This window comes from Amycolatopsis sp. NPDC004079 (assembly GCF_040610415.1).
Taxonomy (GTDB): Bacteria; Actinomycetota; Actinomycetes; order Mycobacteriales; family Pseudonocardiaceae; genus Amycolatopsis; species Amycolatopsis halotolerans.
The window spans coordinates 168,175-223,712 of the sequence record NZ_JBEXMH010000006.1 but is presented as its reverse complement, the minus strand read 5'-3'; the positions used below and the strand labels follow the sequence as shown (position 1 = coordinate 223,712).

Genomic DNA, 55,538 nt, shown 5'->3' with positions numbered 1-55,538 from the left:
GCTGGGCATCCAGGTGGTCGCCGCGCTTGCGGTTCTGGGCTACTCGTTCATCATGACCTTGATCATCGGCTTCGCGATCAAGAAGGCCGGCGGGTTCCGCGTCAGCACCGAGCACGAGGTCAGCGGCATCGACGAGGGCCAGCACGCGGAGAGCGCCTACGACTTCACCGGCATGGGCGGCCTCGGCCACTCGGCGACGTTCCCGGTCAAGCCCGTCACGAAACTCGAGGAGACCAAGGCATGAAGCTCATCACCGCGATCGTCAAGCCGTTCACGCTCGACGACGTCCGCTCCTCGCTGGAGCAGCTGGGCGTGCTCGGGATGACGGTGAGCGAGGTCCAGGGCTACGGCAGGCAGAAGGGCCACACCGAGGTCTACCGGGGCGCCGAGTACTCGGTGGATTTCGTGGCCAAGCTGAAGATCGAGGTCGTGGTGGACGACGTCGTCGTCGAGAAGGTCCTCGACGCGGTCACCACCGCCGCGCACACCGGGAAGATCGGCGACGGGAAGGTCTGGGTGACGCCGGTGGAGACGGTGATCCGCGTCCGCACCGGTGAACGCGGCACGGACGCGCTGTAGCCGATGACCGACGGGGGCGAACTCGCCCGAGCCACTGCGCTGCTGCTCGAAGGACGGCACGGAGCACCCGCACTGCGGGCGTCCCTGGTCGATCTGTACGAGTTCTGGCTCGGGAAAGGAGCGACGGCGGCCGGCGTCGACACCGCGGACCCAGGTGTCGCGCTGGTCGCCGTAGGGGGTTTGGGACGGCGCGAACTGGTGCCGTGCTCCGATCTCGATCTACTGTTGCTGCACAACGGAAACGCCGGGATCGGAGAGATCGCCGACGCACTGTGGTACCCGCTGTGGGACGCCCGGGTCGGCCTCGACCACTCAGTCCGAACCCCCGGCGAGGCCCTCAAAGTCGCCGCCGAAGACCTGCGCACCGCGCTAGGTCTGCTCGACGCCCGGCACCTGGCAGGCGACCCAGGCCTCACCGAACGTCTGGCCTCCGCCGCCCGCGACCAGTGGCGGCGCACCGCCCGCAAACGTTTGCCCGAGCTCGCCGAATCCGTCCACACCCGGTGGCGGCGCAGCGGCGAGATCGCCCAATCCGCCGAACCAGACTTGAAACACGGTCGCGGCGGCCTCCGCGACTTCGGTGTCCTGGAGGCCCTCGCGGCAGGCCAGCTCACCGCCCGCCCGGGCGAAGAACTGTTGGCAGCCAAGCAACTCCTGCTAGACGTCCGCACCGAACTCCGCCGCGAAGCCCGTCGCGAACGAGACATCCTCAACGCCCCCGACGCCGACGTCGTCGCACACGAACTGGAAATCGGCGACCGATTCACCCTGGCCCGCAAGCTTTCCGGCGCGGGACGGACCATCGCCTACGCCGTCGACGTCGCCCTCCGGTCCACTGTGGAACAACCACGCCCACGTTTCGGCCGACGCCCAGTCCGCCGCCCGCTGGCCGAGGGCGTTGTCCTGCACGGCGACGAGGTCGCACTGGCCCGAGATGCACTCCCGGCCCGAGACCCGGCCCTCCTGCTTCGCGCCGCAGCCGCCTCTGCCCGCACTCGAATGCCCATCTCACCAGGCACTTTGCGCACTCTCGCCGAATCCGCCCCCGAGCTGCGCGAACCTTGGCCAGACGACGCCCGCAACGCGCTCGTCGAGTTGCTGGGCGCGGGGGAGGGCCTAGTCGACGCAGTAGAAGCCCTGGACCGCACCGGCTTATGGTCCCGGCTGTTCCCCGAATGGGGCGCCGTACGCGACCTGCCGCCGCGCTCGCCAGTACACCAGTGGACAGTCGACCGGCACCTGGTCCAGGCATGCGTCGAAGCAGCAAAACTGACCACCACCGTGTCGCGACCAGACCTGCTGCTCATCGGTGCCCTGCTGCACGACATCGGCAAGGGCCGCGACGTCGACCACTCGGAACTGGGCGCGAAAATCTCCGCCTCCGTAGCGCAACGACTGGGCCTCCCGCCCGCGGACGTCGCGACGGTCTCCGCCATGGTCCGCCACCACCTGCTGCTCCCGCACACCGCGACGAGACGCGACATCGGCGACCCCGCGACCATCTCGCGCGTGGTGAAAACCCTGGACGGCGACGTCGTCCTGCTGGAACTCCTGCACGCCCTGACCCGCGCCGACTCGCTGGCCACCGGCCCCGGCGTCTGGACCGACTGGAAGGACCGCCTGCTGGCCGAACTGGTCAGCGGCTGCGAGGAAGCCGTGCACGGCAAGGGTTTCACGCCCCCCGAGCCGTTGGACGACGACCAACGCGAACTAGTCGCCGAGGCCGCTCGCACCGGCGTCGGCCAAATCCGGATCTCCGCCCACGGCAAGGTCGTCACGGCGTTATTGGCCGTACCCGCGGACCGCGAACTGCTGGCCCCCGCAGCCGGAGTCCTGGCCCTGAACTCGTTGGAGGTTCACTCCGCGGTCCTGCGCGAACACTCCGGCCGCGGCCGAGCAGGTGTCTTCACCGCGTCACCGAAGTTCGGTTCCCTGCCGGATCCCGCGCTGCTGCGGGAACAGTTCGCTCGCGCAGTCGCCGGAACGATGCCGCTCACCCAACGCCTGGCCGCGAAGGAACGCGACTACGCCACCGCGTCACCCGTCGTGGTCAAGCCAGTAGTCAGGTGGTTCGACGACGAAACAAGCGGCCCCGACGCGGTAGTGCTGGAACTGCGCGCCGCCGACCGAATCGGCCTGCTGTTCCGCGTAGCAAGCGCCCTGCGCCGCGCCGAAGCAGACGTCCACTGGGCAAAAGCCGCAACCCTAGGCGGCGCGGTAGTGGACTCCTTCGCCCTCTCGCCACGCTCCGGCCACGTCACTCCACAGTGGCGAACCACCATCACCGATGCCGTCCTGACCGCCGTCTCCTGAAGGTCCGTGAAGGACCCCTCGAAGGAATCAGATTCCCTCAAGGAGCCCTTCACGGACAGCTGGCCAGGGCAAGCAGACGCGGCCGGATTGCGCCATCCGGGCTCACCCATCCGGGGTGTCGGCATCGACAACCCCCATCCCGATGGCAGGATGGCAGGTCCGGGCAAGGGGGCGAGGTGAACGAGATGCGAGGCCAAGAGAACCTCCCAGAACTCTCCCTGCCCCCCACGGTCGTAGCGGGACACCTCCGCACCTGCGCAGAAGAACTCTCTGCCCTCCTCCGCGGCGACGGATCAGCCGCCACCCTCGGCGAACTGTCCGAAGTGGTCACCCAGCTAGTCGCAGGCCAGCACGCGCTCGCCCACGCACTGGCAGGCCTCGCGGGCCGCATGGACGTCCGCAACCCCGCGCTGGCCACCGTCCCGCCGTCCGAAGTGGAAGTCCTCACCGAAGTCCTCCAAGCCGCCGCCTGCGCGGTGAGCTGCTCCGCCGAGGAGCTCGCCGACGCCGAACCGCTCTTCGAGTTCGCCAGCGACTCCGCGGGACCCGACACCCGAGTTTGAGTAGTCCTACTCAGCCCGGATTGAGGGACTTCACGCTGCCGCGCGCGTGTCCCGGGACGGCAGACTTCTCCCCAACGCCGGGTGGTCGAGGGGGAACCGCTCCGCGTGCCCGCGGCGGAAGGCCTCCTGGGGAGGTGAGCTCTTCCGCCACAGTTCCGGGGACGGCCGTGGGGAGCGGCCGCCCCGGAACTCCCGGGCCTCAGGAATCCGCGATCCGCGCCAGCAGCCCGGCCGCGAGCCGGAGCAGCTCCTGTTCGGTGGGGCTCAGCGTCCGTTCGAGGGCCGCGGCCAGCCAGGTCTCCCGTGCGATCGAGTACTGGCGCAGCTCCCGCAGCCCGGCCGGGGTGATGTCGATCAGCGACCGCCGCCCGTCCGCCGGGTCCGGGGTGCGCGTGATCAGCTCGCGTTCGGCCAGCGAGGCCAGGATCCGCGTCAGCGACTGCGGATGGATCCGCTCGGCCTCGGCCAGCTCGCCCGGCGTGTGCGTGCCGCCCCGGTACAGCCGCGAAAGCACTGCCAGCACGGCCGGTCCCGGAGCGGGCGGGCCCGCCTCGAAGCGCATCCGCCAGTTCAGCCGCCCGACGCCCTCGCGCACCGTCCGGGCCAGCGTCGCCAGCTCATCGGCCCGGTCCACGTCGGGTTCGGTCTCCATACCGCCAGATTAGGCGGTTTCCCCTCGCACCAGCGCGGCATACCTCCCGTCCGCGGCCAGCAACTCCGCGTGCGTGCCCCGCTCGACGACCCTCCCCGCGTCCAGCACCGCGATCTGATCCGCGTGCTCCACAGTGGACAGACGGTGCGCGATGGCGATCGTCGTGCGCCCGGCGGCGAGCCGGTCCAGCTCCGCCTGCACCGCCCGCTCCGTGCGGTTGTCCAGCGAGCTCGTCGCCTCGTCCAGGATCAGCACCGGCGGATTGCGCAACAGAATCCGCGCGATCGCCATCCGCTGCTTCTCCCCGCCGGAAAACCGGTACCCGCGTTCCCCGACGACGGTGTCGTACCCCTCCGGCAGCGCGGCCAGCGTGTCGTGGATGTGCGCGGCCTTCGCGGCGTTCTCCAGCTCCTCGTCGGTTGCGTCCGGCTTCGCGAACCGCAGGTTCTCCCGTACCGACGCGTGAAACAGATACGTCTCCTGCGACACCAGCCCGACCCCGGCGGCCAGCGACGCGAGCGTCACGTCCCGCACATCGGTCCCGTCCACGCACACCTTCCCCTCCGTCACCTCGTACAACCGAGCGACCAGGTAGGCGAGCGTCGTCTTCCCCGAACCCGTCGTCCCGACCAGCGCCGTCGTGGTCCCGGCAGGCACGTCGAGATCGATGTCGCGCAATGTCCACGGACCGTCATCGTCGTAGCGGAACGACACCCCGCGCATCGAGACCGCGCCGCCGCTCAGGACCAGCTCACGCGCGCCCGGCCGGTCGCCGATCTCCACCGGCAGATCGAGCACCTCGAAGATCCGCCCGAACAACGCCTTCGCCGACGCGACGTTCTGTCCCACCGTCTGCATCGCCGTCGCTGGCGCGAGCAGCCGGTTCAACATGCTGGTGAACGCGACGACCGTGCCCAGCGAGACCGGTGCCGCACCGCCCGCGAGTTCGAGCCCGGCCGCCCAATAGACCAGCGCCGGGACGATCGTCAGGCTCATCGACCGCGCCGCCCGCTGCCACCGCCCGGCCAGCGCGGCGCTGCGCTCCAGCGCCGCGACCTCGCGCGATTCCTCGGCGAACCTGTCGCGCATGAGCTTCGCGTTGCCCATCGTCTTGGCCAGCAGCACGCCGGTGACCGAAAGCGATTCCTCGACGATCGTGGTCAGCCGGGCCATCCGCCGGGTCCGGCCGCGGGCGAGCCTCCGCTGCTTGCCGCCGAGCCGCAGCGTGAACAGCAGGAACAACGGCACGACGACCAGCGACAACAGCGCCAGCTGCCAGTCCATGACCAGAATCGCCACCGCGATCGCCAGCGCCGTGGTGCCGTTCTGCACGATCGACGCGGCGGTCCCGGTCACGACGTTGTCCACGCCGCCGATGTCGTTGAAGACCCGCGACAGCACCTCGCCGGTCTTGGTCCGGGTGTAGAAGCCCAGCGACATCCGCTGCAGATGGCTGTAAACGGACACGCGCAGCTCGTTCATCACCCGCTGGCCGATGGTGTTGGACAACCCGGTGGTCCGCACGCTCAGCGCCCCGGACCCGAGCGCGGCGGCGATCATCCCCATCGCCAGCAGGCTCACCAGCAGGGCGTCGCGGTGCGGAAGCGCGGTGTCCAGCATCTCCCGCAGCAGGAACGGCGAGGTGACGCCCAGCCCGGCCTGCACGATCAGCAGCGCGCACAGCCCGGCCAGCGCCCGCCGGTGCGGCCGGAACAGTCCCGCGATGCGGCGGAACGGCGCCTGCTCTTCCTCGTCTCCTGCCGGTTCGGCGAGCGTCGGACGCCGGGCAGTAGCTGATGTCATACGCCTATGTTTACTTAATTCCGGAGCCGGTGCGAGCGGTTTTCGCGTGGTTGACCTGTTGTCGCTCGGCCAGTTAATACGTGCACGCGTAGTACCCTTCCCGTACCCGTGAAGGCCGGGCGGCCGGGGCGGCTACCCTCGGAAGATGCCGGGGGTGCCGAGCACGCCCGGCACGCGAACTTTCGACCCAGCTGGAGCGTGCACCCCCGTGTTCGACACCCTCTCCGATCGGCTCACCTCGGCCCTGCAGTCGCTCTCGCGCAAGGGCCGGCTGTCCGACGCCGACATCGACGCCACCGCGCGCGAGATCCGCATCGCGCTGCTGGAAGCGGACGTCGCGCTCCCGGTGGTCAAGGCGTTCATCGCGAAGATCAAGGACCGGGCGAAGGGCGCCGAGGTCTCCCAGGCGCTGAACCCGGCGCAGCAGGTCGTCAAGATCGTCAACGAGGAGCTCGTCGGCATCCTCGGCGGCGAGACGCGGCGGCTGAACCTGGCCAAGAACCCGCCTTCGGTGATCATGCTCGCCGGTCTCCAGGGCGCCGGCAAGACGACGCTGGCCGGCAAGCTGGCGATGTGGCTGAAGAAGCAGGGCCACGCGCCGATGCTGGTCGCCTGCGACCTCCAGCGGCCGAACGCGGTCAACCAGCTGCAGATCGTCGGCGAGCGCGCGGGCGTCACCACGTTCGCGCCGGAGCCGGGCAACGGCGTCGGCGACCCGGTCGACGTCGCCCGCCGCGCGATCGAAGAGGCCAAGCACGCGCAGTACGACATCGTCGTGGTTGACACCGCCGGTCGTCTGGGTGTCGACGAAGAGCTGATGAAGCAGGCCGCGGACATCCGCGAGGCCGTGCAGCCGGACGAAGTTCTGTTCGTGGTCGACGCCATGATCGGTCAGGACGCGGTCACCACGGCCGAGGCGTTCCGCGACGGCGTCGGCTTCACCGGCGTGGTGCTCACGAAGCTCGACGGCGACGCCCGCGGTGGCGCCGCGCTGTCCGTCCGCGAGGTCACCGGCCAGCCGATCCTCTTCGCGTCCAACGGCGAAAAGCTCGAGGACTTCGACACGTTCCACCCGGACCGGATGGCCTCGCGCATCCTGGGCATGGGCGACGTGCTGACCCTGATCGAGCAGGCCGAACAGCACTTCGACCAGGAGCAGGCCGAACAGGCCGCGCAAAAGCTCACCAGCGGGCAGCTCACGCTGGAGGACTTCCTCGAGCAGATGCTCGCCGTGCGCAAGATGGGCCCGATCGGCAACCTGCTCGGCATGCTGCCCGGCGCGGGCCAGATGAAAGACCAGCTCGCCTCGGTCGACGACAAGCAGCTCGACCGGCTGCAGGCGATCATCCGCGGCATGACGCCCGCCGAGCGCGCCGACCCGAAGATGATCAACGGCTCGCGCAGGCTGCGCATCGCGAACGGCTCCGGCGTGACCGTCCGCGAGGTCAACGACCTGGTCAACCGCTTCTTCGAGGCGCGCAAGATGATGGCGCAGATGGCGGGCCGGTTCGGCTTCGGCGGCGGAGGCGGCGGAAGCAAGAACCGCAAGGGCAAGAAGGGGAAGAAGGGCAAGAAGGGACCCACGCAGCCGAGGATGCGCGGCGGGATGCCCGGCGGCATGCCGATGCTGCCCCCCGGCGGCGGGATGCCCGGCGGAATGCCGGACCTGTCCCAGCTCGGCGGCATGAACGACGTGCCCGGCTTCGACCCGTCCAAGTTCAAGCTGCCGAAGGACCCGAAGAACAATTGAGCCCGCTGCACCTTTCCGGCACCGTCCTGCCCGACGGCGAACCGCGTGACCTCTGGATCCAGGACGGAAAGCTGTCGTTCGAGCCGGTTCCCGGCGCGGAAACGCTGTCCGCCGGCGGATTCGTGGTCCCGGGGCTCGTCGACGCGCATTGCCACCCGGGCCTCGGCCCGCACGGCGGACTGTCGGTGGAGGAGGCCGCGGACCAGGCCGCGACCGACCGCGACGCGGGCACGCTGCTGATCCGCGACTGCGGCCTGCCGCTCGACGTCCGGCCGCTGCAATCGCGCGCGGACCTGCCCACGATCATCCGCTGCGGACGGCATCTGGCGCTGCCCAAGCGGTACATCCCCGGGTTCGCGATCGAGCTGGACGACCCGGCGCTGCTGCCCGAAGCGGTGGCCGAACAGGCCCGCGACGGCGACGGCTGGGTCAAACTCGTCGGCGACTGGATCGACCGCGGCGAAGGCGACCTCGCACCGCTGTGGCCGGACGACGTGCTCGCCGAAGCCATCCGCGTCGCCCACGAACTCGGCGCGCGCGTCACCGCACACGTGTTCGGCGAAGCCGCGTTGCCGGGCCTGATCGGCGCGGGCATCGACTGTCTCGAACACGGCACCGCGCTGTCGCCAGACCAGTTGGCCGAACTCGCGCGCCGCGACGTCGCGTTGGTGCCCACGCTCATCAACATCGAGAACTTCCCGGGCATCGCGGACAAGGCAGGCAAGTACCCGACGTATGCGGCCCACATGCGCGCGCTGCACGCTGGCGTGGGCGAGATGGTGTCCTCAGCGGTTGAAGCGGGCGTACGCGTCTTCGCGGGCACGGACGCGGGCGGGATGGTCGCGCACGGCCGTATCGCCGACGAGGTCGAAGCGCTCCACCGCGCCGGGATGTCGCGTACGCAGGCACTCGCGAGCGCGTCCTGGGAAGCGCGCGAATGGCTCGGCCACCCCGGCATCGAGCACGGCGCCCCGGCCGACCTGATCGTTTACGCGGACGACCCGCGGACCGACCTCGCCGCCCTGCACCACCCGACCCACATCGTCTTGGGCGGCACGGTCTTCCACTGACCGCCCCAATGCCACATTGGGTGCGTCAGACGCACCCAATGCGGCGTTCGGTGCGTCGCATGCACCCAACGCCACATTGGGGTTTTCCCGCAGTGCGCGGGTTCTCGTCCCTCCCTGCAGACCCGGCACGCGATGCCGAGGTCCGGCGCGGTTGAAGTCCGTGAGGGGAACCCTGAGGGAATCAGATTCCCTCAGGGTTCCCCTCACGGACGCGAGCAACGAGCAGTGAGCCACGGCTACGGGCGAGTGCGACGCGACCCCGCCTCGATGCGCCACAGCACAGGCACATAGCGTGAACCCGTGGCCGAAGACGGTGGGGGAAAGCGAATTCTGGGCGCCCATTGGGCCTTTGCCGCGTTCTTCTTCGGAGTCGCCGGCTACTACCTCGTCACCCTCCTCACCGCGGCCGCGTTCAACCGCCACGTCGGCGACGACGATCCGGTCGAGGCGTACGCGGGACCGTTGCTGCTGCTGGCCTTCCTTCCGAACCTGATCCTCGGCCTTGGCCCGGCGATCGCCTCCCTGCGCTACGGCTCCGGGCTCGAACGCGACTTCGGGCTCCGCACGAGAGGCCGCGACCTCCGCATCGGCCTTGCCTGCGGCCTGCTCGCCCTCGTTGTCGGCTTCGTGCTGAACGCCGCCGAAATCGCCGTCTTCGGCGGCGACGAGGTGTCCGACAGCCCGCTCACCGACCTGCCCGACGTGTCCGGCGGCAGCCCGGTCTGGCTCGTCACGACCGCGCTCGTGCTGGTGATCGCCGTCCCGCTCACCGAGGAACTGCTGCTGCGCGGGGCGCTGTGGAACGCGCTGGCGCACTACAAGATCCCGCCGTGGGTGGTGCTCGTGCTCACCTCGCTGGTGTTCGCGCTGCTGCACGGCGAGACCACGCGCACGATCGCGCTGTTCGGCCAGGGCCTCGTCCTCGGGCTGGCGCGGCATTACTCCGGCCGGACCTCGGCGAGCGTGCTCGCGCACGCGGCCAACAACCTGCCGCCCGCCGTCCTGCTCTTCACCGGGCACTGAGCGCGGGCGGGAAAACGCGGAAACCGGTGACCGGTCGAGTACTGTGCGAAACCATTTCGGCCGCTAGGCTCGACCGGTGAGCAGAGCGAGCACGGGGAGGCGGGCGTGACCACATCACAGCCCCGTGAACCCCTCTCCAGTGCGCTCTCCCCGGAGGACTTCGTGGCCGAACCGACCGCGTTCCCGCCACATCGCTGGGGATTCGGGGCGTTCCTGCTGGTCGAGGCGGTGTTGCTGGCGTCGGCCGCGTTCATCGGCGCGCTCGCCGGGCCGACCGCTCCCGGCCGGCCGCTGCCGATCAGCACGGTGCTGCTCGGCACGATGCTGCCCACCATGATCGCCGCCGGCGTCGCGGTGCTGGTCACCGTCGTCCGCGGCAACGGCCCGAAGCTCGACCTGCGGCTCGAATGGCGCTGGGCGGACGTCTGGACCGGGCTCAAATTCGGCATGCTCGGCCTCGTGCTCACCTCGCTGAGCGCCTACGTGTGGACCGAGCTGGTCGGCTCGGCGGACGCGACGTCGGCGATCAGCGCGCTGGTCGACGACCGCAAGATGTCCGTGCCCGCCGCCGCGGTGATGTTCGGCTACCTGTGGCTGCTCGGGCCGATCTGCGAGGAGATCATCTACCGCGGCCTGCTCTGGGGCGCGGTGGAACGGCTGCAGTGGCGCAGCGAGCGGTGGGGCCGCTTCGCCGCGTTCCTGCTCTCGACCGCGGTGTTCGCGGCCAGTCACCTGGAACCGCTGCGCACCACGCTCCTGCTGGTGATCTCCATCCCGATCGGGCTGGCCCGGCTGTCCACCGGGAGGCTGGCGGGCAGCATCGTCGCGCACGCGGTCAACAACTTCCTGCCCGCGGTCGCGATCCTGCTCGGAGCGCTCGGGCTCGCGTCGTTCTGACGCTGGTCGCGCACGCGTAACCGGGGCCTTGTGCGTGCTCGGCGACGGGCGTCTGGCAGAATGTTCGCTTGCCCGCTTCCGCCGGACCCTCTCGCCGTGTGGAAGCTCCTGACCTCCGGGCGCCGCGAGCCTGTCCCCACGGGTTCCGCGCGCGCCCTGCACCACACAGCACTGAGGAGTACCCACACCCGTGGCCGTCAAGATCAAGCTGCAGCGCCTCGGCAAGATCCGTGCGCCGTACTACCGCATCATCATCGCCGACGCGCGCACCCGCCGGGACGGCAAGGCCATCGAGACGATCGGCAAGTACCACCCGAAGGAAGAGCCGAGCTTCATCGAGGTCGACACCGAGCGGGCGCAGTACTGGCTGGGCGTCGGCGCGCAGCCGACCGAGCCGGTCCAGCGCATCCTCGAGATCACCGGCGACTGGCAGAAGTTCAAGGGCCTGCCGGGCGCCGAGGGCACCCTGAAGGTGGCCGAGCCGAAGCCGTCCAAGCAGGACCTGTTCAACGCGGCGCTGGCCGCGGCCGGCGAGGAGCCCTCCACCGAGGCCACCACGCCGAAGAAGAAGTCGGCCCCGAAGAAGGCCGAGGCCGAGAAGGCAGAAGCCGCTGAGGGCGAGAAGTCCGAGTGAGCTTCCTCGCCGACTCCCTCGAGCACCTGGTGCGCGGGATCGTCGACAACCCGGACGAGGTCCGGGTCGAGCTGCTGACCACGCGTCGTGGCCGCACGCTCGAGGTGCACGTCCACCCCGACGATCTCGGCAAGGTGATCGGCCGGGGCGGGCGCACCGCGACCGCTCTGCGCACCGTGATGGGCGGCATCGGCGGCCGCGGCGTCCGCGTGGACGTCGTCGACACCGATCGCTGACCCCGAGATTCTCGGAAACGGTCAGGTATGGACGTCGTAGTCGGCCGCATCGCGAAAGCGCACGGCATCCGCGGCGAGCTCGCGGTCGACGTGCGCACCGATTCGCCGCAGCAGCGGTTCGCGATCGGTGCGGTCGTCACGACGAAGCTGCGCGACGGCAGCACGAGAGAACTCACCATCGCAGCCGCCCGCGAACACAGCGGGCGGCTGCTGGTGCGTTTCGAGCAGGTGCTCACCCGCGATGTCGCGGAAACCCTGCGCGGAGCCCTGCTCCTGGCGGACACGGACACGCTGCCGCCCACCGGCGACCCGGAGGAGTTCTACGACCACGAGCTGGCCGGCCTGAGCGCCGAGCTGGCCGACGGGACTGTCGTGGGCAAGGTCGTCGAGGTGGTCCATTCGCCGGCCGGGGAACTGCTCGAACTCGATCACGACGGGCGCTCGGTGTTGGTACCTTTCGTCCGCGCCATCGTCCCGGTGGTGGATGTCGCGGGGGGCCGGGTCGTGCTCGATCCGCCCGAAGGCCTCCTCGACGCTGATTGAGGGGGAGCTCGTGAAGTTCTGGACGAAGGCTGTCTTCGCAGCCGTTCTGGCCACCGCTTTCGCCGCGCCGCCCGCGCAGGCCGCTTCGCCGGTGTACGGCGACTTTTCGCTGATGTTCCAGCGCAGCGCGGGCCAGTACGCGCCGCCGGGGGAGAAGGCGTTCCAGTGGGCTTGGTCGCCGCAGTCGGCCACCGAATCGCAGATCACCTGGGGCGACCCGGTCACGTGGCCGCCGGCGACCGCTGAGCACTTCGTCCGCTCGGGCGACTGGGTGCTGCTCGACGGCTGGGACGGCAACGGCACGTACTACTCGCAGCGGGTCACCGAAGAGTCCGCCTGCGACGGCGCGACGTGCACGCCGATCCCGTCCGACGGCGGCCGCCAGCACTATGTGCGCTGGACCGTTCCGTCCACCGACTACCGGCTCGTCGCGCGCGGCACGATCACCGAGAAGAGCTCGGGCAAGGTCGTCCATTTCGAACATCTGCAGACCTGGGGCGCGCCCGCTCCGTGCTCGAACGCCCGCTTCGGGGCGCGCACCTGCGTCACGCAGACCGAGACGTGGTCGGACGACAACGGTCTGCCCGCCGGGTCGCCGATCCGCCAGACCCTGCACCGCAGCATCAAGATCGCGCAGGGGCTCGGCATGGCCTTCGCGATCGACCAGGACGTCCCGAGCCCGTGGCACGCCCAGGCCACCGAGTACTGGAACTGGTAACCGCTTGCGCATCGACGTCGTCACCATTTTCCCCGAGTACCTGGACCCGCTGCGCGCCGCGCTGCTGGGCCGGGCGATCGACCGCGGCCTCATCGAGGTCGGCGTGCACGACCTGCGCGACTGGACCCACGACGTCCACCGCGCGGTCGACGACGCCCCGTACGGCGGCGGTCCCGGCATGGTCATGAAGCCGCAGATCTGGGGCCCGGCCCTGGACGACGTGTGCGGCGAAGGGACCCGGCTCGTGGTCCCGACTCCCGCGGGCAAGCCGTTCACCCAGGAGCTGGCGCATTCCTACGCCGAGGAAAAGCACCTGGTGTTCGCCTGCGGCCGCTACGAGGGCATCGACCAGCGGGTCGTGGACGACGCGGCCCGCCGGATGCCGGTCGACGAGGTCTCGATCGGCGACTACGTGCTGGTCGGCGGCGAGGCCGCGGTGCTGGTGATCGTCGAGGCCGTGGTCCGGCTGCTGCCGGGCGTGCTCGGCAACGCGCGGTCGGCGGCCGAGGACTCGTTCTCCGACGGCCTGCTCGAGGGCCCCAGCTACACCCGCCCGGAGGTGTGGCGCGACCTGGCGGTGCCGGACGTGCTGCGCTCGGGCAACCACGCGCTCATCGACCGCTGGCGGCGCGACCAGGCGCTCGAACGGACGGCGTCGCGTCGCCCCGACCTGCTGGCCCAACTGCCGGAAGGCAGCCTGGACAAGCGGGACCGCGAGGTGCTCGAAGGGCTGGACGACCAGCCCGGATAGGCCCCGTGCGAGGTCCCCGGGGGCCTCTGCCATAATGGATTGGTTGGCGTGACGCGTCATCTTTTACTTTGGCCACCGGCCGCCGTAAAAGCCGCGACGCCAGCCGTGAATGCCATCAGCCCCGGGCTAGTCGCAGTGAACTCCACTGCGCGCTCAAGCTGTACGTAAGCCACACGAATACGAGGACGGACCACCGATGAACACCCTGGACGCGCTGGACGCGCAGTCACTGCGTTCCGACATCCCGGCCTTCCGCCCCGGCGACACGCTCAAGGTGCACGTCCGCGTCATCGAGGGCAACCGCGAGCGCAACCAGGTCTTCCAGGGCGTCGTGATCCGCCGGCACGGCGGCGGCGTCCGGGAGACCTTCACCGTCCGCAAGGTCTCGTTCGGCGTCGGCGTCGAGCGCACCTTCCCGGTGCACTCGCCGAACGTGGCCGAGATCGAGGTCTTCAAGCGCGGCGACGTGCGCCGGGCGAAGCTGTACTACCTGCGCGAGCTCCGCGGCAAGAAGGCCAAGATCAAGGAGCGCCGCGAGAACCGCGAGACCACCTCTGCCCGCTGAGTGGCGAGTCGGTTACCGGTAGCCTGGCGACGTGGTCGAACCTGTGTCGCGGAACGCCGATGAGGACGGCCCCGAACGCCCGGAGGAGGACCAGGAACGGTCCGGCGGGCGTCGGGGGTCGCACCGGCGAGGCAAGTCCTCGAAAAAGCGGTCGTTCTGGAAGGAACTGCCGATCCTGATCGTGATCGCCCTGGTGCTCACGATCGTGATCCAGGCGTTCCTGGCGAAGGTCTACATGATCCCCTCGGGATCGATGGAGGCCACGCTGCACGGCTGCCCCGGCTGCACCGGCGACCGGATCCTGGTCGACCGCGTCACCTACGACTTCACCGACCCCTCCCCGGGGGACGTGATCGTGTTCAAGGGCCCGCCCGCGTGGACCGAGAACGAGATCGCGCCGCAGGAGTCGAGCAATATCGTCGTGCGCGCGCTGCGCGGTCTCGGTTCGCTGGTCGGCTTCGCGCCGCCGGACGAGCGGGACTTCGTCAAGCGCGTCATCGCCACCGGCGGCCAGACGGTCCAGTGCTGCGACGACCGCAACCGGGTGATCGTCGACGGCAAGGCCCTCGACGAGCCCTACATCCACTGGGAAGACAAGAACCACCCCGTTCAGGAGTCGTTCGCCCCGGTGAAGGTCCCGCAGGGCGCGCTCTGGGTGATGGGCGACAACCGCAACAACTCCGCCGACTCGCGCTACCAGGGCGGCGGCGGGCCCAACGGTGCGGTTCCCGTGGATGACGTCATCGGCAAGGCCCGCATCATCGTGCTGCCGCCGAGCCGCTGGGGCGGGATCTCGGACCACAATCCGCAGCAGAACGCCCAGCCGGTCGCGCTCGGCGCTCCCGCGTGGCAGCAAGGGTTGCCGCTCGGCATCGGCTTCGCCACCGCGGTGCCGACGCTCTTCGTCGGACGCCGGTTGAAGGCAGGCCTCCGCAAGGCGGCCGGCCGGAGACGGTAAGCGGTGCGCTCCGTCCGCGACTTCCGGGTGGTGCTTCGGTGACTCTCCCTCCTCCCCGCACTCCGGCGGAACCGCTGCGTCCGCCGCGCGCTGTGGTGCGCGGCGAGCTGTTCTGGGGGCTGCAAGGTGCCCTCGAACGACGCGGCCTAGGCCCGGTCGCCGGTGTCGATGAAGCTGGTGCCGGAGCCTGCGCGGGTCCGCTCGTAGTGGCTTCCTGCGTGCTCCGTCCGGGCGACGGTGCGCGATTGCCCGAGCTGACCGATTCGAAGATGCTCACCGCGAAAGCCCGGGACCGGGTGTACGACCGGGTCCTGCAACGCGCGCTCGACTACTCGGTGATCGTCATCCCGTCCGAGCAGGTGGACCTGCTCGGCATCCGGGTGATGAACCTGGAAGGCATGCGCCGCGCCGTCGCCGGCCTGCGCACCCATCCCGGGTACGTCCTCACCGACGGCTTCCCGATTCCCGGCATCCCCGCGCCGAATGTCGCGGTGATCAAGGGGGATCGCAGCGTCGCGAGCATCGCGGCGGCGTCGGTCCTGGCGAAGGTGACGAGGGACCGGATCATGGCCGGCCTGCACGAAGAGTTGCCGGCGTACGGCTTCGACGTGCACAAGGGCTACAGCACCTCGGACCATCTGGCTGCGCTGAGTGAGCACGGCCCGAGCCCGGTGCACCGCTGGTCCTACACGAATGTCGCCACCGTTGCCCTCGCGCACGGACTCACTGCCCCGCATCCGGTCGTGCTCACCTACGCTGCACTGGAGAATGCCCTGGAAAAAGCGGGCGGGCCGGTCCGTGCCCCGGGCCGCTCGGTGGGTAAGAATGAACGCTCCGCCGCCGGAGCAGGACGAACGCGAGGAGGGGCGCGGATTTCATGAGCGCAGAGGATCTCGAGAAGTACGAGACCGAGATGGAGCTCTCGCTGTACCGCGAGTACCGCGACATAGTGGGCCAGTTCTCGTACGTGGTGGAGACCGAGCGGCGGTTCTACCTGGCCAACGCAGTGGACGTGCAGGTGCGCGACGGCGGCGGCGAGGTGTACTTCGAGGTGCGCATGTCGGACGCCTGGGTGTGGGACATGTACCGCCCCGCCCGGTTCGTGAAGCACGTCCGGGTCATCACCTTCAAGGACGTCAACGTCGAGGAACTCGACAAACCCGACCTGCGGCTCCCCGAGGACGGCCCGTTCTCAGGCTGACCCCCGCTTCACCCACGAGGCCACCCGGCACCTGCCCGGGTGGCCTTCGTCGTCTCCGCCCTCCCGCACACCGCCCCGACAATTCCGCCGCGGTGTGCCTTCGCGGACCGGCCTCGATCCACAACCCCCCGGTTATCCACAGCTGACCGAAATCCCCCTGGCGCGGCTTCCGGTCACGTTGCGATCGTGAAAGCACACGCACCGTGACCGACGGTGCTCACGCTGTCCGAGGGGGACACCATGAACGACGGCCCGCACCCCGGCGCGGCCTGGCGCCGGACGTTCGGCCGCTGGGGCGAGGACCTCGCCGCCCGGCACCTGCAGGCCGCCGGCATGGTCCTGCTCAGCCGGAACTGGCACTGCCGCGAAGGCGAGCTGGACCTCGTCCTGTCCGAGGGCGACCGGGTGATCTTCTGCGAGGTCAAAACCCGCTCCAGCACCGAATACGGCACCCCAGCCGAGTCGGTGACTCCCGAGAAGATCGACCGCGTCCACCGGGCCGCCATGCGCTGGCTGAAAGAGCATCGGGTCGGCTGGTGCCGCATCCGCTACGACGTAGTGACCGTCTACGCCCCAGACGGCGAAGACCCGGTCGTGCGCCACCTGGTGGGAGCTTTCTGATGCCCCACGCCAAAACCTGGTCCGTCGCGCTGCTGGGCATAGAAGGCCGAGTAGTGGAAATCGAAGCCGACTTAGGCGGCGGCCTCAGCCGAGTCACCCTGGTAGGCCTGCCCGACGCCGGCCTGCGCGAGGCAAAAGACCGAGTCCGCTCCGCCGTCCGCAACTCCGGCCAATCCTGGCCGGACGGCAAAATCACGCTGGCCCTGTCGCCCGCCAACCTGCCCAAAATGGGCTCCGGCTACGACCTGGGCATCGCCGCCGCCGTCCTGGCCGCCATCGGCGCCGTCCCAGCCCGAAAACTCCTGCACACCATCCTCCTGGGAGAACTGGCCCTGGACGGCAGAATCCGCCCCGTCCGAGGCGTCCTCCCCGGCCTGCTGGCGGCCAAAGCCGCGGGCCACGAACGAGCCGTAGTACCCACGGAGTCCTTGGTAGAAGCCGCCCTAGTGGACGGCCTGGAAGTCTCCGGCGTAACCCGCCTAGCCGAACTGATCGCCTGGCTAAAAGACGAGGCCGACCTAGAACCACCCGCCGCGCCGGTTCCGGCTGCCCCGATGGCAGTTCCCGACCTAGCCGACGTAGTAGGCCAACCAGAAGCCCGCTGGGCCCTGGAAGTAGCCGCAGCGGGCGGCCACCACCTGCTGCTCACCGGCCCGCCCGGGGTAGGCAAAAGCATGCTGGCCAAACGCCTCCCCGGCCTGCTCCCGGATTTGTCCCCAGCTGAATCCCTTGAAGTAACCGCCATCCACTCAGTAGACGGCTCCCTGTCGAAGTCATCGCCCCTGGTCACCGTCCCGCCCTTCGTCGCCCCACACCACTCGATCAGCCCACCAGCCCTCATCGGCGGCGGCACCGGCCTGGCGGCCCCCGGTGCCATCAGCCGAGCTCACCGAGGCGTGCTTTTTCTGGACGAGGCCTGCGAATTCGGCAACCAGCGCCTCGACTCGCTCCGCACCGTCATGGAGGAAGGCGAAGTCCGGATCGCCCGCGCCAAAGGCGTCGTCCGCTATCCAGCCCAGTTCCAGCTGGTCCTGGCCACGAACCCATGCCCCTGCGCCCCGCCCCGGGAAACCGACTGCACCTGCTCAGCAACCACCCGCCGCCGCTACCTGTCGCGGTTGTCGGGCCCCCTCCTGGACCGAGTAGACCTCCGAGTCCGCCTACGCCCCTTAACGGCGATCTCCGCCCACCAATCAACCGCCCCCGAACCGACATCGGCCGTCCGAACCCGAGTCCTGGCCGCCCGAGACCGCGCCAAACACCGCTGGCACGAACACGGCTGGCAATCCAACACGGAGGTGCCCGGCCCAGTCCTGCGCCGAGATTTCGCCCTGCCTCCACCGGCGACCGCAGTCCTGGACCGAGCCCTCGACCGAGGACTCCTGACCGCGAGAGGAGCAGACCGATGCCTGCGCATCGCCTGGACCCTGGCCGACCTGGCCGCCCTGCCCCAGCCGGACACCGACCACGTCACCGCAGCCCTTGACTTCCGAGAACGCAAAACCGGCTAACCCCGGCTGCTCACCCGAACCAGAAGGGATTCCTCGCCACGGCAGTCGTCAGTTCGCTAGGACCACCGCAATTGGTGCCGGTGCCGGGTAAGTCCCGACCTCGTGAACGGCCCGGCTCTGGCTGCCGTCCGCTCACCCGAACCCGAAGGGATCCCTCACCACGGCAGTCGTCAGTTCGCTAGGACCACAGCAAATGGTGTCGATGCCGGGCAAGTCCCGACCTCGTAGACGGCCCGGCTCTGGCTGCCGTCCGCTCACCGGGGCCACGGCGAACTGTCCTTCACCGGACTGGTGTTCCGTCGCTTGAGCCCGTTCGACGAGTTCCAGCTCAGGTCGGTGCCCCGTTCGTCATGACAGCGTCGAGAGGTCCTGGCTCCCCGGGTCCCGATGCGCCGTCCCGCTCCCAGTCGAAAGCCGTTCGCCCGGAGCCGCCGGTAGCCCGTAACCAGTCCGCCGCTCACCCAACCCCCGGTCCAGATGTCCCGCCCGGACAGGCAAACCCGCCCGTCCGAACCTTCACCGAAAGGAATCACCCATGTCCAGCCGAGCCATCCCGTCCGCCACCCCGCGCACCCGGCACCGCAGGCCGAAAACGCCGCAGCACAAGATCGTCCGGCATCTGCATCCCGTCCGGCGCGGGGAGATCCGCCCCGAACACGACCCCGTCCGGGTTCGGGAACGGTTGGCGCTGCACCGGCATCTCGCCGTCGTTCGCTCCGAGAACCCCGGTTGCCGAAGAGGTGCGGCGTGAGCGTCGCCGTCGAAGACCAGACCGCGGCGACCGATTCCGAACGGCTCGCCCGCGCGTATCTGCTGGGCGTCGCCGAACCACCGGCACCGCACCTGCTGGAGTTCGTCGGCGAACACGGCCCGATCGTGGCAGCCGAGCGGGTCCAAGCCGGAGACTGTCCCGAGCAGGTTCTCCGCGAAACGGCCGCGCGACGGGAATCCACGATCGCGGAACAAGATCTCGAGGCGGCCGCCAAAGCCGGTGCGCGGCTCGTGATTCCCGAAGACTACGAATGGCCAGCGTGGCCACTGCTCTCGCTAGCCGTCGCGACCGGCAACGGCGTGAAGCACGTCGCCGCGCCGCTCGGGTTGTGGGTCCGCGGCACCGCGAACCTGGCCGAAGCCGCCGACCGCGCGGTGGCGGTCGTCGGCGCTCGGATGGCCACGGACTACGGCGAGCACAACGCGCTCGAGATCGGCCACGCGTTGGCAACTCGCCAAGTACCGGTCTTCTCCGGTGCGGCCCTGGGCATCGACGCCGCCGCTCATCGCGGCGCGCTCAGCGGTGGCGGGGTCACGGTCGCGCTGCTCGGATGCGCAGTCGACTATTCCTATCCCGCGGGGAACGTCGACCTGTTGAACCGCATCGCCGACGGCGGCGCGCTGGTCAGCGAGTACGCACCGAAGACTCCGCCCGCGCGCCATCGATTTCTGGTGCGCAACCGCCTTATCGCAGGTCTCACCGACGGCACAGTCGTTGTGGAAGCCGGAATCCGCAGCGGCGCACGCAACACCGCCACCATCGCGGGCGCGCTCGGCAAGGTCGTGATGGCGCTGCCGGGATCAGTGCATTCGGGCAGTTCAGCGGGTTGCCATGCGTTGATCCGGGACTGCAAGGCCACGTTGGTCACCTCGGTCGACGAGGTGCTCGAAACCGTGGGGCGGTTCGGTACCGCGGCTCCTGCGGCTGAGTCCGGCCGGCGGCCCACCGACAGTCTCGGTCCGGAGGCGTCGCGGGTTTACGACGCGCTGCTCCCGCGGGCCGGCCGGGCTCCGGAGGAGGTCGCGGAAAGCGCTGGAGTGCCGGTTTCCCGAGTTCGCGCCTTGTTGCCGGCACTGGAAATCGACGGCTTCGCGATGCGCGGCGACACCGGCTGGCGGCAGATCGTCCGAACGGCCAACCGATGATGGGCGTGGCGATGCTTGACCAATGGCGATGGTTCGCGCAGCGTAATCGCCATGCCCTCAGCGAGTGCACGCAAGGACGCGGTCCCGCGTCCCGGTGGACACCGGAAACGCCCGCCACGACCCGATCTTCGTGCTCTTCGCGCCGAATTGCCGGAGTCAGCCGAGTCGGTGGTGGCCGGTTACGAACGGCATCTGTCGCTGGAGCGCGGGCTGTCGCCGCACACCGTGCGCGCGTACGTCGGCGACGTCGTTTCGCTGTTGGCGTTCGTGACCGTGGGGGAGGGTGACCGTCCCGCGCGGAGCTTTGAGGACTTGGACGTCACGCAGCTGCGCGCGTGGCTCGCGGGGCAGCGCTCGGACGGTGCCGGGCGCACCACCCTCGCGCGCCGCGCCGCGGCCGCGCGCACGTTCACCGCTTGGGCGCACCGCACCGGTTTGCTGAAGTCGGACCCGGGCGGTCGGCTGGCCGCGCCGCGCGCGCACCGGACCTTGCCCGGCGTGCTCCGCGCCGAACAGGCCGACGCGCTCATGGACGCCTCCGCGAAAGGGGCAGCCGAACGGGATCCGGTCGCTCTGCGTGACCGCGCGTTGGTCGAATTGCTGTACGCAACCGGCATTCGGGTGTCGGAGCTGTGCGGTCTGGACGTCGGCAGCGTGGACTTTTCCCGCCGCGTGGTTTCGGTGGTGGGCAAGGGAGACAAGGAGCGGACAGTTCCGTTCGGCGTCCCGGCTGCCGAGGCGCTGACCGCGTGGCTGGAGGACGGACGGCCTGCGCTGGCTGGGGAAACGCCGGGCCCGGCGCTTTTCCTGGGCGTGCGCGGCAAGCGCCTGGACCCGCGCGCGGCGCGCCGGGTGGTGCACGAGGCGGTGGCCGCGGTGCCGGGCGCAACGGACATGGGGCCGCACGGGCTAAGGCATTCCGCCGCGACGCATCTGCTCGAAGGAGGTGCCGATCTCAGGAGCGTTCAGGAACTGCTTGGTCACGCTACGCTGGCCACGACCCAGCTCTACACTCATGTGACCGTCGATCGGCTGAAGGCGATCCATGACCGAGCACACCCGCGGGCCTGAAGAGGCCGGCGGTGGCTCGGCCGGGGACGGCAGGGCCGAACCGCCGGCGCACGCGCATCCGCACGAGCACGGAGACCACACTGAGCAGCACGCCGAGAACGACCGTGCGATGACTTCCACGTCGCAGGTCACGGAAGCCGGGGCGGAACGCCCCGGCGTGCAGGACGCCGTCACTGGGGACGGTCGTCCTGGTCAGGACGTCGACGCGGGGATCCAGGCGCTGTGGCAGCAGTTCGCCGACAAACCGGACCAGACGTCGCGCGACCGGCTGGTGCTGCACTACGCGCCGCTGGTGAAGTACGTCGCGGGCCGGGTCGGCACCGGACTGCCGACACACGTGGATGTCGGCGATCTCGTGCAGTCTGGAATATTCGGATTGGTCGACGCGATCGAGAAGTTCGACCCGGAACGCGGCCTGCGCTTCGAGACGTACGCGATGCAACGCATCCGCGGCGCCATCCTGGACGACCTGCGTTCCCAGGACTGGGTCCCGCGCGCGGTGCGCAGCAAGGCAAAGGAAACGGCCCGTGCCCTGGAGCGCCTAGGCGCCCGCCTGCACCGAACCCCGACCGACGCCGAACTCGCCGGCGAGATGGGCATCAGTCTCGACGACCTGCGCGATTTCTACGGCCAGCTCCGCCTGACCAGCGTGGTGGCCCTGGAAGATCTCGTCGCCGCGGGCAAAGACGCCGGCTCGCTGGTCGACACCCTCCCCGACGACGGCGCGGTGGACCCGGTGGCCGTCCTGGTGGACCAGGACAACCGCCGCCAGCTGGCGGAAGCCATCGCGCAGCTCACCGACCGGGACAAGATCGTGGTCAGCCTCTACTACTTCGAAAGCCTGACCCTGGCCGAAATCGGCAAGGTCCTGGGCGTCACGGAGTCCCGCGTGAGCCAGCTCCACACCCGCGCGGTGATGCGGCTGCGCGCCAAGCTGATGGAGCAACCGCCCGGCTGACCCCTGCCGAGGACCGGCCGGGCGGCGACGGCCTGGCCGGACGGGATCGGGCGCGGTGTCACGGGCCTTCTGCCCAGGGTTTGAGGCGGACTCGGCTCGGGTCGCCGACCAAGGCGAGCGGGTCGATGTATTCCGTGCCGCGGCGGGCGCCCCAGTGGAGGCAGGCGGCGGTCGGGCAGCCGGGGTGGCCCGGCATGGCTGTTCCTAATGGCTGGCCTCGGTAGATCTGGTCTCCGGGGGCGACTGCCGGGGCGATGGGGAGATAGGTCGTGTGCAGGCCGCCGTCGTGGTCTAGGGCGACTACTCCCTGGCCTGCTACTTGACCGGCGAAGATTACGACGCCCATGTCTGCGGCCAGGACCTGTTGTCCGGCGGCGGCTTCCAGGTCTACGCCTCGGTGGCCTGGGCCGAATGGGGTCGCGGGTGGTTCGAAGTTGCGGGTTACGTGGGGGCGGGGCGTCAGGGGCCAGGCCAGGCGGCCGGGTTGTTCTGGGGTGGGCTGGGCGTCGGCTTGGTTGTCGAGCAGGGCTGCTGAGGCTGCGGACAGGGTCAAGACTGTCGCCAGGATTAGCCACGTACGGGTGGTGTTTCGGTGGCTGCGCAGGCTAAGCAGCGGGAGATCACCCACTGCTCCAGCCAGACGCAGCGGTGGGTGGCCCCAGCTGAAATCGCACGGCAGGGAGATCCTCGGCAGGAGGGTCGCTGGGGTTCGGGGCGGGCGGAGGAGTCTTCGGGAGGCGAACACGGCGTATCGGGTAATTGCGCCTGCGGCGGACTTCGCGCGTGTCCAGGCACGGCGGATTCTGGGCGGTCTGGCGGGAGTTCTGCGGTGACGGCCGCTGCGAGGGGGTGCGGCAGCGGGCGGGAGTGTGTCGTCCGGGGCCAGCAGAGTGGCTGCTGTGGGCGGGTGCTGGGCGAGCAGAGCGGCGGTCGCCAGGACTACTGGGTGAGGTGTCTCCGGCGAGGGTTCGGCTCGGCTGCTCGCCTCCCTGTCCGGGCGGGGGAAAGGCGAGGGCGTCGAGCTGGGAGTACGTCGGGCGGCAAGGGAATCGGCAGGGGAATCGGCAGTTCGGGCAGAAGCGGCGACAGCGGGAAAAGCTCGCGTAGTGGTCATGCCTCCATCGTCATCCACCGGCCGACCGGAACCGGCTCCTCGGCTGCAGTTGTCCACAGGCGGACACAGTTGTGGACAACCCCGGGCCGGGCGAAGGCTGCCCGCAGGGGCGGGCCTGGTGGCGGGGAGTAGAATCAATCCCGCAGTCCACTCGCTGGACTGACTTCGCGTGCACGTGCGCGCGTCCCCGGACGGGCCGCTTCGGCGGGAACCCGGACGGAGGGGCGCACGGTGTCCGGCGGTCCCTGGGGTTTCGCACTACCGAACCCGCGGGTCCGGGCATCGGCTACGGCACCAGGGCCCACGACCTCCCGGTCGCGGGCGACTAACCGGAACAGCGCCTCCGCGGGCGGATCGAAAGACCGGCGGCGGGAGCGCGCGAGTACAGAGAAGGTGTGATTCCGGCAATGGCCGTCGTCACCATGAAGCAGCTGCTCGACAGCGGCGTGCACTTCGGGCACCAGACCCGTCGGTGGAACCCGAAGATGAAGCGCTACATCTTCACCGAGCGCAACGGCATCTACATCATCGACCTGCAGCAGACGCTGACGTACATCGACCGTGCGTTCGAGTTCATCAAGGAAACCGTCGCGCACGGCGGCACCATCATGTTCGTCGGCACGAAGAAGCAGGCGCAGGAAGCGATCGCCAACGAGGCCGCGCGCGTGGGCATGCCCTACGTGAACCAGCGCTGGCTCGGCGGCATGCTGACCAACTTCCAGACCGTCCACAAGCGCCTTCTCCGCCTGAAGGAGCTCGAGGCCCAGGAGCAGACCGGCGGTTTCACCGGACTGACCAAGCGCGAGATCCTCACGCTGACCCGCGAGAAGGACAAGCTCGAGAAGACCCTGGGCGGCATCCGGGACATGGCCAAGGTGCCGTCCGCGGTGTGGATCGTCGACACCAAGAAGGAGCACATCGCCGTCGGCGAGGCTCGCAAGCTCAACATCCCGGTCGTCGCGATCCTCGACACCAACTGCGACCCGGACGAGGTCGACTACCCGATCCCGGGCAACGACGACGCGATCCGTTCCGCCGCGCTGCTCACGAAGGTCGTCGCCGAGGCCGCCGCCGCCGGGCTGATGGCCCGCTCGGGCCGCAACGGCGCTTCGGCCGACGCGAAGCCGGAGACCGGTGCTTCGGACGAGCCGCTGGCCGAGTGGGAGAAGGAGCTCCTCGCGGGCTCGGAGACCGCCGCCGCCGACGCGACCGAGGCCGCCGCTGCGACCACCGAGGCCGCCGCGACCGAGACGGCCGCGACCGAGGCCCCCGAGGCCGCCGCGACCGAGACCGCGGAAGCGAACGGCGAGCAGGCTCCGGCCAACTCCTGATCCACCCCGTCCGGGCGGTCCGCGCAGGGCCGCCCGGACGGCGCTCACCGCACACGTACCTGAAACGGACGGATTCAACACGATGGCGAACTACACCGCCGCTGACGTGAAGCGCCTGCGCGAGATGACCGGCGCGGGCATGATGGACTGCAAGAAGGCCCTCGAGGAGAACGACGGCGACTTCGAGAAGGCTGTCGAGTTCCTGCGCATCAAGGGTGCCAAGGACGTCGGCAAGCGCGCCGAGCGCGCCACCGCCGAGGGCCTGGTCGCCGGCGACGGCGGCGTCATGATCGAGCTCGACTCGGAGACCGACTTCGTCGCCAAGAACGACGAGTTCCAGCAGCTCGCGGCGAAGATCGTCGAGGCCGCGAAGGCGCTGAAGTCCAGCGACGTCGAGGCCCTCAAGGCCGCCGACCTGGGCGGCAAGCCGGTCAACGAGGCCGTGCAGGAGCTTTCGGCCCGCATCGGCGAGAAGCTCGAGCTGCGCCGCGTGGTGTCGTTCGAGGGCAAGACCGCGACCTACCTGCACCGCCGCGGCTCCGACCTCCCGCCGGCCGTCGGCGTGCTGGTCGAGTTCACCGGTGACGACGTCGACGCCGCCCGCGGCGCCGCCATGCAGGTCGCCGCGCTGCGCGCGAAGTACCTGACCCGCGAGGAGGTGCCGGCCGAGATCATCGAGAACGAGCGCCGCATCGCCGAGCAGACCGCCCGCGAGGAAGGCAAGCCCGAGCAGGCGCTGCCGAAGATCATCGAGGGCAAGGTCAACGCGTACTACAAGGACAACGTGCTGCTCGAGCAGCCGTCGGTCAAGGACAACAAGAAGACCGTCAAGGCCCTGCTCGACGCGGCGGGCGTGACCCTGACCCGGTTCGCCCGGTTCGAGGTCGGCCAGGCCTGAGCGAGGCACTGGGACTAGGTTCTGGCACTGTGCCCCGTCTCCGCGCATCGGGGACGGGGCACAGTCGGGTCTACCGAGGGGCAGGAGGCGACAGACATGGGTGAGGACCGGGTCGAGGGCGGGTACCGCCGGGTGCTGCTGAAACTGGGCGGCGAGATGTTCGGCGGCGGCGCGGTGGGCGTCGACCCCGACGTCGTGCACTCCGTCGCCCAGCAGATCGCCGACGTCGCGCGCACGGGAGTGCAGATCGCGGTGGTGATCGGCGGCGGCAACTATTTCCGCGGCGCGGAGCTCTCCCAGCGCGGCATGGACCGCGACCGCGCCGACTACATGGCGATGCTCGGCACCGTGATGAACTGCCTCGCGCTGCAGGACTTCCTCGAAAAGGAAGGCCTTCCCACCCGCGTGCAGACCGCGATCACGATGGGCCAGGTCGCCGAGCCCTACATCCCGCGCCGCGCGGAACGGCACCTCGAGAAGGGCCGCGTCGTGATCTTCGGCGCCGGCGTCGGCATGCCGTACTTCTCCACCGACACCGCCGCAGCGCAGCGCGCGCTCGAACTCGGCTGCGAAGCCGTGCTGATGGCGAAGGCCGTGGACGGCGTCTACACCGCGGATCCGAAGACCGACCCGGACGCGAAGATGTTCACCGACATCACCCACCGCGAGGTGCTCGAGCGCGGCCTCAAGGTCGCCGACGCCACCGCGTTCAGCCTCTGCATGGACAACAAGATGCCGATCATCGTGTTCAACCTGCTCACCGAGGGCAACATCGCCCGCGCGGTGGGCGGTGAGAGGATCGGCACGCTGGTCTCGACCCCCGCCGACGAGGCGTCCGCCTAGACCTGCTGGGATCAAGCTCAGGTCCGACAACACAACACCGGGAGTAGCCGTGATCGACGAGACCCTCCTCGACGCCGAGGAGAAGATGGAAAAAGCGGTGTCCGTCGCGAAGGAAGACCTCACGTCGGTGCGCACCGGGCGGGCCAACCCGTCGATGTTCTCCCGCATCGTCGTCGAGTACTACGGTGCGCCGACCCCGCTGAACCAGCTGGCCAGCGTCAACGTGCCGGAAGCCCGGATGGCGTTGATCAAGCCTTACGACCAGACGCAGCTGAACGCCATCGAGAAGGCGATCCGCGAGTCCGACCTCGGCGTCAACCCGAGCAACGACGGCAACGTCATCCGCATCGTCATCCCGCAGCTCACCGAGGAGCGGCGCAAGGAGATGGTGAAGGTCGCGAAGGGCAAGGGCGAGGACGCCCGCGTCTCGATCCGCAGCATCCGCCGCAAGGCCAAGGAAGAACTCGACCGCATCGCCAAGGACGGCGAAGCGGGCGAGGACGAGGTCGCGCGCGCGGAGAAGGAGCTGCAGAACCTCACCGACACCTACGTGCACCAGGTCGACGAGCTGGTGAAACACAAGGAAGCCGAGCTGCTCGAGGTCTGATGAGCCAGGTGAGCGAGGAACGCGACGAGCGGGTGAGCGACATCCCGCCACCGGACCCGGCCGCCGAGCCGGACCCGGTGTCGCGGCCGGAACCGGCTACGGAAAACCCTGCCGTGCAACGGAAAACGGAATCCGCGGCGGCTGCGCACGCGGAATCCGGTGCCGTGTCGGGGAAATCGGCGGAAACCGGGAACTCCGCGACGGCTGCCTCTTCCGTGGGAGAGGCAGCGAAAGGCGTTCCCGCGAAGGGTTCCTCCGCGAGCCAGCAGGCGAACGGCGAATCGGTCGCGTCCGGGAACACGCCGGAGAACGACGGGAAAGCGGAGAAGAAAGCGTCCCGGGCCGGGCGCAACCTTCCCGCGGCGATCGGCGTCGGGCTGCTGCTCGGGGCCGCGATCATCGTTTCCCTGGTCACCGTCCGGTTCCTCTTCATCGGGGTCATCGCCGCCGCGATCGCGGTCGGCACGTTCGAGTTCTCCGGCGTGCTGCGCCGCGTCGCGGACACCAAGGTCGCGCTGATCCCGGTGCTGGTCGGCGGGCAGGCGATGATCTGGCTGGCCTGGCCGTTCGGCCGGGAAGGCGCGCTCACCGCGTTCGTGCTCACCGTCCTCGCGTGTCTGCTGTGGCGCTTGCCCGGCGGCGCGAAGGGCTACGTGCGCGACGTCAGCGCCTCCGTTTTCGCCGCCGCGTACCTGCCGTTGTTCGGCGCGTTCGCGGCCATGCTCGTGCCGCCGCACGACGGTGTCGGCCGCGTGCTCACCTTCCTGATCGCCGTGGTCGCTTCCGACACCGGCGGCTACATCGCCGGCGTGCTCGGCGGCAAGCACCCGATGGCGCCCACGATCAGCCCGAAGAAGTCCTGGGAGGGCTTCGCCGGTTCGATGATCGCGGGCATCGCCGCGGGTGTGCTCACGATCAGCCTGATGCTGGACGGCCACGCCTGGCAGGGCGTGCTCTTCGGCGCGGCCATCGTGCTCACCGCGACGCTCGGCGACCTCGTCGAGTCGCTCATCAAACGCGACCTCGGCATCAAGGACATGGGCACGCTGCTGCCCGGCCACGGCGGCATCATGGACCGCCTCGACTCGCTGCTGCCCTCGGCCGTCGTGTCGTGGCTGCTGCTGTCGGCCTTCGTTCCCGCCTGACCCTGTCTTCGGCGGGCGGCAAGAGAGCTTCCCGGTGACCGGCGCGCCCGGCTGAGCCAGCGGGGGTGAAAACAGCAGAGTTCAGTCGTCGTACGGGTCGTCGACCTCGGCGCGGCCCACGTCTTCCAGCACCCGCGAGTGGTCGATCACCGCGAACACCGCGCCGTCCGGATCGGCGAGGATCGCGGTGCGGCCGAACGGCGTGTCGTACGGCTCGATCACCACCGAACCGCCCAGCATCAGCGCCTGGCCCGCCGTCGCGTCCGCGCCGCGCGCGGGGTCGATCTCGAAGTAGACGAGCCAGTGCGGGGGAGTGTCCCGGCGGTATTCGGGACCCATGACGTAGCGGTACAGCACTGCCGTGTGCTCAATGGAATATTCGGCATAGTCGACGCTTTCACCGTCGCCGACCTGACGGCTCGAGTAGTTGAACAGCTTGGTGTAGAAGTGGTCCGCGGCCACGCCGTCGTGCGTGTTGAGGTCCGCGCCGCTGAACGTGTTGGGCACGCCGCCCGCGAACTGCCAGTCCGGCGGGGCTTCCCAGAACACCACCGGCGCGCCGCACGCGTCGATCGCGTGCACGATGCTGCCGCGGTCGGGAATCGCGACCGGTCCCAGCGTCACCTGCCCGCCGAGGTGCTCGACCCATTCGGCCGCGCTCGCCGTGTGCGGCACCGCGAGCTGCATCGTCCAGCCGGGCGCGCTGCGGGCGCCTGCTTGGTATAGACCACCGGCGGCCACCCCGTCGCACGAGGCGATGGAGTACCGGCCGGTCGGCGACGCGGGATCGCGCCGGGTTTCGTATTCCCAGCCGAAAAGGCGGGAGTAGAAGTCCTGGGTCCGGGCTTCGTCGTGGCACGCCACCTCGACCCAGCAGGGCAATCCTGCCGGGATCGTGCGGGCGCCGGGCCAGCCGATCGACATTGCGTGTCTCCTCCCCGATGAGGGAGAAGTGTATTCGGCGGGACGGGGTTCTACGCTCTGAGCGGGAAAGCCGACGGCGTCCCGTGACCGGAGAGGAGTGCAGTGCGCTGGTTCTTCCGCGGTCCGGCGGGGTCCGGAGAAGTCGTTCCCAGCCCGAACATTTGGTACTACCAGGACGTCTACGACGTCGAAAACCGGGCGCAGGACGCGGACGGCGAGATCTGGCGCGTACTGCGCGAAGAGTGCGATTGGACCGGCCGCGACGTTCTCGATCTCGGCTGCGGTGACGGATACCACTTGCCGGTCTTCGCCGCCGACGCTCGTTCAGTGCTCGGAATCGAACCGCACCCGCCGCTCGCGCGGGACGCGGAGCGACGGGTGCGGGATCTGGGGAACGTGCGGGTTCGCGTGGGCCGGGCACAGCGGTTGCCGGTGGACGACGCCAGTGTGGACGTCGTGCACGCGCGCACCGCGTATTTCTTCGGCCCTGGCTGCGAGCCCGGATTGCGCGAAGCGGAACGGGTGCTGCGGCCCGGAGGATCGATCGTGATCGTCGACCTCGACGTGACCAGTGAGCCGTACGGCGGGTGGATGCGCGCGGATTTGCCGCACTACGACCCGCCTGCGGTGGAACGCTTCTTCGCCGCGCACGGCTTCAACTGTCGGCGCGTACGCACGCGTTGGCGCTTCGCGGACTTCGCCGCGGCGGAATCAGTACTGAAGATCGAGTTCAGCGCGAAGGTCGCGCAGCGGGCGATCGCCGACACGCGGCAACTGAACCCGGGGCCGGGCGAGGTGACGCTGCCGGTGGGCTATCGCGTGCATTGCCGCGTCAAACCCACCGGCCTCGTCCTGCCCGGTCACTCGGCTGCCTCTCCGGACTCGGCAGAATCATCCGAGTCCTCGACCTCGCCGAGGATCGAGTAGATCGACCGGCGTGCCTCGTTGAGTACGTCCACCGCACGGGCCTGCTGGTTCTCGCTGCCCGCGCGCATCACCTGCACGACGGCCGCGGCGAGCGTCGCGCCCGCCTTGCGCAGGTCGTGCTCGACCGGTTCGACGTCGTCGGTGAAGTGCTCCCACGGCGGCGTTCCAGCCTGCTGCTCGGCGGCGGCGCGGCCCTCGTCGGTGAGTTCGAAGAGCTTCTTTCCGCTCTCGTCGCGGCTCACGACCAGGCCTTCGTCGGCCAGCATCTGCAGGGTCGGGTAGATCGAGCCGGGGCTGGGCTTCCAGAGCCCGCCGCTGCGCTCGCCGATCTCGCGGATGATCTCGTACCCGTGCCGCGGCTGTTCCGCGAGCAGGGTGAGGATCGCCGCTCGCACGTCGCCGCGCCGGCCGCGCCGGGAGCCCCGGCGTCCGCCGCCCGGACCGTGGCCGCGTCGTCCGCGCCCGCCGGGCCCGAACGCGAACTCGCCGAATTCCCGGCCCCAGGGGCCGAACGAGGACCGTCCGTGCTCTTCGTGTTCTCCGTGTTCGTGATGTCCGCCGGGGAAGGAGCGTCCGCCGGGGAACGGGTGTCGTCGTCGGTTCATGGTCTTGATGTCCTTTCTCGAACTGTTGCGACACGTTCACGATATATCGGAAACGGTCGGTTGGCAACCGTACCGACAACCCGGGGACCTGAGCGACCGGCGGAGACGGCGGTCGGCGATACTCGAAGCGCTAGCGAAAACACCCGAACGACCTGGGAGACCCGACCTCCGATGCTGGACCGTGCGGTCATCGACGCCCTGTTCCCCGCGGATCTGCCCGAGCCTGAGCACTGGGAACAGCGCTATCCGGCCCGGCAGTTGCCCGACGGCGCGAAGGTGACCCGGTTCGGCCCGTCGCCGACCGGCTTCGTGCACATCGGCGGCATCTACGTCGCGACGATCGACCAGGACGTCGCGCGTCGTTCCGAGGGCCGCTACCTGGTGCGCGTCGAGGACACCGACCAGTCGCGCGAGGTCGAGGGCGCGCTGGAGCAGTTCGAACGCGGCTTCGCGTACTTCGGGCTGCAGGCCGACGAGGACGCGGTGCGCGGCGGCGAGTACAGCCCGTACCGGCAGTCTGAGCGCGAGCAGATCTACCTCACCTACGTACGGCACCTTCTGCGCGAAGGCCGCGCGTACATCGACTTCGCGACGAAGGACGAACTGGCGTCCATCACCGCGCGGCAGCAGGCGACGAAGCTCCCGACGGGCTACTACGGCTCGTGGGCGATCTGGCGCGACGCCGACGCGGCCGACGTGCAGGCGAAGCTCGACGCTGGCGAGCCGTGGGTGGTCCGCTTCCGCGCGCCCGACGACACCGGGCAGCGCGTGCGCTTCACCGACGCGATCCGCGGCACCATCGAGGCCGAGGCCAACCGCAACGACGTGGTGATCCTCAAGAGCTCCGACCAGAGCCCGCGGCTGCCGACCTACCACTTCGCGCACGCGGTCGACGACCACCTGATGCGCGTGAACCTGGTGATCCGCGGCGACGAGTGGATCTCGTCGGTGCCGACGCACCAGCAGCTCTTCGAAGCGCTCGGCTTCGAGCCGATCCAGTACGCGCACATCGCGCCGCTGATGAAGCAGGAGGGCGGCAGCAAGCGGAAGCTGTCCAAGCGCAAGGACCCGGAAGCCTCCGTCGACTTCTACCTCGAAGCCGGCTACCCGGTCCCGGCGGTGCTGTACTACCTGCGCGGCCTGGCGAACGGACGGCTCGCCGAGATGCCGCTCGCCGAAGCGCTCGACGCGCCGATCAATCTCGACGAGTGCGGCGTCGCCGGTCCGCTGGTGGACCTGGTGAAGCTGGACGACCTCGCGGCCGACTACGTCGCGACGCTGTCCGGCGAGGAGATCCTCGCGTCGGTGCTGGAGTGGGCCGAGCGGTTCGACCCGGAGCTGAAGGCGGTCCTGGAGTCTTCGCGGGAGCTGGCGCTGCGCGCGCTGGCGGTGGAGCGCGAGGGCGTCGAGAACCCGCGCAAGGACCTGAAGAAGTGGAGCGAATTCCGCGCCGTCTACGGGTTCTTCTTCCCGCAGCTGCACCAGGCGGCGACCGGCCCCGAGGACGAGCGGATCGCGGCGCTGGGCGTTCCGGCGGATGTCGTGCGTGCGGTGGCGTCGGACTTTGTGTCGGCTTATCAGCAGCTTGACGACGGTCAGGAGTGGTTCCAGCAGATCCGCGACGTCGCGGCCAAGCACGGCTTCGCCAAGAACGCCAAGGAACTCAAGAAGGATCCGGACGCGTACCCGGGCTCGATCCGCGAGGCGTCGCAGATCATCCGGATCGCGATCACGGGGTCGACTCGGAGCCCGGATCTGCACTCGATCACGCAGGCGCTGGGCGCTGAGGAAACGTTGCGGCGCTTCGACAATCTGGTCGGCTGACGCTCTCGTGAGTGCCTAGGCCGGTCAGAACCGGCCTAGGCACTCACGAGTTGAGGTAGGTCAGCACCGCCAGGACGCGCCGGTTGCCGGTTTCGTCGTCGGTGATGCCGAGTTTGCCGAACAGCGACGTCGTGTACTTGCTGATCGCGCTTTCGCTCAGGAACAGCCGCCCGGCGATCGCGGTGTTCGACAGGCCTTCCGCCATCAGCTCCAGCACCGAACGCTCGCGGTCGGTCAGCGTGCCGAGCCGTTGGTCCGGCGATCCGCTCGTGAGCAGTTTCGAGATCACCGCCGGATCCATCGCGGTGCCGCCAGCTGCGACGCGTTCCAGGGCGTCGATGAACTGCTCAGCCTCGAAAACGCTGTCCTTCAACAGATATCCGACGCCGCTCGCCCCGTCGACCAAGAGTTCGCGGGCGTAGAGCTGTTCGACGTGCTGCGACAGGATCAGCACCGGCAACCCGGGCGTCTCGCGCCGCGCGGCGAGGACCGCGCGCAGGCCCTCGTCGGTTTGCGTCGGCGGCATCCGGACGTCGACCACGGCGACGTCCGGCCGGTGTTCCCGCAGTACGGCGACGGTTTCCGGACCGGTCGTCGCGGTCGCCACCACCTCGTGGCCGTAGGCCTGCAAGAGCCGGACCAATCCGTCCCGCAGCAGGTAGAGGTCCTCGGCTACGACGATGCGCATGGCACCATCATCCACGCTCGGGTCGGCCCGCCTTCCGGGCTGGTGACTTCCAGCGTGCCGTCGAAGACCGCGAGACGGCGGCGCAGCCCGCCGAGCCCGCCGTCCGGGTGGATCTCGGCCCCGCCGCGGCCATCGTCCTCGACCTCGGCGCACAGCTGATTTCCCTCCTGCAGCAGGGAAATCCGGACGTGGGACGCGTGCGAATGCTTCACCGCGTTGGCGAGCAGTTCGGCGATCCCGAAGTACAGCGCGGATTCGATCGGCGGATCGAGCGGCTGCGGCAGGTCGGTCTCGACGGTCACGTCCACCGGCATGTCCATCGCCATCGCGCGGACAGCGTCGGCGAGGCCGCGTTCGTTCAGCACCGGCGGGCTGATGCCGCGGACCAGTTCGCGCAGTTCCGTGAGCGACGTGGCCGCGCCGGCCCGGGCATCGCGCAGCAACTCCTTGGCCTGCTCGGGATTGGTCTCCATCAGCTTCTCCGCGGTCGCCAGCGCGAGGCCGAGCGCGACCAGCCTGGCTTGCGCGCCGTCGTGCAGATCCCGTTCGATGCGGCGGATTTCCGCGGCCTGCGCGATGGTCGTGTCCGCGCGCAGGGCAGTCAGCGTGTCGACCCGGTCGGCCAGCTCCATCGTGGCGGACGCGCCCAGGAAGCGCGTGGCGACCGGGATGACGCTTCGCCACGCGTACGGCGCGGTCGCGGCCGTGACCAGCAGACCGGCCAGGTATCCGGCGGGGAGAGCCGTCAGCGCCAGGACCGCCGCGACGACGCCGAGCAGCGGCACGAGCGCGACCAGGCCGAACGAGACCGGCGCGAGGAGGACGAACCGCAGGTCCCGCCAGGTCGCCGGGTCGTAGCGCCAGTTCTTCATCCGCTGCTCGCGCCGGGCGTCTTCGCGGGTGCGGGAGTAGGAGTGGCCGTTCCACCAGAATCCGGTCGACAGCTGGGTGATCGGCGGCGGCTCGCGGTATCCGGGCGGGAGCACGATCCCGGTCCAGTTCGCGACCATGGTCCGGGTCATCCGGCAGACCGGCTTCGCCAGCAGCAGCGTCCCGATCGCCGCCCAGATGAACGGCGCGATCCACGACCACGCGGTGCCGCCCCACAACTGCCACAGGCCGGCCGCGGCCGCCCACACCACCGGGACCAGCAGGGCCACGCCCGCCGCCTGGGCAGCTCGGACAAAACCCACCCCGCAACCGCGCAACCAAGACCGTAGTAGCCGCATCGTTTCTTCCCCCTGTCCGTCCGGTGTTCCGCGGTCCACTGTGCACCACGAAACGCCGGATTCCCGCCGCCGCGGGACAGGAGTGGGTCCAGGCCCACCCCCTTGTGCGGCCAGACCCATACCGGGCCGGGCCCCGGCTTTCTAGCGTTGCTGGCACAACGGGAAACCACAAGGGAGAACAGCAATGCAGACCATCGAACGCCCCGCCGCCACCGCCGCCCAGCGTCCGTTCGGCCTCGTTAAGGGGTTCGTCGTCGCTTACGGAGCGGCGGGCGTCGCCGTCTTCGGGACGATCGTCGCCCTGGCGGCCTCCTCCGGCACGGCGACCAGCTTCATGTGGACGCGGTCCGCTCTGGTGCCGGTCAGCGCCGTGATCGTGTACTGGCTGGTCTCGCTCGCGGCGAAGGGGTCGAACCGGGCTTATCAGCGGGCGCGTCTCGTCTCGATCGTCGCACCGGTCGCTCTCGTCGGCGTCGACCTGATTCCGGGCGCGTGCCCGTTCTGGTTCCTGCTGCTGCAGACGGCCTGCGCCGTGCTGCTGGCCTGCGCGGCGGTCCCGCTCGCCCGGCTGCGGGCTAGCTTCCCGAAGTGAACCTCGGGACCAGCCGGATCCGGGTGTCGAGGTTCCGTTCGACCGCCGCGCGGCTCGAGAGCAGGGGGAACGAGCCGCCGGACGCCCACAGGTCGTTCAGGTCCCGGTAGTGCGGGCTGCGCGGATCGCCGGACTGGCCGGGCGCGTTGATCGCCCGCGACGCGTCCCAGTCGCCGACGTCGAGCGCCATCTTGAAGGTCGCGCCGATGATCTGCTGGTAGGTGAGCGGGTGGAAGAACGACGGGTGGACGGTCTGGTAGTCGCCGCCGACCGGGGTGGGGCCGACATTCGGGCCGCCCGCCGGGTGCGCGAACTCCTGGTACTGCAGCGAGCCCCAGCGCCACTTCGCCGGGTCGCCGCCGAGCTTTCCGGCGACGTCGCGGAACGCGAGCGGGAGCGTGTCCAGGATCAGCTTGTCGCGCTTGGCCGCGCCGCCCGGGCCGAACCACGCGTCGGGGTCGGCGAAGGACGCGAGGACGAGGCTGAAGTCCGGATTGATGGTGCGGGACAGGACGTCCGCGGCGGCTTGCGGGAGCATCGTGTGCGCCCAGCCGCCGTGGAGGTACTTCAGCAGCCAGGTTTCGTACAGCGCGGCCGGGGCGGAATCCACCGAGGCGACGCCGTCGAAACCGCGCAGGAGCTCGAGTGCCTTCGCGGTGTCCGGATCGGTGGACGACAGGTTCCGCACGAAGGGGGTGAGCCGGGTGGCGAGCAAGGACTTTTCGTCGCGCTGGATGGCGAGCGAATCGGCGACGCGGGCGCGCGGCGTGGACTTGATCAGCTCGTCGATCCGCTCCTTGCGGTACGGCAGCTGCCATTCGTAGTTGGACACCACCGGGAAGCCGGGCGGAAGGTTGTAGTCGTTGGCGGAGGCGAAGAAACCCGCCGGCGGGTTGTGCTGCCACGGGAGTTCGGAGTTGGGGTAGAAGCCGCTCCATTCGTAGCGGCCGTCTCCGGGGACGGGCAGCAGACCGTCGTATCCGGTCCCGATGCGGCGCGGGGTCAGCGCGCCGGGGACGTAGCCGATGTCGCCGTGGACGTCGGCGTAGACGAGGTTCGATCCGGGCGCGCCCCACTTGCGCATTCCGGCGGTGAACTCGGTGAAGTTGCGGGCGCGCTGGTAGTTCAGGCTGCCGAGGTAGGCGGCGCTGCCGGGTTCGGTCCACGCGGTGCGGACGGCGAACGCCCGGTTCGCCGCTTCGTCGACCTTCACGATCGGGCCGTGCCGGGTGAAGGACAGTTCGCGGGTGACCGGCTGGCCGCCCAGCACCGGGATGGTTTCGGTGACCTTGGTGATCGGCTCCCAGCCGCCGCGGTAGCGGTACCGGCTGTGGTCGGCGGGGTCGAGTTCGTAGACGTAGAGGTCGGTCTGGTCGACCGGCAGGTTCGTCAGCCCGAACGCGACGGAATCGTTGTGGCCGATGGCGATGCCCGGGTTCCACGGCTCGCCGGCCCCGGCGAGGTTCAGGCCGGGCGCGGAAAGCTGGGCGACATAACGACCGGACGGCAAGGCGTCGGCGCCGCGGTGCGGGTCGTTGGCGAGGATCGGCCGTCCGGTGGCGGTGCGGTTCGGGCCGATCGCCCACGAGTTGCTGCCGCTGGTGGCGTCGGCGATGTCCTTCGGCCCGGCGACGCCCTTCGGGAACGTGACGGCCGCGGTTGCCTTGTTGTACACGGAAAGCACGTCGCCGGGGACTGAACACGGATCGAGACCTTCCGGCACCGCGGCCTCGTGGTCGGGGTGCAGGCCGCGGAGGTACTTGCTCGCGTTCGGCCCGGCCTGGCACACCATCTGCGCGCGGGCGACCTCCCACATCAGGTTCTCGCCGATCGCGTGCGTCCGGATGCGGACGACGTCCTCGGGCTGCCAGTGCGACGGTCGGTAGCCGAGCTTGCCGAACTCCGGCGGGGCCGCTTCGGGATGTTTGGCGAGCCAGTCGACGTAGGAGTTGATCCCCTCGGCGAACCGGGTGGCGGCGAGCTTGGCTTCGGGACCGTAGGCGGCCCATTCCTTCTTCATGTCGCCGCGGTAGAGGAACAGCCGGGCGGCGCGGTCCTGGTCCACATAGGACTCGCCGAGGACTTCGCTGAGCAACCCGAGTCCGCGGCGGCGCCAGGTGTCGAGCTGGAAGAGCCGGTCGCGGGCGACGGTGAATCCCTGTGCGTAGAACAGGTCTGAGGTGTTGGCCGCGTAGATGTGCGGGACGCCCCACTTGTCGACGAGCAGGTCGACCGGGCGGGAAAGGCCGTCGAGGGCGACTGTGCTGGCGGCGTTGGCGGGTGCGGCTGGTGCGGTGCCGAGCAGCGTCAGAACGAGTATCAGGACGGTAGCTTTGGACCGCATTTCCCACCCCCGGGCATCAGCGACGACAAGGCGCACGCTAATCGCGGCGATCGGCGGGACCCACCCCTGAACCGGGACGAGTAGGGGGAACCGGACGCCGGGCACGGTCGTCCAAGGTGCCGCGAAGAAGGTTCTTCAGTACTGTCCCGGCTCAGACCGAACCCGTGGGGGATGCGATGCGACGTATGGTGACGACGACGGCTGCGGTACTGGCCGGTGTGCTGGGGCTGGCGGCCTGCGGCAGCAGCACCGAGGCAGGAGACAAGAACGTCGTGACCGCTGAAAGCAGCGCCGCACCGGACGGCAAGACTGGCACCCCGCTCGCGAACACCGATCCGTGCAGCCTGCTCAAGCCCGCTGACGTGCCCGAACTCAGCCAGGACAGCAGCACCGCGCCCAAGGCCGACGGCCGCCGGTGCGAGGGCAGCGACTACTCCGTCACCATCGCGGAGGTCGATGCCGACGGCTATGCCGTCCAGTTCGAGGGCTCGATGGTCAAGCCGATCTCCGACATCGCCGGGTACAAGGCGGGCACCGTGGACACCCGCGAGTCTTGGCAGAAAAGCTGCGCCGTCCTCCTCGCCGTGACGACCAACGAGCTGGTGACCGTCGCCGTGAAGGACAAGGGCTCGGACACCTGCGACATCGCGAAGAAGGCGGCGACCGCCATCGCGGGCCGCATTCCGCGCTGAGCTACGAGACGTCCCCGATCGCTTCGTCCAGAATCGACAGTCCGAGGTCGATCTCGCTGTCGGAGGCGGTCAGCGGCGGCGCGATCCGGAACACCCCGCCCATCCCGGGCAGCTGCACGATGTTCATGTGCAGCCCGAGTTCGAGGCATCGCTGCGTCACGCGGGCGCCGAGCTTGTCCGCGTCCGGGCCGCCGCCGCTCAGTTCCAGTCCGGCGAGCAATCCCCGGCCGCGGATCTCGCCGACCGACTCGTGCCGCGCCGCGATTTCGTCCAGGCCGGTGCGCAGCCGGTCGCCGAGACGGCGGGCGCGTTCGTCGAGGCGGTCGCGGATCAGGACGTCCAGCACCGTGTTGCCGACCGCGGCGGGAAGCGGGTCCGAGACGTGCGTGGTGAAGAACAAATACCCGCGTTCGTGGGCTTCCTGCTCGATTTCCGCGCTCGTCAGCACGGCGGCGAGCGGCAGTCCGGCACCGAGCGTTTTGGACACCGTGAGGATGTCCGGGACGACGCCGTCGTGCTCGAAGGCGTACCAGGTTCCGGTGCGGCACAAGCCCGTCTGTGCTTCGTCGAGGATCAGCAGCATGCCGCGTTCCCGGCATTTCCGTTGCAGTGCCTGGAAATACCCGGGCGGTGGCACGAGGATGCCGCCGGAGCTGAGGATCGGCTCCACCAGGCACGCGGCGAGACTGCCGACCGACTGCGCGTCGATCAGTTCGAACGCCATGTCCAGCTGGTGCTCCCAGTCCGCGCCGGGCACCGGGATGGCGAAGTTGCCGGGTGCGCCGGGGCCGTAGCCCTTCCGGCCCGCGCTGTAGGTCGCGCTCGCCGCGGCCTGCGTCATCCCGTGCCAGGACCGGGCGAACGAGACGATCTCGTGCTTGCCGGTCACCAGCTTGGCCATCCGCAGCGCGGCCTCGTTGGACTCGGCGCCGGTGGTGAGCAGCAGCGCCTTCTCCAGCGGGTCCGGCAACGTCTCGGCGAGCCGCCGCGCGAGGTCGACCACCGGACGGCTCAGCATCCCGCTGAACAGGTGGTCGAGCTTCGCGGCCTGCTTCCGGACGGTCTCGACGATCTCCGGATGCGCGTGCCCGAGGATCGCGCTCATCTGCCCGGACGTGAAGTCGAGGATCCGCCGTCCGTCCTCGGTGAAGACGAAGCTGCCCTCGGCGCGGTCGATGATCTCGCCGGTGAACGAGCCGGGGCCGGCGTAGCGGACGAGGTGCCGGTCGACGTCGGACCAGAAGGTGTCGGTGGCCATGGCTTCGACGGTAGAGCCGGGTCGAGCGCCGCGTCCATCTCACAGTTTGCGCTTGCCTGTGCGATGGCATCGAACAACGATGGGGCCATGTTGAACCCGTGGCGGCTGCGGCTCCTGAGTCGCCTTGCCGTGCTCGGCACAGTTCGCGCGGTCGCGCAGGACGTGAACCTCAGCGCCTCCACGGTGTCGCATCAGCTCGCGTTGCTCGAGACCGAGACCCGCACCCGGCTGCTGGAACGCACCGGACGTCGCGTCCGGCTGACGCCTGCCGGGGAGAAACTGGCCCGGCAGGCGCGCGCGATCCTCGACCACCTCGACGCGGTCGAGGCCGAACTGCGCGGCGACGAACCGGCCGGGCTGGTGCGGATCGGCGCGTTCCAGAGCGCGATCCACACCTTCGCCGTGCCCGCCGCGACCCGGCTCGCGCAGACCTATCCGCGGCTGGAAACCGAAGTGGCGGAACGGGAACCGCACGAGAGCGTGCCCGCGCTCCGGGCCGGGGACAGCGACGTCGTCATCACCACCACCGATTTCGCCGACCTGCCGCTCGGTCCCGACCTGGAGATCATCCGGCTGGCGACCGACCCGATCGTCCTGGTCACCGCGCTCGACCGGCCGGAGCCGACCGGTCCCGCGGTGCTCGCGGACTACGCGGGCGAACCGTGGGCGCTCGACATTCCCCCGTCCTACATGGCGAACCTGACGCTGCGGCTGTGTCGCGAATCGGGGTTCGAGCCGCGCGTGGTGTGCCGGTTCAGCAATTACCTGATGACGCTGCAGCACGTCGAGGCCGGGCTGTCGATCGCGCTGCTGCCCGGGCTGGCGGTGGATCCGCGGTACCGGGTCGCGACGAAACCGCTGGCGACGCCGGTGACGCGCACGATCGTCGCGGTCACCCGCCGAGGTTCGCCGCGCCGGGCGGCGGTGAACGCGGTGCTGGACGCGTTGCGGCAGCCGGTCGAGCTTCCGGCGGCGGTGACGCAAGCTTAGGGCTTGGGCAGGACCGCCAGGGTTTTCGCTGCTGGGGCTGCGTTTCAGATCAATGCCGCGGCTCTCGATGGCGACTGATCGCGGCAGGGGCGCGACGGCCGCGCCCCTGCCGGGGTGATCACTTGCCGTGTTGGGAACGGCGGCGCAGGAAGAACGCGCCGCCCGCGGCTGCCACGGCCGCCCCGCCGATGGCGAGCGCGATGGCCGGGCTGCCGTCCGAGCCGGTGTTCGGGGCGGGAACGGCGTAGCCGCCGCCCGCGCCGGTCTTGTCGTAGGTCGAGCCGGGCAGCTTGTCGCCGTAGCGTTTCTGCAGCTCGGCCCGGTAGGCCGCCAGGGTGACCCGGGTGCCCGCCGGGACGCCGGAGACGGCGCCGTCGAGGACGGTCACGGTGTCGCCGTTGACCGAGTACCAGGCGTTGACCTGCGGTTCGTGCAGCAGGTAGCCGCCGTGCGCGACAGCCGCGTGGGCCTGCTCGTCGTTGCCGGAGGCGACGTTGATGACCTGCCAGCCTGCCTTGCTCGGCTGTGCCCAGACGGTCGCTTCCCGGCCGTCGGCGAGGCGGGCCGGAGACGCGACGTAGGCGAGCGCGGCGGGGACGTCGGACTCGCCGTTGATGAAGGCCGCGGTCGGTTCGTAGACCGGGATCTGGGTCTGGGCATCGGCGGCGGCACGGCTGGCGTGCGCTGCCGCCGGCGCCGCGCCGGGGAACTTGGTGTGCGCGAGGCGGGCGGCGGTGCCGGGGCTGGCGAGCAGCCCGGAGATCGAGGCGGTGTCCGAAGGGGACGGGCCGGTCGGCGACTCCGCGGCGAACGCGGGGTTCGCGGCGAAGACGGCGGCGGCGACGGCTCCGGAAAGGACTGTGGTGCGGAGGATGGTTCGCAGCATCGTCTCAGCCCACCATTCCGTAGACGGTGTGGGTCCAGTCGAATTGGTTGTTGGACACGTAGGAGCTGTAGTTCATCGAGTTGTAGCGGTTGTTCGACGGCCACGGATCGCCGTATTCGACGATGTTGCTGCCGTTCGAGTCGTCATAGCCGTAGAGGACGTGCATGTGGCCGCCGCCGGAGGTCCAGCCGATCCGGGTGCCGATCGGCTGCCCGGCGTCGATCTGGTTCTTGATGCCGGAGAAGGAGAGCCGGTAGCCGTTGGAATTGTAGGAGCCGACGTTGCGGAACCCGAGGTAGCTGAAAACTCTCTGCTGGTCGCTGAGGTAGCCCTGGTTGTTGGCGCAGTCGCTGCCGGACTCGTCGTGCGCGATCTGGCAGAACCGGGTCTGGGTCAGGGAATAGCCCCAGAACGAGGCGATCGTGTTGCCGCTGGCGTCCCAGCACCACTGGTCTTTCTGCTGGGCCTGCATCGAGATGTTCGTTTCGCCCGCGTCCGCCGCGGCGGGAACGGCGAGCGCGGCCGAGGCGACGGTCGCGGCCACCGCGATTCCGCGCAGAATCGAAGAAGGCACTTTCACGGGATCCTCCAAAGGGGAAGACCGGCCGGGCCGGGGAATTACCGGACCGGTGGGGAAGGGTGAGACGCACAGAACGGTACGCGCGCGAGGAACGCGGCGACTACCGACTAACGGCGGTATTCCGCCGCCGATTGGCCGCGGGTATTTCTACGCCGGTGGATTTTGTTTGCGCCCCGCGAAAGGCGGCTGCCGTCGATTATAGGGGAATTCATCTCGGAAAGCATTCGGCAATCCGACCTTCGTAGGGTGTTTTTCCGTTGATCCGGCGCCGTCGTTCGTCGGTCGCCGTACCGCGCCGGCGCCCGACGCTGACCCGCTTCGCCCGTCGCGCGGCGAGGGGGAGGAGCGCGGGTTTCACGCGTATGAGACACTTGATCGGTCATGACTGCCCTCCCTCTTGTTTTCGACGCGCCCAAGCGCGGCCTGCCGCCGCGCCATCTCGCCGACCTCACGGTGGCCGAGCGAGCCGAGGCCGTGGTCGAACTGGGGGAGAAGGCGTTCCGCGCCAAGCAGTTGTCGAACCACTATTTTTCGCGGCTCACCGTCGACCCGGCGGAGATGACCGACATCCCGGCCGCCTCGCGCGACAAGCTCGTGGCCGACCTGATGCCGCCGCTGCTCACCGAGGTGCGCGCACTGGCCGCGGACGGCGGCGCGACCCGCAAGACCCTGTGGCGCGCGCACGACGGGACGCTGCTGGAGAGCGTGCTCATGCGCTACCCCGACCGCGCGACGCTGTGCATCTCGAGCCAGGCCGGCTGCGGCATGGCGTGCCCGTTCTGCGCGACCGGCCAGGGCGGCCTGGACCGCAACCTCTCGACGGCGGAGATCGTGGACCAGGTCCGCGACGCCGCAGCGGTCATGCGAGACGGCTCGATGCCCGGTGGTCCGGGACGGCTGTCGAACATCGTCTTCATGGGCATGGGTGAGCCGCTGGCGAACTACAAGCGCGTGGTGGCTGCGGTGCGTCGGATCACCGACCCCGCGCCGGGTGGTCTCGGCATCGGTCAGCGTTCGGTGACGGTGTCGACGGTGGGTTTGGCTCCGGCGATTCGGAAGTTGGCGGACGAGAAGATGCAGGTGCGGCTGGCGGTGTCGCTGCACACTCCGGACGACGAGCTGCGGGACACGTTGGTGCCGGTGAACAACCGGTGGTCGGTGGACGAGGTGCTGTCTGCTGCCCGGTATTACGCGGACACTTCCGGCCGTCGCGTCTCGATCGAGTATGCGTTGATTCGCGATATCAATGATCAGCCGTGGCGGGCGGAGTTGTTGGCGAAGCGGTTGCGGAAGCACTTGGGTCAGTTGGTGCATGTGAACGTGATCCCGTTGAACCCGACGCCGGGTTCGAAGTGGGACGCGTCGCCGAAGCCGGTGGAGCGGGAGTTCGTGCGGCTGGTGAACGCTGGCGGGGTGGCGTGCACGGTGCGCGACACGCGTGGGCAGGACATCGCGGCGGCCTGCGGACAGCTCGCCGCCGAAGGTTGAGTTGTTGGTTTCGATGATGGAGTGTCTGTCGTGATGTATGCCCCCAGCCTGCTGGAACCGGCTGCGGAGGAGCTGCGGCTCGCCGATGTGGTGGGTCGTGGCGCGACCGAGGTGGCTCGCGAGGCGCGGACGCTGCTGGGTGAGCGGTTCAGTTCGGTGACGTTCATGTACGTGCTGATGCGGGCGTTCGAGGTCGACTACACGGCTGCCCGAGACGCGTCGCGCTGGCACGAGTTCCACGGTGGTCCGCGGGCGTTGTCGGATGCTGATCTGGAGAAGCTGCTCGCTCCGTGGCTTGCCCGCTGACCCCTTCGATCAGCTGGTCGAAGAGCGTGCCCGGCCCGCGTGCCCGGCGAGTGGCTGGTCTTCTCCGGATCCTTCGAAGCGTGGTGGCTCCTTGGGGTCAAAGGTGTTCGTCCCAAACCATGGATGCGAATAGGGCGTTACTCGGTTGGTGGCTCGCTGAGGTGCGAGCGTCTCGCGGCACTTCCCTGGCATAGCCGTAGTGACAGCTCGAAGCGCCCCTCTGCTCAGCGCTTTGCAATACGCGCAGAAACACGGAATCGCGTGCGTGCGACTGATCGATGAAGCCGGCTTTGCGGTGGCTGGTGCAGGTGCCGGGCATGGAGACCGGTTCGAGGTACTGACGAGGCTGGGCGGCCACGACATCGGGCTCCTCGGGGATGCGGGCGCCGGGGGTTGACGAGAACGCCGGACACTCTGAGTGATCACGTCTATACTCGCAACTGATCGCCCGAAGGACGGAAGGGCCTGGTCTTCGATGACGACGGAGCGAGGGTATGGCACAGAGCCAGGGCGCGGCGCCTGCGGAAAAGCACTCTGACATCGTCGAACTCCCACACAGACATCCGGTGCGGTTCTACTGGTTGACCGCAGGAATCACGACGGTCGCCTGCGCGATCGTGACGGTGGCGTGGACCAGTTCGAGTCATTCATCGAACCAGCCGGCGGACACCGGCGGTGTCGCGACGAGCGGCTTCCAGGGGCAGTGGCAGGGGGTGCTCTCCGGCCCTGGCTACGGGTCCAGCCAAGTCGAACTGGATTTGCGGTCCGCCGGTCCGCGACAAGTGGCCGGACAGTTTGTCAGCAAAGCGAGCGGCTGCACGTCCGACGTGTCCGGCACGGTCACTGGCACGACGTTGACGCTGTCCCTCGACCGGAGGTGGATTACGGGCCATTGCGGGGGGCAGTTCACCGCCGAGGTGCAGTGGCTGGGCGTCGACTCGGTCCGGTTCACGCGCGGGGGCGGCGCGGCGCCGATGTCCGGAGATCTCGCCCGCGTCGGCTGAGATGCGACCATCAGGCGCGTCCGGATAGGGGGCGCACGGCTACCGAGCTGCCGCCAGAATTAGTGCGCACGTCAGCACCAGATGATCAATGAAACCGTTGATCAGCTTCGCGCTCCTAGCCAGATGCCGTAATCGTGAGCCAAATCAGATATTCCTCTGTTCGGGTTGGCTGTGAGGATCGGTGACTCGTTCGGCGATGTAGGCGGATCAGCCGTGCGCGAATCGAAAACCTTGGCTCCGAGAGACATGCGAGTGCGGTTCGCGGCGCTCAGGCTGCCAGCGTGCTTGCCCAGGTTCGACCGGACACTCCACGAAGCCTCCGACTCGGGGACCAGGTATTGCCGTAGCCGCTTCCGGAAACGGGGAAAACTACTCAGGCACCGGCGATCGTGCGCCGATAGCCTGGGCGCTGTGAAGGTTTCGCACGGTATTGTGCTGCTCGGCTGCGTGGCCTTGGTCGGGGCCTTCTGGCTCGTACCCTCGGCCGCGGGCGACGCCGAGACGGACCGGCAGTCGGACACGCTCGCCGACGCGATTGCCTATCCGCGCCAGGCGGACGCCGCCGGGTTCGCCCGTGCCGCGCTTGCCACGCCGCTGGGGCGCAGCAACGGCTTCGGCGTCCTGGAGGCCACGGATCTGCCGCACGACGGCCCCCGGGATCCGATGGCCCGGCTGGTCTGGCGGATCCACCACGAGAGGTCGGACACGGGCTGGAACCTCGGCTCGGGTACCTTCGACGCCTGCTACCGCGTCGAGTTCGACTACTACGGGACGTCGTCGGGACCATCGCGGATCACCTGCCCGGCGAATGCCGCCGCGATCACCCCGCCGCCGTTGCCGAGGCGGGACATCCCGCCCGGATTCGCCCCGGCGCTCGAGGCCGTCCTGGGGCGCCTGCCGGCCACGGCCAGTCCGCAGGAGGTCCGTGCGGCGCTGGCCTCCGGGATGCCCGCGCCTCCGGTGGATCCCGAGACCCGCCTGACCGGGATCCCGCCGGAGGTCTTCGTCCAGGTTCGGGGATCCGACGTCGGCGTGGCCCTGTTCGCCCGGACGGGCGTCGAGGACACGGACTGCATGATGGGCCGCCGGGCCGGCGGCGGGGTGCGGGTGTGGTCGCTCAGCGCCCGGGATCAGCGGATGGAGCTTCCGTGCAGCGCTGAAGCGGCTCTGGCCGCTCCCTAGTGGGCACCGCGCAGCTCAGTCCACGCAGATGACGCAGCCCGCGGCGATCGGTTCGTCCCAGCCCGGCGCGCCCTCGCCGCACCAGTCAGCCGCCCGGCAGGACCACGATGCATGAATGCTGTCGTGCGAGTGGAAGTCCATCCCTGTCCGCAGAAGAAACTGAGGCCGTTGTTCGAGCTGGCCGAAGACTCTTGGGAGAAGCTCGGCTTCTGCCTCGCGGCTGACCGGGTCCTCGTCTCACTTCAAGGGACGACGGTGATCGGCCATCTGCTGACGAGCAATATCAGTCGCGCGGCAGGTCCCCGCGTCGAGCCGTCGAGCACCGCTTGCCGATGTCGCAACCGGAAGGCGACGCGGGGGGACGGGTTCGACGCGCTGGCATTATCGTGTGATGGGGATCGAGAATTTCGAGCCGGTCGTGTCGGCTGTGCTGCCGGACATCGTCGCGCGCGTGCCCAAAGAGCCCGCTGGTCGTCTAGGCCGGTGGGAGCCGAAGGGGTATTCGCGGCACGGGACGAGGGTCCAAGCGGCGCTGGACGAGGTCGGCGACGTGCTTTCTGAACGGCTGCTGGGTGCGCTGGAACTGACTGTCGACCGGTTGGCCGTGGACATCCCGCACGATCTTGTGTCCGGACTGGCTCAGTCGACCGTCACGCGGTACGTCACAGTGTGGATGGGCGATGAGCAGTGCGCCGCGAAGCAGGCTGTGGCCATTGTCGAACAGGTACACCCCGGTGCGGCTGACCGCGTGGTGGAGCTGTTCGAAGCGTTGCGGGACAAGGCGGCTGTGCCGGATGCGGCCGGTGATGAAGCGGAGATCGCCGCGCAGCACGGTGCCGCGCATTTCGCTCTGGCCGTGATCGTGTCGACCGCGGTGCTGCGCTCGTTGGGCACTGCGGTGGCCGGTGCAACGCCCGCGATCGTCGGTGTGGCGCTGGGTGCTGCGGCGATCGTGTTGCCGACGGTGCCCAAGCCGCGTGGTTACGCGGCGGCCGTGCTGGCCAAGCGGCGCGCTGAATACCTGCTGCCGCAGTCTTCCTCGACGTCGGCCGCGGTCACGGACCACCGGTTCTGGATCACCGAAGGTTCGGTTCCCGCGAACGCCGATTTCTCCGGCAACGGCCTGGTCGCCGCCGTGGAAGACGGCGTGGTGATCCGGACGGGCGTGGCCGACGGCCACGTGCCGATATCGATGCACGTGCTGACCGGACCGCCCGAGGAACTCGACCTCACCGGCTGGGACGAGGTCGTCGAGATCAGTTGGACCGCGTCGGAGGGCGGTGCGGTCTTGTCCGGGAACGCATCCGGATACGGCCGCCGGTGTTGGGAAACGCCGCCGTGGCCGGGCGACTATCGAGTCCGCGTGCAGGCGACCGGCCGCGACGATGCCGAGGACTCTTATCACCTGGTCATGTGGCAGGCGCCGGCCGCACCCGACGTCGTGCACAAGAAGACGGATCGGCTCGGTCATCGGCTGCGTGGCGAACCTGAACCCCCTCTGGTGATCGCACCCGACGCCGAGCACCGGTGGATCGAGAAAAGCTCACTCGGCGAAGCCGCCACGATCACCGTCGTGCGCGGTCTCACGCCGGAGGAGGTGGTCAGCACCCTCGGCGGCGACCCAGCCGCACCGGTGTCGATCACGTCGATCGTCGAGCGGCCCGCGTGGGAACGGCTCAGCTACCCAGGGTATGTGCCGCTGCTGGCCGTGCTCGAGGTGGACGACGTGGTGCTGGCCGTCGAGGAGAACGGCTTCCAAGGCTCCGACCGTGACAGGCTGACCGCGCTGTCCCGCAACGGAAAGGCCGCGAGCCTGTACTGGAACGTCAACGCCAACTTCCAACTCGCCCTCGCCGAGCGCGGGCGGTTGTTGTACGCGGGCCATCCGGGTCATGACCCCGGCGCGCCGCACTGTGAGGACCTGGACTTCGACGACTTCCGGCACCGCAACGCGAAGGGCCTGACAGCGATCGCCCGCTTCGCCGGTCGCGGCATCACCGCGGACAACCTGGCCGCGATCTACGCGACCGACCAGGCCTACGTCCTGCGGGGGTAAGCCGAACCCCGCCGCCGAGCCTGCGTGCGTCCCGCTCCGCTTGTCCGTGTGATGTCCGCTCATCGGCATGGGCGGAGGTTCTCGGTCGCAACCGCTAGTCAGCGTTCGACGGAACGCGGGAAGTCGGTGCCGTGTCCTAACTCTCGCCTGTTTCGATGCCAACCGTCATCTGTCGCCCGGAGAGGGCATCAGGCCGATCTTTGCTGTCACCGCGCGGATCCGAGTCGGCGCGACGACGTTGGCGCAGTTTGTTCGGTCCCTGGCCGAGCCGGTCCGCGACCGCGGACGGCGATTTCACCGGGCCGGGATTGCGGCACTGGTGTGAGGGAGGGGCCAGGATGTTCGGTCGGAAGAAGAAGCTCGACAATTCTGGACGATCTGATGGCGCGGCTCAGGCCCGATCTGAGCCGGGAATCGCTCGGCGTTCTCGTCGACTGGCGGGAGGTCAACAGCAATCCGCGCGTGGTCCTGATGTTCGACGTGGAGACCGCCGACGGGATCTCGTTCCGCGGTATCGCGGACGCAGGCCTCACGATCACCGAGCTCGCCCGCCTCGCCCCAGGGCAGACGTTGCCCGTGCGCTACCGACCGGCCGTGAAGGACCACTACGTCTCCCTTGCCCGGGACGCGGACCCCGCCCACGTGCGGCAGCTCTCTGACAAGATCGCGAGCCGCAAGCGGACCTGATCCGAAGCCACGGGCCGGATCCCGGGCGAGCGAATCCGACGTTCGAGCCGCCTGATCACGGGATCGGCTGCCGCTGGTCACGCTGATCACGCCGTAACGTCAGGCGACCGCGCACGAGACCGGATGCGGTACGCGGCGACAAGGCGTACTCGTCCCGCGCGATCCGACAGCATGGATCCACGCTCTGTCACACACGCCCTAGTACTGCGACGGCAGTTGGATGAGGGGGGCGACCTCGTCGCCGACGGGGACAGCCTCCCCGGGTGACCGCCCCGCCACCTTGGGTCTGCGAATCCCGCGGCGAGCCGCCCATGGGGCCTTCATGTCAGCGCATGAGCGGGACAGCGATCCGGCCGGGGAACCGCGGGTTCTCCGCTTCGTCGAGCATCGCGGCGGCAACAGTGTCCCGGCTCACCATGATGCGGAAGATGCTCTTGGGGGACGCATCGAGCCCGACGGTGCGCCGGTCCGGGCTGATCGGTTTGTTCGACAGGGGTCCGGCGTGGAAAACCGTCCCGCCTGCTTCGGTGACCACGGCGTCCGACTCGATCTTGTCGGCGACCTCCGCTCCGAGTCCTTTGAGGACCAGCCGGTTGAGCGCGCTTGCCGCCGCGGCCGAGGGGCCCGTGCCGTAAGCACCCAGCCAAATGACGCGGGCGCCTGACGCCACCGCCGACCGGGCGCCCGCGGTCAGCACGCCCGGCTTCGTCCCCTTGGGCACACCCAGTCCGGACAGCACCAGTTCACTGCCTTCGAGCGCCGAGTCGATCTCGTCAGCGTGGAACACGTCCGCGACGATCTTGGTCAGCCCCGGGGCGTCCGGAACGGTGATCCGGTCCGGATCGCGGGCGATGGCCCTGACGATGTGGCCGCGTTCGAGTGCCTGCCGGGTGAGGGAGAGTCCGGTCGGGCCGGACGCGGCGAGAACGGTGAGGTGCATGAAAATCTGCTCCTAGGGGTCAATGCGAATAAGGGTTCCAGTTCGCGCGCCGCCGCGCGGGAGCCGGGTTTGTCCGCCGCTTCCGGCCCCGCGCCCTCCCTCAGGCGAGACGCACGACCAGGTTTCCGCGCGCGATCTGCCGAGCCGGATCTCAGCCGAGGATGTTCGGCTGTGCCGGTGCGTCCGGGGCGTCGACCGGATCGAGGTAGAAGCGGACCGCTCCGGCGCGGCCGTCCTCGACCCGGATGATGACTGTGCCGCGGATGGTCTCGACGACCCCGTCGGCCCGCGTGCCGATCATCTCCCACTCCGTCCACACCTGGTCACCGTCCACCACGGAGTCGACGACCCGGGCGTCCAGGCCGTGTGAATACCGGGCGAAGATCTTCGTGTAATTCGCGCGAACCTGGTCGGCGCCGCGGAAGGAGCGATCAGGATGCACCGGTATCACGCAGTCGAAGTCGTCGGTGTAGTTGGCCACCAGCTTTTCGACGTCGCGATCGGACATCGCCGCGGCCATTCGAAACGGAACGGCGCGCACTTCGTCGGTCGATGAACTCACTTCTCGACCGCCTTGTCCGCGGACGCCTTGGCGATCGCGTAAAGCTCGAGGTTGCCCGCGAATGGGGCTTTCCGCACGACGCGGATGCGCCTCAGCCGCCATTCATTATCGACCCGCCGCAGGTCGATGTGCCAGAAAGCGCGCACGACGAGCCAGTCGACCTCGTCGGCGGGAACGTGGTGGTAGGCCACCACGAAACTCCGGTAGGCAGCGTGGTCGCCCTCAAGCTCGACGATGACGTTGGAGGTCGAATGGTGAGTACTCTGGAACCCTTCCAGCACCGCCCGGCTGGTGGCCACGAAATCATCGGCACTCAATTCTTGCGACGGCGCGCCCAAGTGCTCGGAGACGTCCATCGTGACGGTGTCGGCGAGGATCGCACGCAGACCCTCCCAGTCCTTGAGATCCTGTGACCAAGCGAAACGGGCCACGGTCTCGGCGACAGCGACCCGGTCGGCGAGGCGGTTGACATCAGTCATGAAAATTCCTTCATCGAGAAAACGATCGGTGAAACATCGAGAAAGGGGCGCGTGTCAACACGGATTCGCGTGCGCTGTCCCCGCCCTCCTGACGATCATTCTTCCGGGTTTCGGCCGCCGCAGCAGGGGCCAGGATGTCCCCTCCTGGCGGATGCCGCTGATATTCTTCGGTCATGCCGGACGCGAGCACTTTGGGAACGGTGTTGCGGGAGCGACGCGAACGCACCCGACCCGAACAGGTGGGCGTCGTCGGTCACGGTCGCAGGCGCACGGGCGGCCTGCGCCGGGAAGAGCTCGCCGAATTGGCCGGCGTGTCGACGGATCACCTGAAACGCATGGAGCAGGGTCGTCGGCATCCCTCGCCCGGCGTGTTGAACGCCTTGGCCCGGGCACTCCGGGTGAGCAGGGCGGAGTACGAGCACCTGTGCACGCTGGCCGGTTACGCGCCGGTGGAAGGGCGGGTGCCGCGGCAGCTCAGTGACGGCGCGCGCCGGCTCGTGGACCGGATAGAGAGCACGCCGGTGTGCGTGCTCGACGCCACGTGGACGGTCGTCGGCTGGAACCGGGCTTGGGAAGTGCTGGCCTGCGGCGCGCCCTCGCTCCACCCGCGCGAGGGCAACCTCCCCTGGCGGGTGTTCGTCGGCCAGGGCGGCAAGGTGCTGCGGTCGCCGGGCGACGACGCGCGCTTCCGGCGCCTGCTGGTGGCCGAGCTGCACGCGGCCTCGGCCCGCTACCCCGCGGACGAAGACCTGGCGTCTTTGACCGCCGACCTCCAGCGCGCCAGCACCGTGTTCGCCGAGCTCTGGGCGAGCACGCCCACCGCCGGGCAGCACGACAGCCGGATGCTGCTGCAGCATGAGGAGCTGGGGCAGATCGCACTGGACTGCGACACCGTCCACATTCCCGACGGCGACCTGAGGGCGGTGGTGTTCACGGCCGACCCGGGCTCGGCCGACGCCCCTTCGCTGACCGAGTTTCTGCCGGACACCCGCAGCGCGCATTCCGGCCAGTAGCAAGCGGTGGTCGGCAATGGCCAGACGGCCCAAGGCCTGGCGGCTGGCTCGACTGCCTGGCGGATCCGCCAGGCAGCCACTGCCGCGGACAGGCCTGCCCGCAATTGTTCCCGCCGGCGCGACCACGCCTCGGCCACCGCGTCGCGGACCCGGCCAGAACGGCCGTCGTATTCGGTGAGCGCCGCGGTCATCAGACAGCCGCCGGGCAGCAAGGGCGTTTCCAGGTAGTCCACGGAGTTGTCGCACGCCGCGGGCCTGGCGGCTCGGCCGGTGCGGGCTCGGCTACCCGGTGCCAGAAGTCCGCGAACGCTTTGTCCACTGTGGAGATCTGCAGCGTCTCCTTGGCGTCGGAGTGCTTGTGTACTCCGGACTTGCTCACCCCCGGCTCCTCGGCGAGCGGGCCGAGGACTCGGCCCCTGGTGTCCGGCGCTTCGACCGCTGACCGCCGTGGCGACCTGCGACGGGATAGCGCACGGCCGTTCGCTATTGTTTAGTGAACGGCCGTACGCTAAAGTCGGCGGCGTCCACCGGGGGCCAAGGAGTGCGGGATGAGGGTGCGACGGCAGGCAGCCGAGGTCGTGGACGCCTGGTCTGCTCGCGACTTCGTGCCGTTCCGGGTCACTGCGGTCCCCGTTGTCGACGGGTTGGGCGATTCGCGGCCGAACTGGGCGGTGCGGGCCGACGGGCGGCGGTTTTCCACGGCGGCGACACGATGTTCCGCGGCTGCGGGCGGCTCATCGCGCGCCGGTTCAGCCCGTTCGACGTGGCGTTCCTGCCGTCGCACGGGACCCGAGGCAGGCTGCCGCGGCGGCGGAGATCCTCGACGTCCGGTACACGGTGCCCGATGCGCTAGGACGCGATGCAGCCAGGCAAGATCGCCGGCCGCATCGAGGTCACCGGCCCGGAACACGAGTTCCAGGGCCGCGCCGGATGCCGCGCACACGTGCTGGCTGCCGGGGAATGGCTGGGCCTGTCCGCATGACCGCGACTCCTCGACGTGGCTCCGGCATGGACGCAGTCAGCTCAGAACAAGGGAAAGGACTCCGGGTGAGTACAGAGAGCAGGGTCGTCGCGGTCACCGGCGGCGGTACCGGCATTGGCGCGGCGGTGGCCCGCCGCTACGCGGCCGAGGGCGCGAACGTGGTGGTCCTCGGACGGCGGCGCGAACCGCTGGAGACGGTGGCGGAGGAAACCGGCGCGCACGTCATCGCATGCGATGCCAGCGTGGCCTCGGACGCGGAGAACGCGGTCGCGGAGATCCTCGGCCGGTTCGGACGACTGGACGTCGTGGTCGCGAACGCCGGCGGGCACGGGCTGTCGTCGGTGACCGACACCGACGACGAGGAGTGGGATCTGGCGCTGCGCTCGAACCTCACGAGCGCGTTCGTGTTCTGCCGGGCCGCGCTTCCCGCGCTGGAGGGAGCCGGGGGACAGGTGGTGATCGTGTCCTCGTTGGCCGGTCTGTTCGCGGGGCCCGACGTCGCGGGGTACACCGTCGCGAAACACGCGCTGATCGGCCTCGCCCGGTCGATCGCCCGGGACTACGGGCCCCGCGGTGTCCGCGCGAACGCGGTCTGCCCCGGCTGGGTCCGCACCCCGATGGCCGACGGCGCGATGGAGCGGTTCGCCGAGGCGGCGGGGTTCGCCGGCGGGCGCGACGAGGGCTACCGCCAGGCGACCGCCGAGGTCCCGCTCCGACGCCCGGCCGAACCGGACGAGATCGCCTCCGTCGTCCGGTTCCTCGGCTCGCCGGAATCGTCGTATATCACCGGCGCGGTACTGGTCGCCGACGGCGGTGCGCACGCGGTCGACCTGCCCACGCTGGCCTTCGAACGCGTCGGCACGGACACCTGACGCCAGCCCCTCACCGCGTGCACGTCAAGGGATGCATCTGCGTCGAAGGCAGGGAGAACTCGGCGAGTTGGCCGTGCCGGAAGCCTTACCGCATCAGTGGCAGGTAGGGCATCGTCCCCGCGCAGGTACAGCGCGGTGATCAGCCCGTCGGCGGACCCGACCCGGATGCGGTAGCCGCCGCAGTGCGGATCTCCTTCAGCGCCGAGACATCGTCGCGGACGAACTCGATGTGGTGCCGTTGCGGTCGGTGATCGCCCGCAACGGCAGCACCGAGCCTTCACGGCCGAAGCGCAAGGCCCCCGGCGCCGCCTGCGGAAACAACAGCAGCGTGCCGTCGTCGCCTGCGAATGACACCCCCTCGTCGACCTCCAACCTCTGGTCCACAGTGCGCCTCTGGCACAAGCCCACCAACCGCATCAGACAGTCGACGCTGATCAACACGTCTCTGGCCCAGCCGCGTTCGAGCCCGTCATCCGAGCCTTCCGGATCAGAAACCCTCGCACCCGGCCGCAGCCATCGACTGAGAACGCTTCGCACAACGGCACCAGTCAGCGGACGCTCTCTCGTCGAAGTCGATTCTCGGCGGGCTGACCTGCTCTCATGGCTGATATCTACGGTTTCTCCGGAAAGCCCGGCTGATCGCGCGGCCCGGTGCCGACTGCCGCGCATCAGGACCTCGTCGTGCCTGTTTTTGTGGCGTCGGGTCCGGTCTACGGCTGTGGTGAGGGTTCGCAGGAAGGCGGGGCGGTGCATGCGGAGCCGTCGCATTGCGCGACCTGTGCGCTGAAATGCATCTCGATCCCCCCGTTCTCAGTGGAACCCTGTCGCGTCTCTTCGGCACCGGTTGCGCACGGATGCGATCCCCTGGAATTAGAACCGTCGGCGAATAGGATCGGACGGTCAGCTTCTAATCCGCCTGCAGAGCCAAACTGCCGCCATGCACCACTCGGCAATGCGACCGAATGGGCGCTTCGTCGAAAAGTGTCCTGGGATGCTATTTTCGTAGCAGGGAAGAAAAGGATTAAGCGCTAAACAAAAGGGAAATTCCGTCGGCGAGCGCGCGAAGCGCAGGTCGGCGACGCCGCCCGTCGCCGGATGAATGGCCGCGATTGCGGTGACGTTCCGGCGCCACACGAGACCGTTCGGTTTGAGCGCCGTGCCAAGAGCATGCAGGGCAGGCGGAATCGCGCACCGGAAGGATCCCGTCGGGCGGGCCGCGATCACGGTCTCGGCAAGGCCTGCGGCGCCGGTGCCTGCGGAGCGCGTCGCCGCTCGGCTCCGGTGCGCCGATTCGTCGCGCCAAGGCAGCGAAGACCTCGCCACCGCCGAGCCTGTGCGTGCGGGGATGATCGTCCTTGCCGGGCATGGGAACGCAAGGGCGGGTTTCCGTGCCGGGGCGGCGCGCGACGACAGCGGGTTTTCGCGGTCCTCCTGCGGATCGCCGAGGCCGTGCACCGCACCAGGACGGAAAGTTGAGTTCCGCCTCACGCCGCCGCATCTGGCGCTCACCGCGATGTCTGGGCACCGCGCAGAGGACAGTCCGCCGTCGGCTCGATGCTGTCCGCCTCACTCGAGATCTGGCCCGATTGCGGAATGATCGCCGTCGGCGGCAGCAAGTTCGAGATTCCCGGCATCGGCCGTTCCCGCCGCGACCACGACCGCGACCTTGCCAATCGCAGCGCGACAATCTGTCGCGCTTCTGCGCTGCTGCTGTCGGCCGACCCCGGTGCGGGATCTGTCGACGGGTTGTCCAGTCTGGGGCCACTGGGCTCCAGCGGGGCAGAACTTGCCTTCGAGGACCTTCGCGAACGCGGTGAGGGGTTGACCCAGTCGCCGCTCATGTTGCCGGTGAAGAGGTGCTTGCCGTCGCGGGTCTCCATTGAGCAGATCCATGCCCCGTTGACGGCGCCCGCGGTGCCGTAGACGGTGACCCCGCAGCCGAGTGCCTGCTGGATGGTGCCCATGCCGGTCAGGCGGTACACCACGGCGGGCCAAGTGCGCTGGGAGAAGGCCCCCGCCGTCCGTGCCGCGAGCGGGACGCATTCACGGCCTCCGGTGAGCACAGTGTCCCCGGCCGCGGTGATCCCATTCCTGGCCTCGGCTTCGCTGCCGGGAGATCGCTGGTGCGGGACTGGCTCAGGTGAACCAGGCCGAAC

Annotated in this window: 60 protein-coding genes (2 of these 60 only partly in view); 43 read left to right on the top strand and 17 right to left on the bottom strand. The window is 69.4% G+C overall.

Annotated features, from left to right (window positions below; genetic code table 11):
- From ABZX37_RS09265 to ABZX37_RS09250, 4 genes are all read left to right on the top strand, one after another.
- On the top strand, nt 1-244 hold the 3' end of the coding sequence (locus tag ABZX37_RS09265; RefSeq protein WP_354737606.1) for an ammonium transporter. Its footprint begins 1,124 nt before the window's first position; the window shows 244 of its 1,368 coding nt (coding positions 1,125-1,368); its start codon lies beyond the left edge, outside the window; its stop codon occupies nt 242-244.
- Nucleotides 241-579, top strand: a complete 339-nt coding sequence (locus ABZX37_RS09260) for a P-II family nitrogen regulator (protein ID WP_043827775.1) — start codon at nt 241-243, stop codon at nt 577-579. The genes ABZX37_RS09265 and ABZX37_RS09260 overlap by 4 nt, the downstream gene beginning before the upstream one ends.
- A gap of 3 nt (nt 580-582) precedes the next feature.
- Nucleotides 583-2,892 carry a [protein-PII] uridylyltransferase gene (locus ABZX37_RS09255; protein ID WP_354737604.1) on the top strand — a complete coding sequence of 770 codons (2,310 nt, stop codon included), beginning with the start codon at nt 583-585 and terminating at the stop codon, nt 2,890-2,892.
- 185 nt (nt 2,893-3,077) lie between these two features.
- Complete coding sequence (locus ABZX37_RS09250; RefSeq protein ID WP_354737759.1) at nt 3,078-3,455, top strand: hypothetical protein; 378 nt, start codon at nt 3,078-3,080, stop codon at nt 3,453-3,455.
- Between the two features lie 199 nt (nt 3,456-3,654).
- On the opposite strand, the gene ABZX37_RS09245 is transcribed toward ABZX37_RS09250, so the two are convergent.
- Nucleotides 3,655-4,107, bottom strand: a complete 453-nt coding sequence (locus tag ABZX37_RS09245) for a MarR family transcriptional regulator (RefSeq protein ID WP_354737602.1) — start codon at nt 4,105-4,107, stop codon at nt 3,655-3,657.
- A 9-nt stretch (nt 4,108-4,116) separates the two neighbouring features.
- On the bottom strand, nt 4,117-5,910 hold the full coding sequence (locus tag ABZX37_RS09240; RefSeq protein WP_354737600.1) for an ABC transporter ATP-binding protein: 1,794 nt from the start codon (nt 5,908-5,910) through the stop codon (nt 4,117-4,119).
- A 208-nt stretch (nt 5,911-6,118) separates the two neighbouring features.
- Between ABZX37_RS09240 and ffh the strand changes: the two genes are divergently transcribed.
- From ffh to ABZX37_RS09145, 19 genes are all read left to right on the top strand, one after another.
- Entirely contained in the window at nt 6,119-7,660 is a 1,542-nt protein-coding gene (gene ffh / locus ABZX37_RS09235; RefSeq protein WP_354737598.1) for a signal recognition particle protein, read from the top strand.
- Nucleotides 7,657-8,730 (top strand): amidohydrolase family protein, encoded by a 1,074-nt coding sequence (locus ABZX37_RS09230; protein WP_354737596.1) that lies wholly within the window; start codon nt 7,657-7,659, stop codon nt 8,728-8,730. Before ffh ends, ABZX37_RS09230 begins: the two co-directional genes overlap by 4 nt.
- A 300-nt stretch (nt 8,731-9,030) precedes the next feature.
- Entirely contained in the window at nt 9,031-9,753 is a 723-nt protein-coding gene (locus tag ABZX37_RS09225; RefSeq protein ID WP_354737594.1) for a CPBP family intramembrane glutamic endopeptidase, read from the top strand.
- Nucleotides 9,754-9,858: 105 nt separating this feature from the next.
- The gene (locus ABZX37_RS09220; RefSeq protein WP_354737592.1) at nt 9,859-10,650 is read left to right on the top strand and encodes a type II CAAX endopeptidase family protein; all 792 of its coding nucleotides are present in this window, start codon (nt 9,859-9,861) and stop codon (nt 10,648-10,650) included.
- A gap of 190 nt (nt 10,651-10,840) precedes the next feature.
- Complete coding sequence (rpsP, locus tag ABZX37_RS09215) at nt 10,841-11,284, top strand: 30S ribosomal protein S16 (RefSeq protein WP_116205654.1); 444 nt, start codon at nt 10,841-10,843, stop codon at nt 11,282-11,284.
- A complete protein-coding gene (locus tag ABZX37_RS09210; protein WP_003103110.1) occupies nt 11,281-11,520 on the top strand; it encodes an RNA-binding protein in 240 nt (79 codons plus the stop codon). Before rpsP ends, ABZX37_RS09210 begins: the two co-directional genes overlap by 4 nt.
- A gap of 27 nt (nt 11,521-11,547) precedes the next feature.
- Nucleotides 11,548-12,063, top strand: coding sequence for a ribosome maturation factor RimM (rimM, locus tag ABZX37_RS09205; protein WP_354737589.1), 516 nt, complete (start codon nt 11,548-11,550; stop codon nt 12,061-12,063).
- Between the two features lie 10 nt (nt 12,064-12,073).
- The gene (locus ABZX37_RS09200; RefSeq protein WP_354737588.1) at nt 12,074-12,781 is read left to right on the top strand and encodes a hypothetical protein; all 708 of its coding nucleotides are present in this window, start codon (nt 12,074-12,076) and stop codon (nt 12,779-12,781) included.
- 4 nt (nt 12,782-12,785) lie between these two features.
- Nucleotides 12,786-13,532: a tRNA (guanosine(37)-N1)-methyltransferase TrmD gene (gene trmD / locus ABZX37_RS09195; RefSeq protein ID WP_354737586.1), complete on the top strand. Its 747-nt coding sequence runs from the start codon at nt 12,786-12,788 to the stop codon at nt 13,530-13,532.
- Between the two features lie 196 nt (nt 13,533-13,728).
- The gene (gene rplS, locus ABZX37_RS09190) at nt 13,729-14,097 is read left to right on the top strand and encodes a 50S ribosomal protein L19 (RefSeq protein WP_067589193.1); all 369 of its coding nucleotides are present in this window, start codon (nt 13,729-13,731) and stop codon (nt 14,095-14,097) included.
- Between the two features lie 31 nt (nt 14,098-14,128).
- On the top strand, nt 14,129-15,055 hold the full coding sequence (gene lepB / locus ABZX37_RS09185; RefSeq protein ID WP_354737583.1) for a signal peptidase I: 927 nt from the start codon (nt 14,129-14,131) through the stop codon (nt 15,053-15,055).
- 92 nt (nt 15,056-15,147) lie between these two features.
- Nucleotides 15,148-15,936 carry a ribonuclease HII gene (locus ABZX37_RS09180; RefSeq protein ID WP_344286109.1) on the top strand — a complete coding sequence of 263 codons (789 nt, stop codon included), beginning with the start codon at nt 15,148-15,150 and terminating at the stop codon, nt 15,934-15,936.
- The gene (locus ABZX37_RS09175; protein WP_003096226.1) at nt 15,933-16,256 is read left to right on the top strand and encodes a DUF2469 domain-containing protein; all 324 of its coding nucleotides are present in this window, start codon (nt 15,933-15,935) and stop codon (nt 16,254-16,256) included. The genes ABZX37_RS09180 and ABZX37_RS09175 overlap by 4 nt, the downstream gene beginning before the upstream one ends.
- A 240-nt stretch (nt 16,257-16,496) precedes the next feature.
- A complete protein-coding gene (locus tag ABZX37_RS09170; protein ID WP_354737581.1) occupies nt 16,497-16,877 on the top strand; it encodes a YraN family protein in 381 nt (126 codons plus the stop codon).
- On the top strand, nt 16,877-18,388 hold the full coding sequence (locus tag ABZX37_RS09165) for a YifB family Mg chelatase-like AAA ATPase (RefSeq protein WP_354737579.1): 1,512 nt from the start codon (nt 16,877-16,879) through the stop codon (nt 18,386-18,388). The genes ABZX37_RS09170 and ABZX37_RS09165 overlap by 1 nt, the downstream gene beginning before the upstream one ends.
- A gap of 535 nt (nt 18,389-18,923) precedes the next feature.
- Nucleotides 18,924-19,139: a hypothetical protein gene (locus ABZX37_RS09160; RefSeq protein ID WP_354737577.1), complete on the top strand. Its 216-nt coding sequence runs from the start codon at nt 18,924-18,926 to the stop codon at nt 19,137-19,139.
- The gene (gene dprA, locus ABZX37_RS09155; RefSeq protein WP_354737575.1) at nt 19,136-20,305 is read left to right on the top strand and encodes a DNA-processing protein DprA; all 1,170 of its coding nucleotides are present in this window, start codon (nt 19,136-19,138) and stop codon (nt 20,303-20,305) included. The genes ABZX37_RS09160 and dprA overlap by 4 nt, the downstream gene beginning before the upstream one ends.
- A gap of 51 nt (nt 20,306-20,356) precedes the next feature.
- A complete protein-coding gene (locus tag ABZX37_RS09150; RefSeq protein ID WP_354737573.1) occupies nt 20,357-21,376 on the top strand; it encodes a tyrosine recombinase XerC in 1,020 nt (339 codons plus the stop codon).
- Nucleotides 21,351-22,334, top strand: coding sequence for a FliA/WhiG family RNA polymerase sigma factor (locus tag ABZX37_RS09145; protein ID WP_354737571.1), 984 nt, complete (start codon nt 21,351-21,353; stop codon nt 22,332-22,334). The genes ABZX37_RS09150 and ABZX37_RS09145 overlap by 26 nt, the downstream gene beginning before the upstream one ends.
- A 58-nt stretch (nt 22,335-22,392) precedes the next feature.
- On the opposite strand, the gene ABZX37_RS09140 is transcribed toward ABZX37_RS09145, so the two are convergent.
- Nucleotides 22,393-23,448: a peptidoglycan DD-metalloendopeptidase family protein gene (locus ABZX37_RS09140; RefSeq protein WP_354737569.1), complete on the bottom strand. Its 1,056-nt coding sequence runs from the start codon at nt 23,446-23,448 to the stop codon at nt 22,393-22,395.
- A gap of 407 nt (nt 23,449-23,855) precedes the next feature.
- Here ABZX37_RS09140 and rpsB point away from each other — a divergent pair, with 407 nt between their 5' ends.
- The 5 genes from rpsB to ABZX37_RS09115 all read left to right on the top strand — a co-directional run bounded on the left by rpsB (nt 23,856) and on the right by ABZX37_RS09115 (nt 28,272).
- Nucleotides 23,856-24,779 carry a 30S ribosomal protein S2 gene (rpsB, locus tag ABZX37_RS09135; RefSeq protein ID WP_354737567.1) on the top strand — a complete coding sequence of 308 codons (924 nt, stop codon included), beginning with the start codon at nt 23,856-23,858 and terminating at the stop codon, nt 24,777-24,779.
- Between the two features lie 82 nt (nt 24,780-24,861).
- Complete coding sequence (gene tsf / locus ABZX37_RS09130; RefSeq protein WP_354737565.1) at nt 24,862-25,677, top strand: translation elongation factor Ts; 816 nt, start codon at nt 24,862-24,864, stop codon at nt 25,675-25,677.
- A 96-nt stretch (nt 25,678-25,773) separates the two neighbouring features.
- Nucleotides 25,774-26,520 carry a UMP kinase gene (pyrH, locus tag ABZX37_RS09125; protein WP_037810316.1) on the top strand — a complete coding sequence of 249 codons (747 nt, stop codon included), beginning with the start codon at nt 25,774-25,776 and terminating at the stop codon, nt 26,518-26,520.
- Nucleotides 26,521-26,569: 49 nt separating this feature from the next.
- Nucleotides 26,570-27,127 carry a ribosome recycling factor gene (frr, locus tag ABZX37_RS09120; protein WP_344286019.1) on the top strand — a complete coding sequence of 186 codons (558 nt, stop codon included), beginning with the start codon at nt 26,570-26,572 and terminating at the stop codon, nt 27,125-27,127.
- Nucleotides 27,127-28,272: a phosphatidate cytidylyltransferase gene (locus tag ABZX37_RS09115; RefSeq protein WP_354737562.1), complete on the top strand. Its 1,146-nt coding sequence runs from the start codon at nt 27,127-27,129 to the stop codon at nt 28,270-28,272. The genes frr and ABZX37_RS09115 overlap by 1 nt, the downstream gene beginning before the upstream one ends.
- Nucleotides 28,273-28,353: 81 nt before the next feature.
- On the opposite strand, the gene ABZX37_RS09110 is transcribed toward ABZX37_RS09115, so the two are convergent.
- Nucleotides 28,354-29,196 carry a VOC family protein gene (locus tag ABZX37_RS09110; RefSeq protein WP_354737560.1) on the bottom strand — a complete coding sequence of 281 codons (843 nt, stop codon included), beginning with the start codon at nt 29,194-29,196 and terminating at the stop codon, nt 28,354-28,356.
- A 102-nt stretch (nt 29,197-29,298) separates the two neighbouring features.
- Here ABZX37_RS09110 and ABZX37_RS09105 point away from each other — a divergent pair, with 102 nt between their 5' ends.
- A complete protein-coding gene (locus tag ABZX37_RS09105) occupies nt 29,299-30,123 on the top strand; it encodes a class I SAM-dependent methyltransferase (protein ID WP_354737558.1) in 825 nt (274 codons plus the stop codon).
- Here the strand turns inward: ABZX37_RS09105 and ABZX37_RS09100 are convergent.
- Complete coding sequence (locus tag ABZX37_RS09100) at nt 30,057-30,728, bottom strand: PadR family transcriptional regulator (RefSeq protein ID WP_354737556.1); 672 nt, start codon at nt 30,726-30,728, stop codon at nt 30,057-30,059. The genes ABZX37_RS09105 and ABZX37_RS09100 overlap by 67 nt on opposite strands.
- A 171-nt stretch (nt 30,729-30,899) precedes the next feature.
- Between ABZX37_RS09100 and ABZX37_RS09095 the strand changes: the two genes are divergently transcribed.
- Nucleotides 30,900-32,552 carry a glutamate--tRNA ligase family protein gene (locus tag ABZX37_RS09095; protein WP_354737554.1) on the top strand — a complete coding sequence of 551 codons (1,653 nt, stop codon included), beginning with the start codon at nt 30,900-30,902 and terminating at the stop codon, nt 32,550-32,552.
- Nucleotides 32,553-32,595: 43 nt separating this feature from the next.
- Here the strand turns inward: ABZX37_RS09095 and ABZX37_RS09090 are convergent, their stop codons facing one another.
- A complete protein-coding gene (locus tag ABZX37_RS09090; protein ID WP_354737552.1) occupies nt 32,596-33,240 on the bottom strand; it encodes a response regulator transcription factor in 645 nt (214 codons plus the stop codon).
- Nucleotides 33,225-34,400 (bottom strand): histidine kinase, encoded by a 1,176-nt coding sequence (locus ABZX37_RS09085; protein ID WP_354737550.1) that lies wholly within the window; start codon nt 34,398-34,400, stop codon nt 33,225-33,227. Before ABZX37_RS09085 ends, ABZX37_RS09090 begins: the two co-directional genes overlap by 16 nt.
- A 253-nt stretch (nt 34,401-34,653) precedes the next feature.
- Here ABZX37_RS09085 and ABZX37_RS09080 point away from each other — a divergent pair, with 253 nt between their 5' ends.
- Nucleotides 34,654-35,061: a hypothetical protein gene (locus ABZX37_RS09080; protein ID WP_354737548.1), complete on the top strand. Its 408-nt coding sequence runs from the start codon at nt 34,654-34,656 to the stop codon at nt 35,059-35,061.
- On the opposite strand, the gene ABZX37_RS09075 is transcribed toward ABZX37_RS09080, so the two are convergent.
- Nucleotides 35,045-37,405, bottom strand: a complete 2,361-nt coding sequence (locus ABZX37_RS09075; protein ID WP_354737546.1) for a penicillin acylase family protein — start codon at nt 37,403-37,405, stop codon at nt 35,045-35,047. The two genes, ABZX37_RS09080 and ABZX37_RS09075, sit on opposite strands and share 17 nt — an antisense overlap.
- A 176-nt stretch (nt 37,406-37,581) precedes the next feature.
- Between ABZX37_RS09075 and ABZX37_RS09070 the strand changes: the two genes are divergently transcribed.
- Nucleotides 37,582-38,097 carry a DUF3558 family protein gene (locus ABZX37_RS09070; protein WP_354737544.1) on the top strand — a complete coding sequence of 172 codons (516 nt, stop codon included), beginning with the start codon at nt 37,582-37,584 and terminating at the stop codon, nt 38,095-38,097.
- 1 nt (nt 38,098) lies between these two features.
- Here the strand turns inward: ABZX37_RS09070 and ABZX37_RS09065 are convergent, their stop codons facing one another.
- Entirely contained in the window at nt 38,099-39,355 is a 1,257-nt protein-coding gene (locus ABZX37_RS09065) for an aspartate aminotransferase family protein (protein WP_354737542.1), read from the bottom strand.
- An 87-nt stretch (nt 39,356-39,442) separates the two neighbouring features.
- On the opposite strand from ABZX37_RS09065, the gene ABZX37_RS09060 reads away from it, so the two are divergent.
- Nucleotides 39,443-40,345: a LysR family transcriptional regulator gene (locus tag ABZX37_RS09060; RefSeq protein ID WP_354737540.1), complete on the top strand. Its 903-nt coding sequence runs from the start codon at nt 39,443-39,445 to the stop codon at nt 40,343-40,345.
- 118 nt (nt 40,346-40,463) lie between these two features.
- Here ABZX37_RS09060 and ABZX37_RS09055 read toward each other — a convergent pair whose 3' ends face one another.
- Together ABZX37_RS09055 and ABZX37_RS09050 are read right to left on the bottom strand one after the other, a co-directional pair.
- On the bottom strand, nt 40,464-41,231 hold the full coding sequence (locus ABZX37_RS09055) for an LPXTG cell wall anchor domain-containing protein (RefSeq protein WP_354737538.1): 768 nt from the start codon (nt 41,229-41,231) through the stop codon (nt 40,464-40,466).
- 4 nt (nt 41,232-41,235) lie between these two features.
- A complete protein-coding gene (locus ABZX37_RS09050; protein WP_354737536.1) occupies nt 41,236-41,811 on the bottom strand; it encodes a papain-like cysteine protease family protein in 576 nt (191 codons plus the stop codon).
- A gap of 381 nt (nt 41,812-42,192) precedes the next feature.
- Here ABZX37_RS09050 and rlmN point away from each other — a divergent pair, with 381 nt between their 5' ends.
- The 6 genes from rlmN (at nt 42,193) to ABZX37_RS09020 (ending at nt 48,534) form a co-directional block, all read left to right on the top strand.
- The gene (gene rlmN / locus ABZX37_RS09045) at nt 42,193-43,299 is read left to right on the top strand and encodes a 23S rRNA (adenine(2503)-C(2))-methyltransferase RlmN (RefSeq protein ID WP_116200044.1); all 1,107 of its coding nucleotides are present in this window, start codon (nt 42,193-42,195) and stop codon (nt 43,297-43,299) included.
- Between the two features lie 33 nt (nt 43,300-43,332).
- Entirely contained in the window at nt 43,333-43,605 is a 273-nt protein-coding gene (locus ABZX37_RS09040; RefSeq protein ID WP_134733184.1) for a hypothetical protein, read from the top strand.
- A gap of 566 nt (nt 43,606-44,171) precedes the next feature.
- Entirely contained in the window at nt 44,172-44,609 is a 438-nt protein-coding gene (locus ABZX37_RS09035; RefSeq protein ID WP_354737533.1) for a hypothetical protein, read from the top strand.
- 411 nt (nt 44,610-45,020) lie between these two features.
- A complete protein-coding gene (locus ABZX37_RS09030; RefSeq protein ID WP_354737531.1) occupies nt 45,021-45,791 on the top strand; it encodes a hypothetical protein in 771 nt (256 codons plus the stop codon).
- A gap of 391 nt (nt 45,792-46,182) precedes the next feature.
- Entirely contained in the window at nt 46,183-47,847 is a 1,665-nt protein-coding gene (locus ABZX37_RS09025) for a DUF6461 domain-containing protein (protein WP_354737529.1), read from the top strand.
- Between the two features lie 381 nt (nt 47,848-48,228).
- Nucleotides 48,229-48,534, top strand: a complete 306-nt coding sequence (locus tag ABZX37_RS09020) for a hypothetical protein (protein WP_354737527.1) — start codon at nt 48,229-48,231, stop codon at nt 48,532-48,534.
- Nucleotides 48,535-48,859: 325 nt separating this feature from the next.
- Here the strand turns inward: ABZX37_RS09020 and ABZX37_RS09015 are convergent, their stop codons facing one another.
- The 3 genes from ABZX37_RS09015 to ABZX37_RS09005 form a co-directional block, all read right to left on the bottom strand.
- Nucleotides 48,860-49,474, bottom strand: coding sequence for an NAD(P)H-binding protein (locus ABZX37_RS09015; RefSeq protein WP_354737525.1), 615 nt, complete (start codon nt 49,472-49,474; stop codon nt 48,860-48,862).
- A 151-nt stretch (nt 49,475-49,625) separates the two neighbouring features.
- Nucleotides 49,626-50,036, bottom strand: a complete 411-nt coding sequence (locus tag ABZX37_RS09010) for a nuclear transport factor 2 family protein (protein ID WP_354737523.1) — start codon at nt 50,034-50,036, stop codon at nt 49,626-49,628.
- Nucleotides 50,033-50,515, bottom strand: coding sequence for a nuclear transport factor 2 family protein (locus tag ABZX37_RS09005; protein ID WP_354737522.1), 483 nt, complete (start codon nt 50,513-50,515; stop codon nt 50,033-50,035). Before ABZX37_RS09005 ends, ABZX37_RS09010 begins: the two co-directional genes overlap by 4 nt.
- A 173-nt stretch (nt 50,516-50,688) precedes the next feature.
- Between ABZX37_RS09005 and ABZX37_RS09000 the strand changes: the two genes are divergently transcribed.
- Nucleotides 50,689-51,528, top strand: a complete 840-nt coding sequence (locus tag ABZX37_RS09000; RefSeq protein ID WP_354737520.1) for a helix-turn-helix domain-containing protein — start codon at nt 50,689-50,691, stop codon at nt 51,526-51,528.
- 190 nt (nt 51,529-51,718) lie between these two features.
- Here the strand turns inward: ABZX37_RS09000 and ABZX37_RS08995 are convergent, their stop codons facing one another.
- Entirely contained in the window at nt 51,719-51,907 is a 189-nt protein-coding gene (locus tag ABZX37_RS08995; protein WP_354737518.1) for a hypothetical protein, read from the bottom strand.
- Between the two features lie 480 nt (nt 51,908-52,387).
- Here ABZX37_RS08995 and ABZX37_RS08990 point away from each other — a divergent pair, with 480 nt between their 5' ends.
- Together ABZX37_RS08990 and ABZX37_RS08985 are read left to right on the top strand one after the other, a co-directional pair.
- Entirely contained in the window at nt 52,388-52,510 is a 123-nt protein-coding gene (locus ABZX37_RS08990; protein ID WP_354737516.1) for a hypothetical protein, read from the top strand.
- A gap of 65 nt (nt 52,511-52,575) precedes the next feature.
- Complete coding sequence (locus ABZX37_RS08985; RefSeq protein ID WP_354737514.1) at nt 52,576-53,382, top strand: SDR family oxidoreductase; 807 nt, start codon at nt 52,576-52,578, stop codon at nt 53,380-53,382.
- Nucleotides 53,383-53,577: 195 nt separating this feature from the next.
- Here the strand turns inward: ABZX37_RS08985 and ABZX37_RS08980 are convergent, their stop codons facing one another.
- On the bottom strand, nt 53,578-53,754 hold the full coding sequence (locus tag ABZX37_RS08980; protein WP_354737512.1) for a hypothetical protein: 177 nt from the start codon (nt 53,752-53,754) through the stop codon (nt 53,578-53,580).
- Between the two features lie 1,221 nt (nt 53,755-54,975).
- On the opposite strand from ABZX37_RS08980, the gene ABZX37_RS08975 reads away from it, so the two are divergent.
- Nucleotides 54,976-55,305, top strand: a complete 330-nt coding sequence (locus ABZX37_RS08975; protein ID WP_354737510.1) for a hypothetical protein — start codon at nt 54,976-54,978, stop codon at nt 55,303-55,305.
- A gap of 213 nt (nt 55,306-55,518) precedes the next feature.
- On the opposite strand, the gene ABZX37_RS08970 is transcribed toward ABZX37_RS08975, so the two are convergent.
- Nucleotides 55,519-55,538 carry the 3' end of a DICT sensory domain-containing protein gene (locus ABZX37_RS08970; protein WP_354737508.1) on the bottom strand. 1,120 nt of this gene lie beyond the right edge of the window, so only the last 20 of its 1,140 coding nucleotides appear in the window; its start codon lies beyond the right edge, outside the window — the gene reads right to left on this strand; the stop codon is at nt 55,519-55,521.

Coding starts and splice junctions, on each gene's coding strand:
- ABZX37_RS09260 (WP_043827775.1), top strand. CDS start 241: ATGAAGCTCATCACCGCGATCGTCAAGCCGTTCACGCTCGACGACGTC.
- ABZX37_RS09255 (WP_354737604.1), top strand. CDS start 583: ATGACCGACGGGGGCGAACTCGCCCGAGCCACTGCGCTGCTGCTCGAA.
- ABZX37_RS09250 (WP_354737759.1), top strand. CDS start 3,078: ATGCGAGGCCAAGAGAACCTCCCAGAACTCTCCCTGCCCCCCACGGTC.
- ABZX37_RS09245 (WP_354737602.1), bottom strand. CDS start 4,107: ATGGAGACCGAACCCGACGTGGACCGGGCCGATGAGCTGGCGACGCTG.
- ABZX37_RS09240 (WP_354737600.1), bottom strand. CDS start 5,910: ATGACATCAGCTACTGCCCGGCGTCCGACGCTCGCCGAACCGGCAGGA.
- rimM (WP_354737589.1), top strand. CDS start 11,548: ATGGACGTCGTAGTCGGCCGCATCGCGAAAGCGCACGGCATCCGCGGC.
- rplS (WP_067589193.1), top strand. CDS start 13,729: ATGAACACCCTGGACGCGCTGGACGCGCAGTCACTGCGTTCCGACATC.
- ABZX37_RS09175 (WP_003096226.1), top strand. CDS start 15,933: ATGAGCGCAGAGGATCTCGAGAAGTACGAGACCGAGATGGAGCTCTCG.
- ABZX37_RS09170 (WP_354737581.1), top strand. CDS start 16,497: ATGAACGACGGCCCGCACCCCGGCGCGGCCTGGCGCCGGACGTTCGGC.
- ABZX37_RS09165 (WP_354737579.1), top strand. CDS start 16,877: ATGCCCCACGCCAAAACCTGGTCCGTCGCGCTGCTGGGCATAGAAGGC.
- ABZX37_RS09160 (WP_354737577.1), top strand. CDS start 18,924: ATGTCCAGCCGAGCCATCCCGTCCGCCACCCCGCGCACCCGGCACCGC.
- ABZX37_RS09150 (WP_354737573.1), top strand. CDS start 20,357: ATGCCCTCAGCGAGTGCACGCAAGGACGCGGTCCCGCGTCCCGGTGGA.
- ABZX37_RS09145 (WP_354737571.1), top strand. CDS start 21,351: ATGACCGAGCACACCCGCGGGCCTGAAGAGGCCGGCGGTGGCTCGGCC.
- ABZX37_RS09140 (WP_354737569.1), bottom strand. CDS start 23,448: ATGACCACTACGCGAGCTTTTCCCGCTGTCGCCGCTTCTGCCCGAACT.
- rpsB (WP_354737567.1), top strand. CDS start 23,856: ATGGCCGTCGTCACCATGAAGCAGCTGCTCGACAGCGGCGTGCACTTC.
- tsf (WP_354737565.1), top strand. CDS start 24,862: ATGGCGAACTACACCGCCGCTGACGTGAAGCGCCTGCGCGAGATGACC.
- pyrH (WP_037810316.1), top strand. CDS start 25,774: ATGGGTGAGGACCGGGTCGAGGGCGGGTACCGCCGGGTGCTGCTGAAA.
- ABZX37_RS09115 (WP_354737562.1), top strand. CDS start 27,127: ATGAGCCAGGTGAGCGAGGAACGCGACGAGCGGGTGAGCGACATCCCG.
- ABZX37_RS09110 (WP_354737560.1), bottom strand. CDS start 29,196: ATGTCGATCGGCTGGCCCGGCGCCCGCACGATCCCGGCAGGATTGCCC.
- ABZX37_RS09100 (WP_354737556.1), bottom strand. CDS start 30,728: ATGAACCGACGACGACACCCGTTCCCCGGCGGACGCTCCTTCCCCGGC.
- ABZX37_RS09095 (WP_354737554.1), top strand. CDS start 30,900: ATGCTGGACCGTGCGGTCATCGACGCCCTGTTCCCCGCGGATCTGCCC.
- ABZX37_RS09090 (WP_354737552.1), bottom strand. CDS start 33,240: ATGCGCATCGTCGTAGCCGAGGACCTCTACCTGCTGCGGGACGGATTG.
- ABZX37_RS09080 (WP_354737548.1), top strand. CDS start 34,654: ATGCAGACCATCGAACGCCCCGCCGCCACCGCCGCCCAGCGTCCGTTC.
- ABZX37_RS09075 (WP_354737546.1), bottom strand. CDS start 37,405: ATGCGGTCCAAAGCTACCGTCCTGATACTCGTTCTGACGCTGCTCGGC.
- ABZX37_RS09070 (WP_354737544.1), top strand. CDS start 37,582: ATGCGACGTATGGTGACGACGACGGCTGCGGTACTGGCCGGTGTGCTG.
- ABZX37_RS09065 (WP_354737542.1), bottom strand. CDS start 39,355: ATGGCCACCGACACCTTCTGGTCCGACGTCGACCGGCACCTCGTCCGC.
- ABZX37_RS09060 (WP_354737540.1), top strand. CDS start 39,443: ATGTTGAACCCGTGGCGGCTGCGGCTCCTGAGTCGCCTTGCCGTGCTC.
- ABZX37_RS09055 (WP_354737538.1), bottom strand. CDS start 41,231: ATGCTGCGAACCATCCTCCGCACCACAGTCCTTTCCGGAGCCGTCGCC.
- rlmN (WP_116200044.1), top strand. CDS start 42,193: ATGACTGCCCTCCCTCTTGTTTTCGACGCGCCCAAGCGCGGCCTGCCG.
- ABZX37_RS09040 (WP_134733184.1), top strand. CDS start 43,333: ATGTATGCCCCCAGCCTGCTGGAACCGGCTGCGGAGGAGCTGCGGCTC.
- ABZX37_RS09025 (WP_354737529.1), top strand. CDS start 46,183: ATGGGGATCGAGAATTTCGAGCCGGTCGTGTCGGCTGTGCTGCCGGAC.
- ABZX37_RS09020 (WP_354737527.1), top strand. CDS start 48,229: ATGGCGCGGCTCAGGCCCGATCTGAGCCGGGAATCGCTCGGCGTTCTC.
- ABZX37_RS09015 (WP_354737525.1), bottom strand. CDS start 49,474: ATGCACCTCACCGTTCTCGCCGCGTCCGGCCCGACCGGACTCTCCCTC.
- ABZX37_RS09005 (WP_354737522.1), bottom strand. CDS start 50,515: ATGACTGATGTCAACCGCCTCGCCGACCGGGTCGCTGTCGCCGAGACC.
- ABZX37_RS09000 (WP_354737520.1), top strand. CDS start 50,689: ATGCCGGACGCGAGCACTTTGGGAACGGTGTTGCGGGAGCGACGCGAA.
- ABZX37_RS08990 (WP_354737516.1), top strand. CDS start 52,388: ATGCAGCCAGGCAAGATCGCCGGCCGCATCGAGGTCACCGGCCCGGAA.
- ABZX37_RS08975 (WP_354737510.1), top strand. CDS start 54,976: ATGATCGCCGTCGGCGGCAGCAAGTTCGAGATTCCCGGCATCGGCCGT.